At 59.3% G+C, this 48545-nt stretch carries 47 protein-coding genes and 1 pseudogene (1 of these 48 running past the window's edge); 24 read left to right on the forward strand and 24 right to left on the reverse strand.

Going from position 1 to position 48545, the window contains the following annotated elements; all coding sequences use genetic code 11:
- On the reverse strand, positions 1-117 hold the beginning of the coding sequence (locus ACP7D9_RS27535) for an MltR family transcriptional regulator (protein WP_426160190.1). The gene continues 486 nt to the left of window position 1, outside the view; 117 of the gene's 603 nt are visible here — the first part of the coding sequence; it begins with the start codon at positions 115-117; its stop codon lies off the left edge, out of view.
- 114 nt (positions 118-231) lie between these two features.
- Here ACP7D9_RS27535 and ACP7D9_RS27540 point away from each other — a divergent pair, with 114 nt between their 5' ends.
- The 9 genes from ACP7D9_RS27540 (at position 232) to codA (ending at position 6061) form a co-directional block, all read left to right on the forward strand.
- The gene (locus tag ACP7D9_RS27540) at positions 232-834 is read left to right on the forward strand and encodes a hypothetical protein (protein WP_426160191.1); all 603 of its coding nucleotides are present in this window, start codon (positions 232-234) and stop codon (positions 832-834) included.
- On the forward strand, positions 815-1189 hold the full coding sequence (locus ACP7D9_RS27545; RefSeq protein ID WP_426160192.1) for an HNH endonuclease: 375 nt from the start codon (positions 815-817) through the stop codon (positions 1187-1189). Before ACP7D9_RS27540 ends, ACP7D9_RS27545 begins: the two co-directional genes overlap by 20 nt.
- A gap of 73 nt (positions 1190-1262) precedes the next feature.
- The gene (locus tag ACP7D9_RS27550) at positions 1263-1700 is read left to right on the forward strand and encodes a hypothetical protein (RefSeq protein ID WP_426160193.1); all 438 of its coding nucleotides are present in this window, start codon (positions 1263-1265) and stop codon (positions 1698-1700) included.
- A 49-nt stretch (positions 1701-1749) separates the two neighbouring features.
- The gene (locus ACP7D9_RS27555) at positions 1750-1944 is read left to right on the forward strand and encodes a hypothetical protein (protein ID WP_083352035.1); all 195 of its coding nucleotides are present in this window, start codon (positions 1750-1752) and stop codon (positions 1942-1944) included.
- A gap of 50 nt (positions 1945-1994) precedes the next feature.
- Positions 1995-2585, forward strand: a complete 591-nt coding sequence (locus ACP7D9_RS27560; RefSeq protein WP_426160194.1) for a hypothetical protein — start codon at positions 1995-1997, stop codon at positions 2583-2585.
- Positions 2586-2655: 70 nt separating this feature from the next.
- On the forward strand, positions 2656-2868 hold the full coding sequence (locus tag ACP7D9_RS27565) for a helix-turn-helix transcriptional regulator (RefSeq protein ID WP_024013576.1): 213 nt from the start codon (positions 2656-2658) through the stop codon (positions 2866-2868).
- Between the two features lie 63 nt (positions 2869-2931).
- Complete coding sequence (queD, locus tag ACP7D9_RS27570) at positions 2932-3288, forward strand: 6-carboxytetrahydropterin synthase QueD (protein ID WP_007915588.1); 357 nt, start codon at positions 2932-2934, stop codon at positions 3286-3288.
- 252 nt (positions 3289-3540) lie between these two features.
- Positions 3541-4812 (forward strand): cytosine permease, encoded by a 1272-nt coding sequence (codB, locus tag ACP7D9_RS27575; protein WP_426160195.1) that lies wholly within the window; start codon positions 3541-3543, stop codon positions 4810-4812.
- A gap of 13 nt (positions 4813-4825) precedes the next feature.
- Positions 4826-6061, forward strand: coding sequence for a cytosine deaminase (gene codA / locus ACP7D9_RS27580; protein WP_313006068.1), 1236 nt, complete (start codon positions 4826-4828; stop codon positions 6059-6061).
- A 129-nt stretch (positions 6062-6190) separates the two neighbouring features.
- Here the strand turns inward: codA and ACP7D9_RS27585 are convergent, their stop codons facing one another.
- Positions 6191-7171 (reverse strand): diaminopimelate epimerase, encoded by a 981-nt coding sequence (locus ACP7D9_RS27585; protein WP_426160196.1) that lies wholly within the window; start codon positions 7169-7171, stop codon positions 6191-6193.
- 246 nt (positions 7172-7417) lie between these two features.
- On the opposite strand from ACP7D9_RS27585, the gene ACP7D9_RS27590 reads away from it, so the two are divergent.
- The gene (locus ACP7D9_RS27590; RefSeq protein WP_076563610.1) at positions 7418-8569 is read left to right on the forward strand and encodes an MFS transporter; all 1152 of its coding nucleotides are present in this window, start codon (positions 7418-7420) and stop codon (positions 8567-8569) included.
- A 90-nt stretch (positions 8570-8659) separates the two neighbouring features.
- Here ACP7D9_RS27590 and ACP7D9_RS27595 read toward each other — a convergent pair whose 3' ends face one another.
- The 4 genes from ACP7D9_RS27595 to ACP7D9_RS27610 form a co-directional block, all read right to left on the reverse strand.
- Entirely contained in the window at positions 8660-11086 is a 2427-nt protein-coding gene (locus ACP7D9_RS27595; protein ID WP_426160197.1) for a TonB-dependent siderophore receptor, read from the reverse strand.
- A 98-nt stretch (positions 11087-11184) separates the two neighbouring features.
- Positions 11185-12168 (reverse strand): FecR family protein, encoded by a 984-nt coding sequence (locus tag ACP7D9_RS27600; RefSeq protein WP_426160198.1) that lies wholly within the window; start codon positions 12166-12168, stop codon positions 11185-11187.
- Between the two features lie 40 nt (positions 12169-12208).
- Positions 12209-12700 (reverse strand): sigma-70 family RNA polymerase sigma factor, encoded by a 492-nt coding sequence (locus ACP7D9_RS27605; protein WP_426160199.1) that lies wholly within the window; start codon positions 12698-12700, stop codon positions 12209-12211.
- Between the two features lie 243 nt (positions 12701-12943).
- Positions 12944-13384: a carboxymuconolactone decarboxylase family protein gene (locus ACP7D9_RS27610; protein ID WP_426160200.1), complete on the reverse strand. Its 441-nt coding sequence runs from the start codon at positions 13382-13384 to the stop codon at positions 12944-12946.
- A gap of 191 nt (positions 13385-13575) precedes the next feature.
- On the opposite strand from ACP7D9_RS27610, the gene ACP7D9_RS27615 reads away from it, so the two are divergent.
- Entirely contained in the window at positions 13576-13899 is a 324-nt protein-coding gene (locus ACP7D9_RS27615; RefSeq protein ID WP_313006051.1) for a hypothetical protein, read from the forward strand.
- Between the two features lie 153 nt (positions 13900-14052).
- Here ACP7D9_RS27615 and ACP7D9_RS27620 read toward each other — a convergent pair whose 3' ends face one another.
- The 3 genes and pseudogenes from ACP7D9_RS27620 to ACP7D9_RS27630 form a co-directional block, all read right to left on the reverse strand.
- Positions 14053-15621 (reverse strand): sensor domain-containing diguanylate cyclase, encoded by a 1569-nt coding sequence (locus ACP7D9_RS27620; RefSeq protein WP_426160201.1) that lies wholly within the window; start codon positions 15619-15621, stop codon positions 14053-14055.
- 200 nt (positions 15622-15821) lie between these two features.
- Positions 15822-16184, reverse strand: a pseudogene (locus tag ACP7D9_RS27625) (class II aldolase/adducin family protein); the annotation flags it as partial.
- A gap of 87 nt (positions 16185-16271) precedes the next feature.
- The gene (locus ACP7D9_RS27630) at positions 16272-16940 is read right to left on the reverse strand and encodes a ribonuclease T2 family protein (protein WP_426160202.1); all 669 of its coding nucleotides are present in this window, start codon (positions 16938-16940) and stop codon (positions 16272-16274) included.
- Between the two features lie 164 nt (positions 16941-17104).
- Between ACP7D9_RS27630 and ACP7D9_RS27635 the strand changes: the two genes are divergently transcribed.
- The 6 genes from ACP7D9_RS27635 (at position 17105) to ACP7D9_RS27660 (ending at position 22395) form a co-directional block, all read left to right on the forward strand.
- Positions 17105-17587 (forward strand): hypothetical protein, encoded by a 483-nt coding sequence (locus ACP7D9_RS27635; protein ID WP_313006042.1) that lies wholly within the window; start codon positions 17105-17107, stop codon positions 17585-17587.
- Positions 17588-17689: 102 nt separating this feature from the next.
- Positions 17690-19387: a copper resistance system multicopper oxidase gene (locus tag ACP7D9_RS27640; RefSeq protein WP_426160203.1), complete on the forward strand. Its 1698-nt coding sequence runs from the start codon at positions 17690-17692 to the stop codon at positions 19385-19387.
- An 11-nt stretch (positions 19388-19398) separates the two neighbouring features.
- Entirely contained in the window at positions 19399-20268 is an 870-nt protein-coding gene (locus tag ACP7D9_RS27645) for a copper resistance protein B (RefSeq protein ID WP_426160223.1), read from the forward strand.
- A gap of 32 nt (positions 20269-20300) precedes the next feature.
- On the forward strand, positions 20301-20675 hold the full coding sequence (copC, locus tag ACP7D9_RS27650; protein WP_056791417.1) for a copper homeostasis periplasmic binding protein CopC: 375 nt from the start codon (positions 20301-20303) through the stop codon (positions 20673-20675).
- A gap of 3 nt (positions 20676-20678) precedes the next feature.
- Positions 20679-21548 carry a copper homeostasis membrane protein CopD gene (gene copD / locus ACP7D9_RS27655; protein WP_426160204.1) on the forward strand — a complete coding sequence of 290 codons (870 nt, stop codon included), beginning with the start codon at positions 20679-20681 and terminating at the stop codon, positions 21546-21548.
- Positions 21549-21606: 58 nt separating this feature from the next.
- On the forward strand, positions 21607-22395 hold the full coding sequence (locus tag ACP7D9_RS27660) for a transporter substrate-binding domain-containing protein (protein ID WP_426160205.1): 789 nt from the start codon (positions 21607-21609) through the stop codon (positions 22393-22395).
- A 93-nt stretch (positions 22396-22488) separates the two neighbouring features.
- Here ACP7D9_RS27660 and ACP7D9_RS27665 read toward each other — a convergent pair whose 3' ends face one another.
- Entirely contained in the window at positions 22489-22851 is a 363-nt protein-coding gene (locus tag ACP7D9_RS27665; protein ID WP_426160206.1) for a DUF6124 family protein, read from the reverse strand.
- A 527-nt stretch (positions 22852-23378) separates the two neighbouring features.
- Between ACP7D9_RS27665 and dusA the strand changes: the two genes are divergently transcribed.
- Entirely contained in the window at positions 23379-24365 is a 987-nt protein-coding gene (dusA, locus tag ACP7D9_RS27670; protein WP_426160207.1) for a tRNA dihydrouridine(20/20a) synthase DusA, read from the forward strand.
- A 27-nt stretch (positions 24366-24392) separates the two neighbouring features.
- Complete coding sequence (locus ACP7D9_RS27675; RefSeq protein ID WP_397478725.1) at positions 24393-24812, forward strand: DUF2388 domain-containing protein; 420 nt, start codon at positions 24393-24395, stop codon at positions 24810-24812.
- Here the strand turns inward: ACP7D9_RS27675 and ACP7D9_RS27680 are convergent, their stop codons facing one another.
- Positions 24813-25646, reverse strand: a complete 834-nt coding sequence (locus ACP7D9_RS27680; protein ID WP_101158839.1) for an undecaprenyl-diphosphate phosphatase — start codon at positions 25644-25646, stop codon at positions 24813-24815.
- Positions 25647-26136: 490 nt separating this feature from the next.
- Between ACP7D9_RS27680 and ACP7D9_RS27685 the strand changes: the two genes are divergently transcribed.
- The 3 genes from ACP7D9_RS27685 (at position 26137) to ACP7D9_RS27695 (ending at position 29600) form a co-directional block, all read left to right on the forward strand.
- Positions 26137-26877 carry a winged helix-turn-helix domain-containing protein gene (locus ACP7D9_RS27685; protein ID WP_426160208.1) on the forward strand — a complete coding sequence of 247 codons (741 nt, stop codon included), beginning with the start codon at positions 26137-26139 and terminating at the stop codon, positions 26875-26877.
- Between the two features lie 277 nt (positions 26878-27154).
- Positions 27155-27814, forward strand: a complete 660-nt coding sequence (locus ACP7D9_RS27690; RefSeq protein WP_101158841.1) for a winged helix-turn-helix domain-containing protein — start codon at positions 27155-27157, stop codon at positions 27812-27814.
- A 391-nt stretch (positions 27815-28205) separates the two neighbouring features.
- The gene (locus ACP7D9_RS27695) at positions 28206-29600 is read left to right on the forward strand and encodes an undecaprenyl-phosphate glucose phosphotransferase (RefSeq protein WP_101158842.1); all 1395 of its coding nucleotides are present in this window, start codon (positions 28206-28208) and stop codon (positions 29598-29600) included.
- A 1664-nt stretch (positions 29601-31264) separates the two neighbouring features.
- On the opposite strand, the gene ACP7D9_RS27700 is transcribed toward ACP7D9_RS27695, so the two are convergent.
- From ACP7D9_RS27700 to galE, 6 genes are all read right to left on the reverse strand, one after another.
- Complete coding sequence (locus ACP7D9_RS27700; RefSeq protein WP_426160209.1) at positions 31265-33343, reverse strand: YjbH domain-containing protein; 2079 nt, start codon at positions 33341-33343, stop codon at positions 31265-31267.
- Positions 33340-34101 (reverse strand): capsule biosynthesis GfcC family protein, encoded by a 762-nt coding sequence (locus ACP7D9_RS27705; RefSeq protein WP_426160210.1) that lies wholly within the window; start codon positions 34099-34101, stop codon positions 33340-33342. Before ACP7D9_RS27705 ends, ACP7D9_RS27700 begins: the two co-directional genes overlap by 4 nt.
- A complete protein-coding gene (locus ACP7D9_RS27710; RefSeq protein WP_426160211.1) occupies positions 34098-34763 on the reverse strand; it encodes a YjbF family lipoprotein in 666 nt (221 codons plus the stop codon). Before ACP7D9_RS27710 ends, ACP7D9_RS27705 begins: the two co-directional genes overlap by 4 nt.
- 12 nt (positions 34764-34775) lie before the next feature.
- Entirely contained in the window at positions 34776-35837 is a 1062-nt protein-coding gene (locus tag ACP7D9_RS27715) for a polysaccharide biosynthesis/export family protein (protein ID WP_397478721.1), read from the reverse strand.
- Between the two features lie 145 nt (positions 35838-35982).
- Positions 35983-36219, reverse strand: coding sequence for a hypothetical protein (locus ACP7D9_RS27720; RefSeq protein ID WP_016775457.1), 237 nt, complete (start codon positions 36217-36219; stop codon positions 35983-35985).
- 230 nt (positions 36220-36449) lie between these two features.
- Positions 36450-37466 carry a UDP-glucose 4-epimerase GalE gene (gene galE, locus ACP7D9_RS27725; RefSeq protein ID WP_101158847.1) on the reverse strand — a complete coding sequence of 339 codons (1017 nt, stop codon included), beginning with the start codon at positions 37464-37466 and terminating at the stop codon, positions 36450-36452.
- A 387-nt stretch (positions 37467-37853) separates the two neighbouring features.
- On the opposite strand from galE, the gene galU reads away from it, so the two are divergent.
- Positions 37854-38687: a UTP--glucose-1-phosphate uridylyltransferase GalU gene (galU, locus tag ACP7D9_RS27730; protein ID WP_101158848.1), complete on the forward strand. Its 834-nt coding sequence runs from the start codon at positions 37854-37856 to the stop codon at positions 38685-38687.
- A gap of 32 nt (positions 38688-38719) precedes the next feature.
- Complete coding sequence (locus tag ACP7D9_RS27735; RefSeq protein WP_101158849.1) at positions 38720-39133, forward strand: mannose-1-phosphate guanylyltransferase; 414 nt, start codon at positions 38720-38722, stop codon at positions 39131-39133.
- Between the two features lie 131 nt (positions 39134-39264).
- Here ACP7D9_RS27735 and ACP7D9_RS27740 read toward each other — a convergent pair whose 3' ends face one another.
- From ACP7D9_RS27740 to ACP7D9_RS27770, 7 genes are all read right to left on the reverse strand, one after another.
- Positions 39265-40395 carry an SGNH/GDSL hydrolase family protein gene (locus tag ACP7D9_RS27740; RefSeq protein ID WP_426160212.1) on the reverse strand — a complete coding sequence of 377 codons (1131 nt, stop codon included), beginning with the start codon at positions 40393-40395 and terminating at the stop codon, positions 39265-39267.
- Between the two features lie 175 nt (positions 40396-40570).
- Positions 40571-41620 carry an acyltransferase family protein gene (locus ACP7D9_RS27745; RefSeq protein WP_426160213.1) on the reverse strand — a complete coding sequence of 350 codons (1050 nt, stop codon included), beginning with the start codon at positions 41618-41620 and terminating at the stop codon, positions 40571-40573.
- Between the two features lie 12 nt (positions 41621-41632).
- On the reverse strand, positions 41633-42736 hold the full coding sequence (locus ACP7D9_RS27750) for a hypothetical protein (protein ID WP_426160214.1): 1104 nt from the start codon (positions 42734-42736) through the stop codon (positions 41633-41635).
- Positions 42727-43959 (reverse strand): phosphoribosylaminoimidazole carboxylase, encoded by a 1233-nt coding sequence (locus tag ACP7D9_RS27755; RefSeq protein ID WP_426160215.1) that lies wholly within the window; start codon positions 43957-43959, stop codon positions 42727-42729. The genes ACP7D9_RS27750 and ACP7D9_RS27755 overlap by 10 nt, the downstream gene beginning before the upstream one ends.
- Complete coding sequence (locus tag ACP7D9_RS27760) at positions 43956-45068, reverse strand: polysaccharide pyruvyl transferase family protein (protein WP_426160216.1); 1113 nt, start codon at positions 45066-45068, stop codon at positions 43956-43958. The genes ACP7D9_RS27755 and ACP7D9_RS27760 overlap by 4 nt, the downstream gene beginning before the upstream one ends.
- 15 nt (positions 45069-45083) lie before the next feature.
- Positions 45084-46166 (reverse strand): glycosyltransferase, encoded by a 1083-nt coding sequence (locus ACP7D9_RS27765; RefSeq protein WP_426160217.1) that lies wholly within the window; start codon positions 46164-46166, stop codon positions 45084-45086.
- Between the two features lie 40 nt (positions 46167-46206).
- Positions 46207-48453, reverse strand: coding sequence for a polysaccharide biosynthesis tyrosine autokinase (locus ACP7D9_RS27770; protein ID WP_426160218.1), 2247 nt, complete (start codon positions 48451-48453; stop codon positions 46207-46209).
- Positions 48454-48545 lie beyond the last annotated feature (92 nt).

Below are 48545 nucleotides of genomic sequence, written 5' to 3' on the forward strand. Positions count from 1 at the left end.
GGTGACCAGACTATCCTCTAACAGAGCAGCACCAACTATCGCAGCTCCCCTATCAGATTCATCAATAAGGTCAAATTCTTTTTTTGGTCTCTGTACATCGTTCAATTGTTCGGCCATTAGGCACCTTGAAAGGTTCAGAAGCACCAACGGATCCTGACACAACTTCATTTTTCTCGCCATTACATCCCCTCCCCCTTCAAAGTCAGCCGCTATAGCGGCAAGGACGAAGTCATGTCTGCACAAAAGCCAATCATCATGTACGACGCTCCGGAAGCAGCCAGCCTGAAAACTGTAACCGGTTGGGTTTCAGCTGACGGTCGCTTTTTCGGTGGCGACGAGAACCTTGCCCGCTACTGCGGCGCAACTCATCGCCGCTGCGAAGTGAACCCTGACCACGATATCTACGAAGTGAACAGCTACTGCAAAGCGTGCCACCACGCCCGCCGCCAAGCGAAATTTGCAGCGATGCCGGTCAAGGAATGGGCCGGCGAGCCTCTGGTTATCTTCGATGGTGATCGGTACTTCTTTGATGAAGACGATCTGCGCGACTACCTGGTCGATAGCGAAATCGATCTGGCCGACCTGCAGCTCTGTATCTGCGAACCGAACTACCCCAGCCAAATCGACCCGGCAGATCACTTCATTGATGATCTGCCAGAGGACGGCGAGATCCGCGACGATCAGTTGCTTGCGGCATTCGAATTGCTGAACGAGATGATCCGCAAGTCCGAGCCGCTGTCTTGGTCAGAAGGCGAATTCGCCGCGCAACTCCCGCAGTCGCTCATCGAGGAGATCACCACCGAGAGGGCGAGCCATGCGATTGAAGAAATCTGAGCGCGAGCAAGTGCGCCTGAAGTGCGGCGGGCATTGCGCGTATTGCGGCGTGCTGCTGGGTGACCGCTGGCATGCCGACCACCTCGAAGCGGTTCGCCGCAACTGGGGCAAGGAGGCGAAGCTGGTTCCAGCGCTCAGCCCCGAGAACCACAACCTCGCCAACATGATGCCGGCCTGCATCCCCTGCAATCTGAGCAAGCACGCCATGCCTCTGGAAGCCTGGCGCGAGTGGATCGCCGGACACGTCAACAGCCTCAACAGCTACCACCCAATCTACCGGCTCGCCAAGTCGTACGGCCTGATCGCTGAGACTGGCGCGCCGGTGGTCTTCTACTTCGAAAAGGTGCAGCCATGATTTTCTCCTGCATTGCCGTAAGCACCCTCTTCTTCTGGCTTCCATTGGTACTGACCATAAAGGCGGCGATCGGATGAGCGACCATTCAAAACTGAAACAACTGGCCGAGGCTGTCGAGAAGGCTTTCGCGCAACTGTGCGAGTCCGGCGGGGACGATCTGGCTGAAGCCTGGCACAAGGCGGAGGAAGAATATTCAGCCGCCACCGAGCCGGCAGCAATTTTGACTCTAATCGCCGACCTGGAGCGCAACCAGCGCATGCTTCTTGCGGCCTGCATCGGAATGGGCGCAATTGGCGAAGCGCTCGGCGCCGATATGGACAGCGACGGCGATGAGCTGCTGTCGATGGTCGTGGACATGAAGGCAGCGCTAGAAAAAGAGAAAGCGCTCTCTAAGGGTTGGTTCGAAAACTGGCAAGGAACGATCGTCGAGCGCGACCAGCTCAAGGCTGAGCGCGACAACCTGCGCGAAGACCGCGACGGCCTACTCGAAGCAGGAGCGCACCTTCTATGATCGCCCTCGCCTGGTTCGCCTACGTGTACTGCTACAAGGGGCCGCGGTGATGAGAGTTGTTCCACACACCGGCTGGCTTCGGCGCCGGCTTGAAGCCGCAATCATCGTCTTGGCTGCTTGGCTCATCGACGGCCGCAACGTGCAGCGATCGGGCGTCGTATCCCGCCGCGATAACAACGACATGCGGTACATGGCGGAAAAGCTCGAAGACATCGCCGATCGCATCAAACGCCAGTACCCGTAACCCCTCCCCAACTCAACAGCCTGCCGGTGTACGGCAGGCGAGGAATTCGTATGCCTACCGGATACACAGACGAAATCAAAAAAGGCATCAGCTTTTATACCTTTGCCATGAACTGCGCTCGAGCATTTGGCGCAACCATCACCCTTCGAGATGAATCGGGCGGTGGCGACAAAATCCCACAGCGATTCGAACCAGACAGCTATCACTCCAAGGCACTGAATTCAGATCGGGAGAAACTCGCGGCACTTGAGTCGATGACCCTGGCCGAATGCGAATTGAAGGCTGCAGCGGAGCAAACCGCGTCGGAAGTGCAGCGCCTTGAGTGGATCAAAGAGCGCAACGACTTGCGCCAGAGCTACGAAGAAATGCTGAGGTGCGCACAATCTTGGGTTCCGCCGACCGAAGAGCATATAGGCCTGAAGGAATTCATGATTCAGCAGATCACGGACTCCATCAAATGGGACTGCGACATCAGCTATTACGCCACGCCAACACCTGTGCTGACTGGCCTTGAATGGCTGGAAGCGGCGAAGGAAAAGACCATCACAAGTATGGCCTACCACAAGAAAGGATATTCAGAGGAGGTTGCTCGGACTGAGCAGCGTAATGCCTGGATCAGCGCCCTACGCGCCAGTCTGTAGCCCATCACCACCTTCTGCCGCCACGCGCGGCATGAATTCCAACCAAGCCGAAATCGGCGAGGAGTTTCAAATGGCAGCGACAGAAAACATCGATCGTTTCCTGCGCCTCGACGAGGTGCTTCACACAACCGGTCTGGGCCGTAACACGGTTTATCGCCGGATCAGGGAGGGCACCTTCCCGAAACAGGTTAGAATAGGCCCCAACTCGGTCGCCTGGCGTCAGTCTGCTATCTCGCAGTGGATGCTCGATTTGAACCCCAGCAACGACCAATCAGTACATTGATCAGTACACCAGAAACTGACAATTCAACAGATCCCGCTAAATTCAAGCCCTACAGGTCATACCGTGGAAATCTTCAAAGAGTTTACTTTCGAATCCGCCCACCGCCTGCCGCACGTCCCGGACGGCCACAAGTGCGGGCGCCTGCACGGCCACTCGTTCAAGGTCGCGTTGCACCTGAGCGGCGACCTCGATCCGCACACTGGCTGGATTCGCGATTTCTCCGAGATCAAAGCGATTTTCAAGCCTCTGTACGAGCGTCTCGACCACAATTACCTGAACGACATTCCTGGCCTGGAAAACCCGACCAGCGAAGTGCTGGCCAAATTCATCTGGAACGAGATGAAGCCATTGCTGCCGGAACTCAGCGCGATACGCATTCATGAGACCTGCACCAGCGGTTGTATTTATCGCGGGGAATGACCGATCCGCAGACCGATACAAAACCTTGTGGGAGCGGGCTTGCTCGCGAAGGCATGCTGTCAATCAGCACATTTGTTGACTGACACACCGCCTTCGCGAGCAAGCCCGCTCCCACATTGGGCTTGGATGAAGTCAGGTGCACCATTTAGCGCCGAATATCGCCGCCATCTCCATACATACCGCGCATTGCCATTGATTGGCACGACCGCTGCAACCCTCCCGCGTCTTCTCCCTTCCAGCAAGGACCGCCTCATGACGCAGAACGCCTCCGGCAACGATTACCCGCTCAGTGAAGTCCCGATGCACGCGCGCAAAGGCCTGGCTTCGACGGCGATGGTGTTACTCGGCTTCACCTTTTTCACCGCGACCATGTTTGCCGGCGGCAAGCTGGGGGTCGCGTTCGGCTTTGCCGAGATGATGGCGGTGATCATCGTCGGCAACCTGTTGCTCGGTCTGTACGCGGCAGGCCTGGGTTACATCGCCTTCAAAAGCGGCCTCAACTCGGTGCTGATGGGCCGTTTCTGTTTTGGCGAAGTGGGCAGCAAGCTCAGCGACCTGATCCTCGGTTTCACCCAGATTGGCTGGTACGCCTGGGGCACGGCGACGGCGGCAGTGGTGATCGGCAAGTATTTCAGCCTCGATGAGGCCACGGTGCTCGGCCTGATGGTGCTGTTCGGGCTGGGCTTTTGCGCTACGGCGTACATCGGTTATCGCGGACTGGAAATTCTCTCGTACGTTGCGGTGCCAGCGATGATGTTGCTGCTGATGCTGTCGATGTGGGCAGCGACCGTGAAAGTCGGCGGCTTCGAAGGCCTGCTCAGCGTAGTGCCGAGCGGCTCGCTGGACTGGTCGACGGCGATCACGCTGGTATTCGGCACCTTTGTCAGCGGTGCGACCCAGGCCACCAACTGGACGCGATTTTCGCGCTCGGCAAAAGTGGCAGTGCTGGCCAGCCTGATCGGTTTTTTCATCGGCAACGGCCTGATGGTGCTGATCGGCGCGTACGGCGCGATCGTCTATCAGCAACCGGATGTGGTCGAAGTGCTGCTGTTGCAGGGCTTCGCCATGGCCGCGATGGCCATGCTGCTGCTGAACATCTGGAGTACGCAGGACAACACCATCTACAACTTCGCCGTCGCCGGTTGCAACCTGCTGCGCACCGGCCGGCGCAGAACCGTGACCCTGGGTGGCGCGGTGATCGGCACGGTGCTCGCCTTGCTCGGCATGTACGACATGCTGGTGCCCTATCTGATTTTGCTCGGCACGGTGATCCCGCCGATTGGCGGGGTGATCATGGCGGACTTTTTCTACCGCTGGCGCGGCCGCTATCCGCGTCTGGCCGACGCGCGGTTGCCGGCGTTCAACTGGCCGGGGCTCGGGGCTTACGGGGTGGGCACCATTGCTGCGTTCAGTTCGCCGTGGGTCGCGCCGCTGGTAGGGATTGCCGCTGCCGCGCTAACGTATGTCATCGTCACCGGTCTGCTCGGCGCCCGTCGCGTCAGCGCACCACTACAAGATCTATAAAAGGATTCGCCTGATGCACATCATCAACGCCCGCCTGCGCAACCAGGAAGGCCTGCACGAATTGCACCTGGAAAACGGTCTGATCCACAGCATCGCCCGCCAGACCGAAGCGCCGACGCTCGGCCCGGACGACCTCGACGCCGGCGGCAATCTGGTGGTGCCGCCCTTCGTCGAGCCGCACATTCACCTCGACGCCACCCTCACCGCCGGCGAGCCGCGCTGGAACATGAGCGGCACACTGTTCGAAGGCATCGAGTGCTGGGGCGAACGCAAGGTCACCATCACCGAAGAAGACACCAAGACCCGCGCCAAGAAGACCATTCAGGCGCTGGCCGCCCACGGCATCCAGCACGTGCGCACCCATGTCGACGTCACCGACCCGCAACTCACCGCACTCAAGGCCATGCTTGAAGTGCGCGAGGAAAGCCGCCACCTGATCGACCTGCAAATCGTCGCGTTCCCGCAGGAAGGCATCGAGTCGTTCCGCAACGGCCGCGAGCTGATGGAAGAAGCAATCCGCATGGGCGCCGATGTGGTCGGCGGGATTCCGCATTTCGAGTACACGCGCGATCAGGGCGTCAGCTCGGTGAAGTTCCTGATGGACCTGGCCGAGCGCACCGGGTGCCTGGTCGACGTGCATTGCGACGAGACCGACGACCCACACTCGCGCTTCCTCGAAGTGCTCGCCGAAGAAGCGCGAAGCCGCGACATGGGCGCCCGCGTCACCGCCAGCCACACCACGGCGATGGGCTCTTACGACAACGCCTACTGCGCCAAACTGTTCCGCCTGCTCGGCCATTCCGGGATCAGTTTCGTCTCATGCCCGACCGAAAGCATTCACCTGCAAGGGCGCTTCGACAATTTCCCGAAACGCCGCGGCGTGACCCGCGTCAACGAACTGCTCGAAGCCGGAATGAACGTCTGTTTCGGTCAGGACTCGATCGTCGACCCGTGGTATCCGCTGGGCAACGGCAACATCCTGCGCGTGCTCGAAGCCGGCCTGCACATCTGCCACATGCTCGGCTATCGCAACCTGCAAAGTGCCCTGGACCTGGTCACCGACAACAGCGCCAAGGCCATGCACCTGGGCGAGCGTTATGGCCTTGAACAGGGCCGCCCGGCGAACCTGCTGATTCTTTCGGCGGACAGCGATTACGAAGTGATCCGCAGCCAGGGCCTGCCGCTGTACTCGATTCGTGGTGGCAAGGTGTTGATGAAACGGCAGATGCCGGTGGTGGAGTTCAGCTGAGATTTCGCGCGGGGCTGATGGCCTTATCGCTGGCAAGCCAGGCTCCGACAGGTTTTGTGTTGAACACATGATTGCGCCCGAATGCAAAACCCGTGGGAGTCTGGCTTGGCAGCGATGGCGTCGGCCGATTCAATCCATCAACCGCGCCGTGCCGAACAATTTCACTCGCGGCAACTCCCCTTCCGAAACCTCAAGCAAAACCGGCGCAATGCCGCCGGGCATCACCACTTGCACTTCACCCGACTCAACCCACCCCACCCGCCACGCCGCACAGGCCACCGCACTGGCGCTGGTGCCGGAAGAGGCGGTTGGCCCCTCGCCGCGCTCGAATACCCGGGCGAGGATTTTCTGCGGTGATGCCAGCGCGGCCCATTGCAGATTGATGCCCGCCGGGCAGGGATTTCCGGCGCCGGTGGGCATGGCATAGGCGATCACTGTAAGCCGTTGGTTCAGGGTGGATTCACGCATCTGTTCGTTGCTCGGCAAAGCGGCCGCATCGCTGAGCAGCGTTACACAGTGCGGATTGCCGATACGGACGAATTGGCTGTGTGCCCAGTCAGGATTGAGTTGTGCCAGGGGCTGGACATGGCTGACGTCGCGATTGTTGAACTGAACGTTTTCAACCGTCTGCGCACCCACAACCTCCGGGCCGAATCCGGGCTGGCCGAGGTCGAGCCAGAAACCGCGTACGCCTTCGACCGTGGCCGGTTTCACTGAGGTTTCCAGCGCCTGGCCCTTGTCATGATGAACGCGCAACACTGCCCCCTGCTCCGGCATCAAGCCTTGCTCGGTCAATGCCTGAGAGAAAATTGTCAGGCCATTACCGCTGCGTTCGGCGAGGCTGCCGTCGGTGTTGACGATCAGCACATCGGACGGCGCCGCTGCCTGGAACGGGCCAATCAGCAGGCCGTCGCTGCGGTGGGCTTTGCTGTTGGCCGGGCGCAGGCCTTCGGGCCAATGGCAGCACAGGGCGATAGCGGCTTCGCTCCATTGCCGCCGAGATGCGGCGCACTCTGCGGCGCTGGCCGGCAGAGCAATCCCGGCCTTGCGCAAAGCTTGGGGCGATACCACAGCGTAGATATTGCCGCGTGCGTCGTAGAACCTCGTCATTGCCGACCATTTCCCTTCGTATGGATGAACGCCACTCTAATGATTAATACACACCCTGTGGGAGCGGGCTGGCTCGCGAAAGCGGTGAGCCAGTCAAATATTCTTAACCTGACATACCGCCTTCGCGAGCCAGCCCGCTCCCACAGGGTAGGATGTTCACCGTTACGCCCCGAAAGGCCTGAGATCGAACCTCAACGCCAGCAGAATGTCACTCGGGATGCAGTTGTTTTTTTGCCAAGGATCGATATGACCAGTCTCAACCCCCAAGACACGTTCGTCCCCGGACGTCTGCAGCAGATGTCCACGCGCATCGCTTTTTTCATCGCCGGCCTGGGCATTGCCGCGTGGGCGCCGCTGGTGCCGTATGCCAAGGCGCGGGCCGGGCTGGATGAGGGCACGCTCGGGTTATTGCTGTTGTGCCTGGGTGTCGGCTCGATTCTGGCGATGCCTCTGGCGGGGATCCTCGCCACGCGCTTCGGTTGCCGACGCGTGGCTACCGGCGGCACGCTGCTGATCTGCGCGGCACTGCCGTTGCTGGCGACGGTGTCGTCGATTCCGGCGCTGATCGCCACGCTGTTCATGTTCGGCGCAGGCCTGGGCACGGTGGATTCGACGGTGAACCTGCAAGCGGTGATCGTCGAGCGCGCCAGCGGCAAGCACATGATGTCGGGGTTCCACGGCTTGTTCAGCCTGGGCGGCATCGTCGGCGCGGCAGGCGTCAGCGCCCTGCTCGGCCTCGGCCTGACTCCACTGGCGGCGATGCTGGTGGTCGTGGTGTTGCTGATCGGCGCCTTGCTCAAGTGCGTGCCGCACATGTTGCCCTATGGCAGCGAAAGCTCGGGCCCGGCCTTTGCCATACCTCACGGCATCGTGCTGTTTATCGGCGGCATGTGCTTTATCGTTTTCCTCACCGAAGGCGCGGCGCTGGACTGGAGCGCGGTATTCCTGGCCCAGGAACGGGGCATCGACACGGCTTACGCGGGAATGGGCTACGCAGCGTTTGCCCTGACGATGACGGTGGGACGTCTGCTGGGCGACCGCATCGTGCGCAAGCTTGGGGCCACGCGGATCATTTTGTTTGGTGGTCTGTTGGCGGCGGCGGGATTGTTTCTCGCCACCTTCGCGCCGAGCTGGCAAGCGGCGCTGGTCGGGTACGCGCTGGTCGGTGCCGGTTGTTCCAACATCGTGCCGGTGCTGTACACCGCGGTGGGCAAGCAGACGGTGATGCCGGAAAGCATCGCGGTGCCGGCGATTACCACGCTCGGTTATGCCGGGATTCTCGCCGGGCCGGCGGTGATCGGTTTCGTTGCGCATGCCAGTAGCCTGAGTTTTGCCTTTGGGCTGATGGCGGTGTTGCTGGTGGCTGTGGCGATTGGCGGCAAAGTCCTCAAGGTCTAAAGCAAAAGATCGCAGCCTTCGGCAGCTTCTACATGGGTTTGCGTTCCCCTGTAGGAGCTGCCGAAGGCTGCGATCTTTTGATCTTGTGTTTTAAAAACCGACGCTGGCCTGCACGAAGAACGTGCGTGGCGCACCGACATACATCCCTGAGTTGTTGTCGCTGGAGCGGGTGAAGTACTGCTTGTCGAAGATATTTTTCACCCCGGCGCCGAGCTTGAGATTCGACACCTGCGCGCCGAAGTCATAGCCTCCGCGCACGTTCCAGGTCACGTAACCCGGAATGTCGCCGTACTGCCCGTCTGCCGTGCCTTCGGTAATGTAGTTGCCATTGAAGCTGCCATCCGCATTCACCCCCGTGCCCGGTGAACGCTGTTTCGATTGAGCGAAGCCGTCGATGTTGTAAGTCCAGCGATTGATGGCGTAACGCAAACCGACCGTGGCCACCTGCCGCGAATAGAACGGCAGATCGCGGCCCTTGAAGCCGGGGATCTCGCCTTCATAGGTCGCGCGGGTATAAGTGAAGCCAGCGTTGGCCGTCAGGCCATCGAGGCGCGGGTCGAGGGCCGCCATGTCGTAGTGCATCGAAGCTTCGATGCCCTGGTGTTTGGTCGCGCCAAGGTTGGTCCAGCCGACGTCGTTGCTGATGTATTGCAGTTCGTCATCGAAGTCGATGTAGAACAGCGTCACCTCACCGCCCCACACATCATCGTTGTAGCGCGTGCCGATCTCGTAGGTCTTGGCCTTTTCCGGCTCCAGACCGTTGGCCGTGCTGTCACCCGAACCGCCCTGGCCAAGCTGGAAATATTGCAGGCTGCCAAACGAGGTTTCGTAGTTGGCGAACAGTTTCCAGGCATCGGACAGGTGATACATCACGCTCAGCGCCGGCAGTGGTTCGTTGCTTTCGATACTGCGATTTTTTTCCGGCACCGGCCGGCCAGCCGTGTCGAGCACGGCGCGGTCATGCCAGTCGGTGCTGATGTGTTCGAAGCGAATGCCCGGGGTGATCGTCCAGTTGCCGACGTCGATCTTGTTGTCGACATACACCGAGTTGGCTTCAGTGCCGCCGGTGCGATCCTGGAACACATGACCGTCGGAGGTGGGCGTGGTCACCGGCCGATTATTGACCAGCGCCAGACGGCTCGACTCCTCGTGCATGGCCTCTTTCAGATAGCGATAACCGACGCTGACTTCCTGCGTGGTCGGACCGACATCGAAAACCCGCGACACGCGCGGCTCGATGCCGAGGGTGTAGTAGGAACGCGGGTAGGAGCTGAGGGTGCGCTGATCGCGCGCGGCGATGGTGCTGCCGCGAAAGCTGTCGGTGTAGTAGGTGAGGATTTCCGCCTGAGTGCGCTCATCGATCTGGCGGATCCACTTGAACGATACGTCCTTGCGCCGGCCACTGAACTGATCGTAGTCACGCACCGAATCGTACGGCTTGTCATCGTACTGGCGCTGAGTCAGGCCACCGGGCATATCGGCACTGGCGTCGTAATAGTGCAAATTGAGACTGAAATCGTCCTGATCGGTCGGCGCCCAGTGCGTCTTGAGCAGCACGTCGTCGATGTCATTGCCGTTGTTGCGCTCGCGATAGCCGTGACCATTGACGCCGGAATACAGCAGCGCGACGCCCATGCCGTTATCGGCGGTACCGCCGAGGAACGCCGTGTCGATGTGTTTCCAGCCGCCGTACTGAGTCGTTTCCAGGGTGGTACCGATTTCGCCGGTGGTTTTCTCCGGGATCGCGCGGGTCACGAAGTTGATCACGCCACCCACGTTCTGCGGCCCGTAACGCACGGAACCGGCGCCACGCACGACGTCGATGCTGTCAAGGTTGCCCGAGGAAATCGGCGCCATCGACAACTGCGGCTGGCCATAGGGGGCAAACGCGGCAGGTATGCCATCGATCAGCACGGTCGAGCGAGGCGATAAACGAGAAGTCAGACCGCGTACACCAACGTTAAGGGAAATATCACTGCCGCCGGTGCCGTTAGAGTCCTGCACCTGCACGCCGGGCACGCGTTTGAGCACGTCGCTGACGTTCATCGCGCCCTGCTCGACCATGGCTTCGCGGCGGATCACGGTTCGCGCGCCCGGGTGGTTTTGCACCACCGCTGCGTCGGCGTCACCGAGCCAGTCGCCGACCACTTTGATGTCGGTCACGCCGAGCTCCAGCGGGCCATTGCCGGTTGCGGAGGTAGCTGCTGGTGCGAGCGTCACCGAGCCTTCGTTGATCTGATAGTCGAGGCCGCTGCCTTGCAACAGCTGACGCAAGGCCTGCTCCGGTGAGAGGTCGCCGTCGACCGCAGGCGCCTGTTTGCCGGCCACCAGCTCGGGGTTGAAGAACACCTGCAGCGAGGTTTGCTGGCCCAGTTCGCTCAGCGCCTGGCCCAGCGGTTGCGCGCGGATATGAATGGCTTCGGCGGCAAACGCCAACGGCATCGCTGCATTGACTGCGAGCGCCAGCGCCAGGGGCAACCAAGGGGATTTTTTATTGTGATGGGTGGTGATGTTCACGTCGTACGGAGTCCTGTGGATCGCAAGAGTGTGCGGCTGTTAATGCAAACCAGTTGCAGTTGAACAGGAAGACGATGAACTCGGAAAAAACCTGAATGCTATCTGGAAATTATTTCCTGACTGCCGTCGGCGAGGGTGCGCACGGCCACCGGCAAAATGGTCGGCAGAGCCTTGAGCAACGCGTCGGTGTCGTCGGTTTTGAACACGCTGGTCAGGCGCAGGCTGGCCACGTCCGGTTGGGACACGACCAGCGGCTTGTCGCGATAGCGCGATACTTCGGCCGCCACTTCGCTGAGGCTGGCGTTGTTGAACACCAGTTTGCCGTTACGCCACGCGCTGAGCTGCGCCGGGTCGACCGCGTAGGCCGGCAGGACGTTGCCTTGGGCATCAACCGCAGTGCCGAGGCCGGCGGCCAGGTTGACGAACTTGTCGTGCGGGGCATCACTCCCCTGCACTTTCACCGTACCCTGCTCCACCGCCACGCGGGTTTGATTGGCATCGCGGCGTACATCGAAACGCGTACCGGTGACCGTGACCTTGCCGCTGCCGGCCTCGACAATAAAAGGCCGCGAGGCGTCATGTGCAACGCTGAACATCGCCTCGCCCGCGCTCAACTCGATTACCCGTTGATGCTGCTCATAACGCACCTCCAAGCGGCTGCGACTGTTCAGATCGATCACCGAACCGTCCGGCAACGCCACGTGTTTGCGCTCGCCAAGCGTTGTGGCGAATTCGGCGCGGTAACCGCCCGAATGATTCAGTCCACTGAACAGGCCAAGTCCCAGCGCAACGGCGAGGACGCTCGCGGCCACGCCATAACGCAATAACGGACGGCGTTCGCGACGAGTCGGCGCAGGTTCAACCAGTGCTTCGAGGCGCGAGGTCGGCAGCAGATCAGCCGCCATCCACAGGCCCTGCAGCAGCTGAAACTCTTCGTGGTGCTGCGGATGCCCGTTCAGCCAGGCGTCGAAGCGCTGCTGTTCTTCGACGCTGACATTCGGCTCCTGCAAACGCACGAACCAACCCGCCGCCTCATCACGCACCGCCGTTTGCCCACAGGCGCAATCACCAGTCTCCATCATGGAATGTCCTGTCCGGCTGAGAATGAAAAGGTGCGAGCGCTCATGATTGCAAGCCATCCAGCCGCTCACGCAGATGCCGCAGGGTGCGGATCATATACTTTTCAACCATGTTCCTGGACAGCCCCAGGCGTTCGGCAATTTCCGCCTGCGTCAGCCCTTCGATCTTTTGCCAGACGAAAATCCTGCGGCAGTTGAGCGGCAGTTCGCTGAGCGCGCGTTCGATGGAATCGGCCAGTTGAATCGCGTGCATGTAATGCTCCGGGTCGCCTGCGGACGACGCACTGTCATCACCTGCTTCCGACTCCATGGCACCGCGCCGGTCCTCACGCCGATAACCATCGACCGCAATATTGCGCGCGGTCTGGTGCAAATACGCACGCGGCTGCTGCACCTTCGTCGAATCGGCCTCGAGCACTCGCACAAAGGTGTCGTGCGCCAGATCCTCGGCCTGCGCGCGATTGCGCAAACGACGAGTCCAGGTGCCGATCAACTCTTCGTAATGCTCGAAAAAGCCGGATCTGCGGGAGCGCATGGGAATGAACGGCGTGGTGAGGAAAAGGGCGTGAATAGTAATGCTTCGTATTAATACAAAGCAATGCACGCTGTGATGGTGCCCTTGATGCGCAAGGTTGCAACCACCGGCCGCGAGTTCGCAAGCACACTGAAGATCTCCCTGCAGGAGCTGCCGAAGGCTGCGATCTTTTGACTTTGTTTTTAACAGACAAGATCAAAAGATCGCAGCCTTCGGCAGCTCCTACAGGGACTTGTGGGCAGCTTAAGCCTGCGGCAGTTTGCGAAAACCCACTGCCAGGCGATTCCAGCCGTTGATGGTGTTGATCGCCACGCTCAGGTCAACCAGTTCCTTCGGTGAAAACTGCGCGGCGACCACGTCGTAGTCTTCGTCCGGGGCGTGGGTCAGGCTCAGTTGCGTCAGTGATTCGGTCCACAGCAGCGCGGCGCGCTCACGCTCGCTGAAAAACGGCGCTTCCCGCCATGCCGTCACGGCGAACAGGCGGCGTGGGGTTTCGCCGTCCTTGATCGCGTCGGCGGTGTGCATGTCGATGCAGAAGGCGCATCCGTTGATCTGCGAGGCGCGCAGCTTGACCAGTTCGATGAGGCTTTTTTCCAGCGGCAGTTTCGAGACGGCATTTTCCAGCGCCATCATCGCTTTCAGGGCATCGGGGGAAGCGGTGTAGAAATCGGCACGAGGTTGCATGGTGGGACTCCGGGGTAGCGTTTGAATGTGTGGCTACGTTAGTCCCCGTGGATGGTTCGGCAAATAGCCAATAGTGCCGAAGAACAGTAGGCCACTTGGCGCAGCAGCTAGACCGCTCGTCACTCGACCGGCACCAAGACTTGGGCGCGCGAGACCAATATCAGGTAATCCCCTTTATCAGGAGACGTACCATGATGACGCGCACATTCACTTCGCTGTTGTTGGCCGGCCTGCTCGCCACGGCATCCGCCGCCAGCTTCGCCGCCAATGACAGCACCGATGCCACCGGCACCAAATCCGGCGCTACCAGCGGCTCGACCATGCCACCGGATAACACCCCGGGCGCGCCGTCGGGCGGCAACAGTTCGGGAACCTCGGGCGGCAGCACGGGTAGCGGAGCTGGCGGTGGCACGGGTACCAATGGCGGCGCCAGCGGTTCGGGTTCCGGCGCGGGCGGCGGCACCGGTTCGGCCGGCGGCGGCACAGGGGGTGCGGGCGGTGGCACGGGCGGCTGAACGAACAAGAGCCATCCCAGATAAAGAAACGCTGATTAACTGTGGGAGCGAGCTGGCTCTCGAAGGCGTTGTGTCAGTCGACTGATTGAGTGACTGGTGCGCCGCTTTCGCGAGTAAGCTCGCTCCCACATTTGCTCAGTAGTGTGATTAAGATCAGCGATCCGAACGCATCAATTCGGCAAAGTCTTCCTGCACTGCAAAGACCGCCGCGCGATTGCGTCCGGCATTTTTAGCCTGATACAACGCCGCATCGGCGCGCTGGATAAATACCTGCGGGCTGTCGTGGCCATGCGGAATAAATGAATAACAGCCCAGGCTCACGGTGAGATAACCGGTCGGCGAGCCATTGTGAATGATGTGTTTGTCGATCACGCTGCGGCGAATTTGCCCGGCGATTGCCAGTGCACCGTTGATGTCGGTGTCCGGTAACAGCACGGCGAATTCTTCACCACCGTAACGCACCGCCAGATCCGACTTGCGCTGGCAGCAGGCCTTCACCGCTTGCGCCACCTGCGCCAGGCATTGGTCGCCGGCGACATGGCCATAAGCATCGTTGTAGCGCTTGAAGAAATCGATATCGAGCATGATCAGGCTGACCGGACTGACCTGGCGCGCGCCACGGGCAAATTCAATATCCAGCGAGCGCTCGAACAAGCGGCGATTGGCCAACCCGGTGAGGCTGTCGTGGGTGGCGATCTGCTCCAGCGCCAGTTGCGCCTTGCGCAGGTTCTTCTCGATGCGCTCGCCGTCGCGCACCTGATGAATGAATACCCAACCGAACAGGCCAATGCCGAGAATCACCAGCGCGACAATCACGCTGGACTGGAATGCGCGCTCGTGCCAGCCCTGCAGGATCGTCTCTTGCGAAGTGGCGGCGGACACCACCAGCGGATACGAGGCGAGCTGGCGATAGCCATACAGGCGGGTCACGCCATCGACCACGGAATTGAGCATCGCCGTGCCCGCATTCGCGTTGGGCAACAGGGTTTGATAGATCTCGCCGTGGGTTACAGAGGTATTGATCAGCGACTCGTCGAAGGGCCGTCGCGCCAGCAAGGTGCCGTCGGTCAGCGCCATGAACATGATGCCGCTGTCATCGAGGCTGAAGCTTTTGAAGAACTGATCGAAGTACGACATGCGGATGCCGGCCATCAACACGCCCTGAAAGTTGCCGAGCTGGTCGTTGACGCGTCTGGAAATCGGAATGATCCACTCGCCGTTTTCGCGGCTGCGAATCGCCGGGCCGATGTGCGCAACCGTCGAGGCATTCTGCTGGTGGAACCTGAAATATTCGCGATCGGCCACGCCGTTGCCACGGGGCAGATCGGCGAACGAAGTAATGACCCACTGCCCTTCGCGGTCAAAGAGAAAAATGCCGTGCAACTGATCCAGCTGCTGCGCGCGGCGTACGAAGATCCTTTTTAACCGGGGTCGCTGCGTCGCCCCATAACCATCGTCCTGAATCCAGTCAACGAGGCTGGTCATCACCAGATCCGCTGCACGCACAGTGTCTTCAGCCTGCTGGGCCATGGCTCGGGTCAGGTTGCCCGAAGCCATCTTCGCCACCGCGATGTCCTGACGCCGCGACTGCTCCAGTTGCAGGTAGAGAAGACCGCACAGGCACAGGCTCACCGCAACGATGAACAGCACCGCCGCTTTGCGAAGCGGCAGGCGCTTGAGCGTGCCGGGAGCTTGATGCGGATCGTGAACGGGAATTGGCAAAAGCATGTCCTGGGCAGGTACGACAGGGGCGCGAGCCCGATACCCTTGTGTTCGTGAGCGTAGCCCACCGGGATGCACGGAGCAAACGCCCGCCTCCCGCCCAGTTATCGGCGCCTCGCGAGTTTGGATGATCGCTGATCGTCGATTTATTTTCGATTGCTGCTTTACGGTTAATCAGTTGTGCAGGGCCAGACGCCGCATCGCTGGGTGGCCATGGCCAGCAGTTGCACCTGTGCGGCGCGCTCCAGGTAATACGGATCGTCCCAGGCTTCGGCAATGGTCGGCGCGGCGACGATCACGCCGTGGTTCTTCAAAAAAAGGATATCGGCCTCGCCCATGACGCTGGCGATGCGGTCGTCTTCGGATACGTCCAGCGCGAAGCCGTTGTCATCCTCGTCCACCGCCGTGCGCCCGCAGAACTTCAGCGCGGTCTGCCCCAGCCACGGCAGCGGCGGGCCTTGCCACAGACACAATGCAGTGACGTGCGGCCTGTGCGTGTGAAATGCGACTGTTACCCGTGGCCACTGTTTATGCAGTCGCGCATGGGTGTAGAGGCGCGCAGCACGAACGAATTTTGCCAAGAGCTACAAATCTTCAGGCACAAAAAGGCGCTCATGTGAGCGCCTCTTTTCATAGGCCGCTACTGATGCTTACCGTACCGGCGGCACCCGAATATCCCCGGCCCGACACTGAGTGTTAACCCCTTTGCCACACGCGCCGAACTGCAAATCCTTGTCCATGCACACCCGCACTTCCGACAACTGCGGGCCGCTGCAGACCACTGCAATGCCGTCAGCCGGAATTCGCGGATTGGCCTTGCGAAACAGATCGACGATTTCCTGCGCTTCGAAGTAATACGACGTCGAGCCGAACGCTTGTAACGCCTGCGGAATCTTCACAGCGCCAAGGGCCTGATCTGACTTGTCGAGATAGCCCATTGCGCCGAGACCGCTGCAGGTGCCGTGCTTGGACCATTCGTGATTGAGGAGTTTTTTCGTCGGGTACATCGTCAGGCCTTTGCTGGTTTCCGCCGCCGAAAGCGTGGTGAGCGGCGGGCAGGATTGCGGCCAGCCGCCCTTGGCATATTGCGGCCACAAGCCGTGCAGGACAAAACCATAACCCTTGCCGGTGCACTGCGCGTCGTTCTTGTGCGTCAGACAAAAAGTCGGCGACCAGGACAGCGCCAGCAGGTAGTAATCGAACACCCCCGCCACCGATTCCGCCTGGGCTTTGCTCGATGACGACTGACGCGCCGAACTCATGCCGATGCTACCGGCCGTCAGCGCGATCAGTGCCAGAATTGTAAACAGCTTTTTCATTGACCCGTTCCTTGGGACGCCTGCGTCCGTGATTTTCATTGTTGGCCAGGCTTGGCCATTGCTGATTTCGACACGCTTGTATTGCAAGCGCATGACGCAAGGCAAAGCCCTGCGTCGTTCAAAGGTCTACGCTGAACAGGCAGACATCCAACAAGGGAACCGACATGAGTAAAGCAGACGAACTCGCCGCCAGACTCAAGCAGACCCGGCACACCCAGGCTGACGACATCAGCTGCGCTGCACTTGAGATCGATTGCTGGCCCGCTCAGGTGTACGACTTGTACCACCGCATCGAGGGCTGGCTGCAGCCAGTGACGGAAGTAGGACTGAAGATTCGGCGAAATCCTACGCACGTTTGCGAAAGTTCGCCGGACGGCGAAATCCACGACTACGCCATCGACCAATTGGTGATCGAGGCCAATCATCACAGCCTGACGTTCGATCCGATTGCGCGGTTTACCGAGGATGGTTGCGGACGTGTGGAGATCAAGGTCCCGGGCCGCGATCAGTCGTTGCTGCGCACGGTTGACGAGCATGGCGAAAGCCACTGGTGGTTGCAGACTATCGAGACAGGTCAGGAGCTGGATGCGATTGCATTGACGGAAAACAACCTGCTGCAGGTGGTACAGCAAGGACTGGGTCTGTGAGGCGCCCGGGTTAACTGACAAAACTGTAATGTTTGCCTCAGGCAACTGAAAGCTGGGGCTGGCTAGTCTCTCTGTCATGAGCCAGACGGGGATTTCCAGCGCATGCCTTCCATTCTCACACGACGCACTTTTGTCAAAGGCCTGGCCGCCGGTAGCTTGCTCGGTGGCCTCGGGCTCTGGCGGACACCGGTCTGGGCGCTGAACGGCGCCGCGCCCGTCAACGAACTGAGCGGTAACGAATTCGAGTTGTTCATCGGCGAAACTCCGGTCAATTTCACGGGTTCTGCACGAACGGCGATGACCATCAACGGCAGCCTGCCCGGCCCGCTGTTGCGCTGGCGCGAAGGCGATACCGTAACGCTGCGGGTGCGTAACCGGCTCACGGCCGACACCTCGATTCACTGGCACGGCATTCTGCTGCCGGCGAACATGGACGGCGTGCCGGGTCTGAGTTTCCACGGCATTGAACCGGGCGGCGTGTACGTTTACCAATTCAAGGTTCGGCAGCACGGCACCTACTGGTATCACAGCCATTCCGGGTTACAGGAGCAGGCCGGCGTCTACGGGCCGCTGGTCATTGAGGCCAAAGAGCCTGAGCCGTTCCAGTACGATCGAGATTACGTGGTGATGCTCAGCGACTGGACCGACGAAGACCCGGCCAGCCTGATGAAGACCCTGAAAAAGCAGTCCGACTACTACAACTTTCACAAACGCACCGTTGGCGACTTTATCAACGACGTCAGTGAAAAAGGCTGGGGCGCCACGGTTGCCGATCGGAAGATGTGGGCGCAAATGAACATGAATCCCACCGACATTGCCGACGTCAGTGGCGCCACGTACACCTTTTTGATCAACGGTCAGGCCCCCGATGACAACTTTACCTGGCTGTTCCGTCCCGGCGAAAAACTGCGCCTGCGCCTGATCAACGGCTCGGCCATGACCTACTTCGATGTGCGCATTCCGGGACTGAAGATGACGGTGGTGGCTGCCGATGGCCTGCACGTGCAACCGGTGAGCGTCGATGAACTGCGCATCGCAGTGGCCGAGACCTATGACGTGATCGTCGAACCTGAAACCGAGGCCTATACCCTCTTCGCCCAGGCGATGGATCGCACCGGCTACGCCCGTGGCACTCTCGCCACACGCGCCGGCATGTCGGCAGCAGTGCCGACGCTGGATCCGCGTCCGTTGGTGAGCATGGACGACATGGGCATGGGCGGCATGGATCACGGCAGCATGGATATGAGCGCCATGGATCACTCCGCCATGGGCCCGATGCAAGCCCATCCCGACAGTGAAAACAATAATCCGCTGGTGGACATGCAGGCCATGATCACCGCGCCAAAGCTCAATGACCCAGGCCTCGGTCTGCGCAACAATGGCCGCCGTGTGCTGACCTACGCCGACCTGCGCAGCACCTTCGAGGACCCGGACGGCCGCGATCCGAGCCGCACGATAGAGCTGCACCTGACCGGCCACATGGAGAAATTCGCCTGGTCGTTCAACGGCATCAAATTCTCCGATGCCGAGCCTTTACGGCTGAAATACGGCGAGCGCATCCGCTTGGTGCTGGTCAACGACACCATGATGACCCACCCGATTCACCTTCACGGGATGTGGAGCGATCTGGAAGACGAAAACGGCAACTTTCAGGTGCGCAAACACACCATCGACATGCCGCCCGGCAGCCGCCGCAGCTATCGCGTCACCGCCGACGCCCTCGGCCGCTGGGCCTATCACTGTCATCTGCTTTATCACATGGAAACGGGCATGTTCCGCGAAGTGCGGGTGGAAGAATGAACAGGTCCATCATGACTCGACTCGGCGTGTTATCGCTGCTGCTTGCTGGCACCTCGGCCATGGCCGCCGACGACATGCACGGCATGGACCACAGCCAGATGCCCGGGATGGATCATTCTGCAATGCAAAGCATGGACGACGGCATGATGCAGCCCGCCGCGCCCAGCGAAAGCCGCACGCCGATTCCGCCCGTGACCGACGCCGATCGCGCTGCGGTGTTTACCAGCCCCGGCGGTCATCAGGTGCATGACAGCGTCATCAACAGTTACTTTCTTGCCGACAAACTCGAATGGCAGAACGCCGATGACGGCAGCGCTTTGGCCTGGGATCTGTCCGGCTGGATCGGCGGGGATACCGATCGGCTGTGGCTGCGCTCTGAAGGCGAGCGCAACAACGGCAAGACTGAAGACGCGGAAATTCAAGCGCTATGGGGCCACGCCATTTCGCCGTGGTGGGACGTGGTCAGCGGCGTGCGTCAGGACTTCAAACCCGGCGCACCGCAAACCTGGGCCGCGTTCGGCGTGCAAGGCATGGCGCTGTACAACTTCGAGGCCGAAGCCACGGCTTTCCTTGGCGAGGGCGGCCAGAGTGCGGTACGCCTGGAGAGCGACTACGACATCCTGCTGACCAATCGACTGATCCTGCAGCCGACCGCTGAACTGAATATCTACGGCAAAAACGATCCGCAGCGGGGCATCGGCTCAGGGTTGTCCAATACCGAGGCGGGCCTGCGGTTGCGCTATGAAATCCGCCGCGAATTCGCGCCTTATATCGGCGTGACGTGGAATCGCACTTACGGCAACACCGCCGACTATGCCCGCGAAGAAGACGAGGACCGCAGTGAGGCGCGCCTCGTCCTCGGGGTCAGGCTGTGGTTCTGAATTCTTCTACAAAAACAAACCGGAGACCTTGCATGCGCACATTGACCCTGCCCCTGATATTCGCCAGCGGATTGCTCCTGAGCACCCTCGCCCAGGCCCATCCGAAACTGCTCTCGTCGACGCCGGCCGAAGGCGCGGAAGGCGCCGCGCCGGGCAGGATCGAGCTGCACTTTTCCGAGAACCTGGTCACGCAATTCTCCGGGGCCAAACTGGTAATGACCGAAATGGGTGGCATGGCTCACTCGCCGATGCCGATGAAAGCCAAAGTCAGCGCCAGCAGTGATCCGAAAACCATGCTGATCACCCCGCTCGCCCCGCTGCCTGCCGGCACCTATCAGGTGCAGTGGCGCGCGGTGTCCGCCGACACGCACCCGATCACCGGTAACGTCACGTTCAAAGTGAAGTGAACAATGGCGGACCTGCTCAACATCATCCTGCGGTTCGCCTTGTATGTGGATTTGCTGCTGTTGTTCGGGCTGGCGTTGTTTGGCTTGTACAGCTTCAACGCGCTGCTGCGGTTCCGTCCGCTGTTGCGTGGCATGGCGGTGACAGGGGCATCGCTGTCAGTGGCCGGGCTGGTGCTGATGACCCGCGCCATGAGTGGCGAAACACAGCTCGCGGCATTGTGGCCGCACCTGCAGATGATGCTGCTGGAAACGGACGTCGGCCTGGCGTGGGCGCTGCGGATGACAGCGCTGGCCATCGTGGTGATCCGGCCGAGTCTGTGGCCAGCGTCCTGGGCAGGCGCCATTGCCCTCGCTTCGCTGGCGTGGAGCGGGCACGGAGCGATGGACGAAGGATGGCTGCGGTTCTGGCACTTTCTCAGCGACATCTTGCACCTGCTTGCGGCGGGAGCGTGGTTGGGTGCCTTGCTGGCGCTGGTGTTGATGGCGAGCGGACGGATCGGTGACACACGCCTTCGCCTGCTCGCCGATGCCGTGCAACGCTTCGAATGGGTGGGCGCGTTGATCGTGCTGACGGTGTCGGTCACCGGCGTGATGAATTATCTTTTCATCGTCGGCCCAAGGCTCGACGGAGTGCTGTTCGGCACCTACGGGCTGCTGCTGGCGATCAAGGTGCTGGCGTTTGCCGTGATGCTGGTGCTGGCTGCGTTGAACCGCTTTCATCTTGGACCGTCACTGCGACAATCGCTGCGCGACGGCCAGCACCTCATCGCCGCGAACGCGCTGCGGCGCAGTATGGTGATGGAGCTGGCCCTTGCCCTGCTGATCGTGGCGCTGGTGGCGTGGCTCGGCACGCTGAGTCCGGACCCGGGATGACACCCGTGGAAGGCTTTCACTACACTGGGCCACCTTCCCTTTCAGAAGCCCGATCTCAATGACAACACTAAAAAGCACGATGATCCTCGGCGGCCTGCTGACCCTGGCGACTGGCGCTCACGCCGAGCCCGCCACGTCCCATCTCGACAGCATCCAGCAACAAGGCCAGTTGCGTGTCTGCACCACCGGCGATTACAAGCCCTACACCTTCAAGCGCAGCGACGGCGACTTCGAAGGCATCGACATCAGCATGGCCCGCTCCCTGGCCGACAGCCTCGGCGTCAAGGTGCAATGGGTGCAGACCACCTGGAAAACCCTGATGCCCGACATGCAGGCCGGCAAATGCGACATCGGCATGGGCGGTATCTCGGTCACGCTCGAACGGCAGAAAAAAGCCTATTTCAGCAACACTCTCGACACCGACGGCAAAATCCCGCTGGTGCGTTGCGCCGATCAAGCGAAATACCAGACCATCGAACAGATCAACCAGCCCAATGTGCGCCTGGTGGAACCTGCCGGCGGCACCAACGAAGCCTTCGTCCACGCCTTCCTGCCCAAGGCGCAACTGGCCCTGCACGACAACGTGACGATCTTCCAGCAACTGCTCGACAACAAAGCCGACGTGATGATCACCGACGCCTCGGAAGCGCTGTATCAGCAGAAACTCAAACCGGGGTTGTGCGCAGTGAATCCGCATCAATACATGCAGTACGGTGAGAAGGCTTACTTGCTGCCGCGCGATGACATCAGCTGGAAACTGTATGTCGATCAGTGGCTGCATTTGAGCAAGGTCACTGGCAAGTATCAGCAGACGTTGAGCGAATGGATTGCGGTGCCGGGGCAGTAACGGTCAATCGTCGTGCAGCGGTGACAGCGACTGTTCAGCTAACCATATAGCCTCGCGGTGACGGATAAGCGCTCCGTCACCGCCAGGTTCGCTTCAAGCCTTCACTTCAACTTTGTCCAACGCCTGATTCACCGCGATCTCACCCAGCATCACTACCTGGGCGATGCCCAATAAAGTCTTGCGCTGCGAGTTTTCCAGTAACGCTGCGAAGTCATTGAGCATAACGCTGGCCGAACCCAGCGATTCGCTGGCATTGGCCAACAGGGATTCGCTGTCGTACGCCGGATTGGCGAGGAACATGCGTTCGGGCTGGTTGGTGGAGGCTTTGATGTGACTGGCGGGGGGCAGGTAATAATCCAGCGCACGCTCGGCGGCGTCGTGGAGTTTTTTTGAGTCTGGGGATTTGTAAGGTGATGCGGGATTGGTGTCCGGCGGGTTGGGCGTGGGTTTGAACATGGTGTAACTCCTGACGGTGAACGAAAAGGAGCCATCACTCTCGCTACCAAACGAAGGGTGGAGGCCATACGCAGGTTGGTAGACCGGTCGTCAGGAACCCCGGCGCATCCGAGGACGCCCCGCGCATGACCACCATAAAACGAAGACGAGAAAACGCCCTCGCAAGACAGCAGTCTTGTGCTTCTGACGGAGACGGGCTACCAAACCCGATCACTGAGATCAGTGACCCAGGGACGATAGAGCCCGCAGGCTAGACGCACAAGCCGGCGGATTCTGTCTTAGGTGTAGGGGGAGGCGCAAGACAACGTAGGCTTCGGATGACTTTCACCGGTCAGATTTAAACAAGCGCCTGCGCAACCGTTTAAACGGATACTGAAGGACAGACAACAGGCAGAAATACACTTCCTCCCATCAGGCCGAGCGCCTCAGAGCCCTGTTCAAACCACAAACAGCGCCTCGCAAGCCTTTGCCTGTTCGCAGACCTGATAAACTCCTGAACCTTCGCCTTCTTGATCCAGATTCCTCACATGTCCCTACAGCCCACCCCACTCTCCCGCCGTTTTTCCGTCGCCCCGATGATGGATTGGACGGACCGCCACTGCCGGTACTTCCTGCGCCTGTTGTCCAAGCACGCCCTGCTCTACACCGAAATGGTCACCACTGGCGCACTGCTCAACGGCGATCACGAACGTTTCCTGCGTCACAACGAAGCCGAGCACCCTCTCGCCCTACAACTAGGCGGTAGCGTTCCACTGGATCTCGCCGCCTGCGCGCGCATGGCCGAGGAGCACGGCTACGACGAAGTGAATTTGAACGTAGGCTGCCCAAGCGATCGTGTGCAGAACAACATGATCGGGGCGTGCCTGATGGGGCACCCGCAGTTGGTCGCCGATTGTGTGAAGGCGATGCGTGATGCGGTGTCGATTCCTGTGACGGTGAAGCATCGGATCGGGATCAACGGGCGTGACAGTTATGCCGAGCTGTGTGATTTCGTCGGTACGGTGCGGGATGCCGGGTGCACGAGTTTTACCGTGCATGCGCGGATTGCGATTCTCGAGGGATTGTCGCCGAAGGAAAATCGCGACATTCCGCCGTTGCGCTATGACGTGGCGGCGCAGCTGAAGGTGGATTTTCCGGAGTTGGAGATTGTGCTCAATGGCGGGATCAAGACGATGGAAGCCTGCCATGAGCATTTGCAGACGTTCGACGGTGTGATGTTGGGGCGTGAGGCTTATCACAATCCGTATTTGCTGGCGGAGGTGGATCAGCAGTTGTTTGGCAGTTCGGCGCCGGTGATCAGTCGGGCTGAGGCGTTGGCGCAGTTGCGTCCTTATATAGCCGAGCATTTGCTGGCGGGTGGTGCGATGCATCACATCACGCGGCATGTGCTGGGTTTGGGCACGGGATTTCCCGGGGCGCGCAAATTTCGGCAGCTGTTGTCGGTGGATATTCACAAGGCCAATGATCCGCTGGCGTTGCTGGATCAGGCGGCTGAGTTGCTTGAAGGTCGTTGATTGATGGTTTGAGTGTGCGGGCGACGCATGAGCGTTGCCCGTTTTTTTGATGTACTGACAGGATGTCTTTCGTTTATGCCCGCATTTACTTTTTCTCGTTTCAAGCGTTTCACCCTCCTCGCCTTGTTCAGCTTCACTTCCAACGTTTATGCGCACTGCGATGGCTTTTGCATGGGCCGTACCGATACGCCGTGGGAGGTGACGCAGTTTTCCGGCTTCACTTTGGTGTCTTTGATCCTCGCACCTATTTCGTCTAGCCAGGAAACGACCGACAGTCACAAGCGTGTTTACTCCGCCGAGGAGCAAGAAGACGCGCGACTCTATCTGGCCAGCAACGGCATGCTGCAGGCCGCGTATTTCACCTCAGCCTTGCAGCGCTTTCGTCAGGAGTCGTCGGATTCGACGTTAAACGATCTCGCCGTGGCGGCGTTGATCAGCGCTCAGTGATCAGGCTGCCGCTGCGGCGGTCCAGTTGACCCAGCCAAACAGCCACGTCGCCAGAATCAACAATCCAAAACCGATCCGGTACCACGCGAACGCGGCGTAGCTGTGGTTGGCGATAAATTTGAGCAGGCCACGCACGGCGATCATGGCGAAGATGAAGGCGGTGACGAAGCCGAGGGCGAAGACAGGCAGGTCGTTGGGCTGGAACAGGTCGCGGTATTTGTAGCCGGAGTACACGGCGGCGCCGACCATGGTCGGCATGGCGAGGAAGAACGAGAATTCGGTGGCGGCTTTACGTGAAAGGCCGAAGAGCAGCCCGCCGATGATGGTCGAGCCGGAGCGCGAGGTGCCGGGAATCATCGCCAGGCATTGTACGAAACCGACTTTCAGCGCGTGAGACCAGCGCATGTCATCGACATGTTCGACGCTGACTACATGGCTGCGCTGTTCGGCCCACAACATGACGATGCCGCCGACGACCAGTGCAACGGCAACGGTGACTGGATTGAACAGATACTCATGGATGGCGTCGGCGAACAACACGCCGAGGATAACGGCGGGGAAAAACGCGATCAGCAGATTAAGCGTGAAGCGTTGCGCGTTGCGCTCGGTGGGCAGGCCTTTGACGATTTCGAAGATCTTCGGACGAAACTCCCAGACCACCGCAAGAATCGCCCCCAGTTGAATAATGATGTTAAACGCCATGGCGCGCTCACCGCCGAACTCGAGCAGGTCAGCGACAATAATCTGGTGGCCGGTACTCGATATGGGCAAGAACTCGGTCAGGCCTTCTACCGCGCCTAATATCAATACCTGGAAAAGGGTCCAGAAATCCATTCATCCTCCGTCAGAGCACTCAGGGTGAGCGACCGGTTCAATAACACTCAGGGGTTGAGTATCTGAAGTAATGCATACGGCGATTCGCCGATCCGGAAGAATAGGGTTTATCCAGAGTTAGACTCAAGTGCTGTTAGTAATCGTCTGCCGACGAACTAAACGGGAAAAATTTAGTTCTATTCCAAAAAATATTTCATTTCAGATATGAAGTGTGATGTACCTCACACATTGCCTACGTGGCCAATCAATGGCAAAAGGACATAAAAAATCCATCGCCATACGCTCAGAATAGTGGCACCATTGCATATAGCCATCATCTACGCATTAGTTCACAACTCCGAGAAAATCAACTAAAAGCCTGAAAAGCTTAGTTATTGTTAGAAAACTCGGGAGACGCGTCTAAAATCCGCGCAAATGTTACCAATTGTCAGTCACAGATGAGAACCGGTGCTTTAACATCCCGATGTCAGCACCTAATTCGAGTCAACGCATGATGCTCTCAGGGAACTTGGCGACTAGAAGTCCGCGCCCGACAAATGATGAATCCGGTGTTCTTGCTCTGGGTCGTACACTGGGTGTGGCTGATCATTTCAGATCGCTGATCGCAAAGCACATGCAGTCCGATATGATCCTGGAAACAGCTGCCTTTACTAGTTCGTATAAAGAACAAGGTTACATCGGTTCTTATCGCGCCATTTTCCTCATCATCGATAGCCCACAGGCCCTCGAAGACAATCTGGCTCTGGTGCAGAACCTGCGCAATGACAACTTGAAACCGCTTATTTGCGCAGTCGTCACCGGCCGCGGCGCCGTCAACAAACTCAAGTATTTTCTTGCTGGGGCGGATGCCTGTATCAAGCTCAACACACTGGGCGATGACAGCGAAGACTTGCTGGCGGAGTTCTTCAACAGCGAAGACTGGCAACGAGATATCAATCTGACGCTTGATCCGACACGGATCTGCCTGATGGACAGTCGGCGCAAACTCGATATCTCTTTCGCCGAGATGAAGATCCTCGAGGCCTTTGCGACTACCGGCAATCACATTCTGAGTCATGATGAAATCGCCGGCATCATGGGCCTCAACACCAATTTCTACGATCCTCGAGCGCTGGAAAAATCAATCAGCCGCTTGCGTGGAAAAATCAAGGACATGTATGGTACAAACGCGATTCAGAGCATCCGCGGCTACGGCTATCGCCTGATGCGGGGTCTGATATCGACTGCTTGAGTCTCGGGCAGTCTTCCCTTTTGCATACGAACGAAGGATCGTCTGATGCAGCCATATCTTTTCAGTTGCACTTCATATTTATTAAAACTCAAGCACTTGAATGAGCGCTGCAACACACCCCATAACAATAAAACGCCATAACATAGCTGCAGACCGAGTGGAATTTATCGACGGCCATTTTCGGCCCGAACCCTGCCTACGATTACTTCCGAGGAAGTCATTGCTCGCCTGCCGATTTATCTTTTAGCCAATTTTGGTGTGTATTTAGGAGAGAGACATGGAAACGAGTACAACCCTCCCCAGAAAATATTTTGTTGTTGTGACGCACAGCACAACGTCGCAACGTGAACTGGAAAGCATCTTGTCCAGTGAGCGTTTCAATTCGTTTGGCACGTCGCAGGCACAAATGTTCGTTGAAGGTGTTGCTTCGCCCTCTTCCGCCCCGATGGTCATGGAGTTCAGTTACCCAAGCCTCAGCCGAAAGAATGTTGCGCGCAGTATCGAACATGATACTCAGCGCATACTGGCCACTCTTGAAAATGAATGGCGAGCCGCGCAAACAGACAATCCGTTTCAAAGCTTCGCGACACACACTGCAGAAAGAGCTCATATCACGCATGTCAGCGAGAATACCGAGCCTTGCAGCGACACTTGGCATCTAGACGATGATCAGGGCGTATTGCTCAAGGACAATATTGCGATCAGCCTGACCGGCCTGGAAACCGCTCTGGTCAGGAAAATGCTGAGCCATGAAGAGCGCGTTGTCAGTCGTGATGACTTGATCATCAGTATTGGCCGGGAGCCCGAGCAATACCGGGGTCTGGAGATGTGCCTGAGCCGCTTGCAGGACAAATTCAAGAGCGCCAGTAATGGTGAGCGATTGTTCCGCGCCGTAAGAAATCGCGGATATTGCTTGATCCAGGAAGTCGTCGCGTAATCGCAGACGGCACTCACACCGAGACAGACAGATATAAAGTGCGACTACAACAACAAGAAGAGCACTCTGTTTGGTTTCACCTCACTGATCAATTCAAAACTTCCCTGCCTCCACCCCGCCAACAGTAACAAATACATCCCCGCCTTTTCATCCCCTGCTCCACGACCTTTTCTAACAGACTTCTATTTAAATATTAAAAAATTGGCACAGTGCCATCTTGTTAGAACTCGTCAGACACCATTTCGGACAATAACTTAGTCTATTGGCTGACGACAGTTCGGCTCTCGATGTTGTTACCTCAAGGCACTCGCTAAAACAAAAACAATAAGTCTGCATAACAACTCGGCTTTCAACTGTTGAAACCTGAATGGACGTCTTTTGGGGATATCGTATGGATCTTTCTCTCAGTATCAATCGAAGCACGGGCCTCAAGGGACTGACCTTTTGGGGCCAATGGGCGCTGGCGCAGGCCTTTATTGTGACGCTGCTGTTCATTCTCGCGGAACAGCATACCGGGACTGTCGCGTTCTACTACCGAATGTGCGCCACCCTCGCCGTCCTGGCCTCGGTGCCGGCTTACACATTCAGCGGCGTTTATCGCAAACGCGACAACTACCTGACCGGCCTCGGCCGCTTGTTCATGGGCTGGTCGATGACCATGGCCGCGCTGGCGTGCATCGCGTTTGTCTGCCAGGCCGATGAGCTGTTTTCCCGTCAGGTGATTCTGAGCTGGGCGGTGTATGGCTTCCTCGGTCAGGCGTTCCTCTATGCGCCGCTGCATGCGTTTTCCAAGTACTACCAGCGTTCGCGTAAAAGCGAGCACCGGACGCTGATCGTCGGCACCGGCGAGCTGGCGCTGGGCCTGGCGAGGAAACTCAGTCAACTGGAAAACCTGCCACTGATCGGTCTGGTCAGTAACGGAGACAAACCTGTGCTCGCCTCGGATGCCCCGCGTGTCGTTGGCGCGCAGGACGAGTTGCTCGAGCTGATCGAAGCCCATGACATCCGTCGCTTGTACATCACCCTGCCGCTGTGCGAAGCAGCAAAAATCGAAGCGATGTATGTCGATTTGCTCGGCGCCAACGTCGATGTGGTGTGGGTGCCGGACCTGAACAGCCTGACCCTGCTCAACCACTCGGTGAAAGTCGTGGACGGTCTGCCGGCGATCTACCTCAACGAAAGCCCGCTGACCAGCCGTCCGACCGCTGCGCTGAGCAAGAGTCTGGTTGAGAAAACCGTGGCATTCCTGGCGATCATCGCGCTGAGTCCGCTGCTGTTGATCATCGCTCTGGCGGTGAAACTCAACTCGCCCGGCCCGGTGTTTTTCAAGCAGGATCGGCATGGCTGGAACGGCAAGGTAATCAAGGTCTGGAAATTCCGCTCAATGCGTGTCCACGATGACCGTGAAGTGAAACAGGCCAGCCGCAATGACTCGCGGATCACCGCCGTAGGTCGCTTTATCCGCCGCACCTCGCTGGATGAGTTGCCGCAACTGTTCAACGTCCTGCAGGGGCACATGGCGCTGGTGGGTCCGCGGCCGCATGCGGTGGCGCACAACAATTACTACTCGGGCAAGATCCTCGCTTACATGGCGCGCCACCGGATTAAACCGGGCATTACCGGCCTGGCGCAGATCAGCGGCTGCCGCGGTGAGACCGACACCCTCGACAAGATGCAGAAGCGTGTCGAGATCGACCTGCAGTACATCAACAGCTGGTCGTTGTGGCTGGATCTGAAGATCCTGGTGAAGACACCGTTTACGTTGTTGTCGAAAGACATTTACTGAGGTTCAGCGCTTCAGATCGCAAGGGGACGAAAGTCCCCTTTTTTGTGGGCGGGATTTGGCACACCGCTTTCGATTACCGGTACGAACAATGTGAGAGTGGGCTTGCTTGCGAAAGCGCTGGGTCAGGCGATGGCGATGTTGAATGTGCCGGCGCCTTCGCGAGCAAGCCCGCTCCCACAGGGGGTTTGGCTGATGGCCGGGATGTTTGGCGTGCCGACGATTTACTGTGGGAGTGGGCTTGCTCACGAATTCGCTGGGTCAGGCGATGGCGATGTTGAATGTGCCGGCGCCTTCGCGAGCAAGCCCGCTCCCACAGGGGGTTTGGCTGATGGCCGGGATGGGTGGCGTGCCGACGATCTACTGTGGGAGTGGGCTTGCTCACGAAAGCGCTGGGTCAGGCAGTGGGATGTTGAATGTGCCGGCGCCTTCGCGAGCAAGCCCGCTCCCACAGGGCGTTTGGGTGAAGGCCGGGATGGATTGCGTGCCGACGATCTACTGTGGGAGTGGGCTTGCTCACGAAAGCGCTGGGTCAGGCAGCGGGATGTTGAATGTGCCGGCGCCTTTGCGAGCAAGCCCGCTCCTTGGCTGATGGCCGGGATGTTTGGCGTGCCGACGATTTACTGTGGGAGTGGGCTTGCTCACGAAAGCGCTGGGTCAGGCAGTGGGATGTTGAATGTGCCGCCGCCTTCGCGAGCAAGCCTGCTCCCACAGCGGGTTTGGCTGATGGCCGGGATGTTTGGCGTGCCGACGATCTGCTGTGGGAGTGGGCTTGCTCACGAAAGCGCTGGGTCAGGCGATGGCGATGTTGAATGTGCCGGCGCCTTCGCGAGCAAGCCCGCTCCCACAGGGGGTTTGGCTGATGGCCGGGATGGATGGCGTGCCGACGATTTACTGTGGGAGTGGGCTTGCTCACGAAAGCGCTGGGTCAGGCAGTGGGATGCTGAATGTGCCGGCGCCTTCGCGAGCAAGCCCGCTCCCACAGGGGGTTTGGCTGATGGCCGGGATGTTTGGCGTGCCGACGATTTACTGTGTGAGTGGGCTTGCTCACGAAAGCGCTGGGTCAGGCAGTGGGATGTTGAATGTGCCGGCGCCTTCGCGAGCAAGCCCGCTCCCACAGGGGGTTTGGCTGATGGCCGGGATGGATGGCGTGCCGACGATCTACTGTGGGAGTGGGCTTGCTCACGAAAGCGCTGGGTCAGGCAGTGGCGATGTTGAATGTGCCGGCGCCTTCGCGAGCAAGCCCGCTCCCACAGGGGGTTTGGCTGATGGCCGGGATGGGTGGCGTGCCGACGATTTACTGTGGAAGTGGGCTTGCTCACGAATTCGGTGGGTCAGGCAGTGGGATGTTGAATGTGCCGGCGCCTTCGCGAGCAAGCCCGCTCCCACAGGGGGTTTGGGTTAAGGCCGGGATGGGTGGCGTGCCGACGATTTACTGTGGGAGTGGGCTTGCTCACGAAAGCGGTGGGTCAGGCAGTGGGATGCTGAATGTGCTGGCGCCTTCGCGAGCAAGCCCGCTCCCACAGGGGGTTTGGGTGAAGGCCGGGATGGATGGCGTGCCGACGATCTACTGTGAGAGTGGGCTTGCTTGCGAAAGCGCTGGGTCAGGCAGCGGGATGTTGAATGTGCCGGCACCTTCGCGAGCAAGCCCGCTCCCACAGGCGCGCTTACTCGGTAATCTTCTCGAAATTGCGATAGAACATGTCCCCTTCCCGGCTATCGGTCATCGAGTGCAATTGATAGCTGCGGTTCAGTCTGGCGCCGCCATCCCGGGTCAGTGGCGCCCAGACCAGGTTGGCGCGGCGCATGGTCGACATGCTCATCATTTCGTCGAACGGGATCGACAGGTACAGGCCTTTGTCGAAACTACCTTCGCCATATTCAGCACTGCTGGCCGTGGTGATGGTCGCCCAGGCACCGACGCGCACGCCGTTGAAAAACTCGCGCGAGATGTCCACGGTGGTGCCCCAGTCCCCGGCCAGATACCGCCCGACACTGACCGCTGCCAGCGTGTCGAACGGCAAATCGGTATAGCCGGTAATGTGCCCGGTCACTACCGAGTAATCGCGCAAGGCAAAGCCCTGATCGAAATCACGCTGGCGAACCCAGTTCAAATCCGCGCCCAGCGACCAGCGCTCGCCTGTGGGGCGGAACAGCACTTCTGCGCCGACGCCAGCAAACATCGATTCCAGATAACCGCCGTAAACCATGCCGTACAGATCCTTGTCCAACTGCTCGGCATGGCTGAGCTGGAACAACGGCATGGTCGTGTTTGACGTCGTCAGATACCGACGCAAATCCGTGCGCACGCGCGGCAATCCGCTCGGTGCGTCGTAGACGAATTTGTCGAAGTTGTTGACCAGGTTGGCGCTGAGCAAACCGTTCCACCAAGTGTTGCGGTTAAAGCGATATTCCGCGTCCGCGTCAGCACTGAATTGATAGAGCAAACCATCCGGGCCGCCAACGTTCTGCTTGAAGCCCAGACCGACGCCATAGCTGAAATGTCGCGGCGCTTCGCTGTAGAGGGTTTTCTCGTTGCGCGGCATCGCCGGGTTGATTTCGGTGGTGCGGTGCAGCGACTCCAAAGGCTCTTCGTTGTTGATCACTTCGCGGAAGGTCTGGCGCGGCAGGCTGGTTTCCTCCAGCGGCAAGTCATAGCGCTTGTTGACCACGGTGAACCAGTCGATGTCGTCGCTAACGCTGTTGTCGAGAATCCGGCTCGCGCGTCCGACAGCTTTCGACGAATGGAAATAGCGCTGCTGCTCGCCATAGACGATCAGCTCGGAATCACGCTGGCTGATGCGCTCGACCTTGTACCCGGCATTCTGCTGCAGACGCCGCGACACATCAGCCCAGTTGACCTGCTCCATCGATGTCGTCGGCGCCTTCGCCGGCAGCGGTTCGGGGGTTGGGTCGTAGGTCTTGGCCGGCGCCTTGCGGCTGACGAAATTGGTGTGGAAGGTCACGCCGAACATCGCCGTATTGCCGCGCTCCCAAGCGGCGCTGAGGTCGATCGAATCGGTGACCTTGAACACCGCGCCGAGGTTGATCGGCGAGTCCTGTTTGATCTCGTTTTCCTTCGGCTCGTGCTTGTAGTCGTTGCCTTCGAACTCCAGTTTCAGGCTGAGACGATCCCAGGGCGTCTGGTAGCTCACGCCACCGAACAGCGAAGGCTTGCCGCGAAAGTACGCGCCGGAGTTGACGTCGCCGGTGCCTTCCAGCGCCGGGCGGGTATCGAAGCGACTGCTGACGTAGCCCAACGGGTTATCGAAGTCACCGCGATTACCGATGTAACCCCAAGCGATGCCGGCGCTGAAATCGAAATTGTCGAAGCGCTTGTTGGCGACGAAGAATTCGCTGGAGAACAAACCGGTACCACCGATATCTCGGAAGCCCAGCGCCACTTCCGGTGCCCAGTGGCTTTCCTGCCACAGGCGCACTTTGGCGTCGACCGCCTTGTCCTTGTAGCTTTGACTGCCGCTGAGGGCCTCCGAGCCGTACGGCCGGTTGGTGATCGCGGTGTAGCGAAACGAACCTTCGAGCCAGTCCAGCGGTTGCAACGACACGCTGTAGCGGCTGTAGGGATCGGTGCGGTTGGCGTTGACGCTCAGTTCGCCGGCCGGGGCCATGCGCGCGGTCGGCGTCTGCAACAGACCGGCACCACCGAAGTCATTCTGGGTAATGCGCGGCTCGGCGTGAGCCAGACCGCAGGGCAATAACAACACAGCTGCAAAACGTAACTTCAACGAACCACCTCGGCCAGCTGCGTGGCAATGAATTCGGCCAACTGCTGATTCAATTCAGGAAGAGGCGGATCAAGATCATCATTTTTTATCGGCACCAGAATCCGGCTGCCGGCCACCGGAAACTGCCCGGACTCGCGATTCCAGTGGGCAATGCCGACGCGCCGCGACACGCCATTGGGCTGGATCAGCCACAGGTAATCGGCCTCGGCGTCGTCGAGAATCGAGCAGCCTTCAAGATATTCGCGAGCCTCCTGTAAAGGCTGATAGGGCAAGTGGCATGGCTCGCTTACAGCGCCCAGCACCTGCACTTCGTCAACCCGCTTCGGATAGATCAGCCGATCACCGTCATCGAGGCGAATGTTGCGCGCGAAACCGACTTCCACCGCCACCGGATCAAGGTCAGCGATCTGCCGGCCGGTCACTGGCATTTGCCGGACTTCTTCAGCAACGCGCTGCGCCAGCGCCGCCCGGCTCGGCCGGTCATACAGCGTCGCCATGCGTTGCAGCACCTCGAGATCGAACAGCACGCCGACCTTGAGCCGTGTCTGTTCTTCGATCAGCGACTGGCGCAACAAGCCACCCGCCAGCCAATAACCCTCGGCATTGGGCACGGCCTCGCTGATCACATCGAACAGCCGACCACCCGGCGGCAACGCGATCGGCCCGGGATTGGCGACATCGCCGGACACCGTGACAGCAGCCTGACTCGCCCCGGCGATCAGCAAAAGACCCGCCGCGATAAGACGTAGGCGCTTCACGGCAGGTGCCTGCGGTCAGGGGTCAGTTGCACCAGCTTGACGCGCAGTTGCGAGGTCAGTTGTTGCTCGCTCTGCAGAATGAACCCGTCGCGAGGGTCGACCCAGTAACGGTTGGTCGCGCTGAGGCCAATCGCCGGGGCGTCGATCTGTTCATCGACGCGCAGCACCGAGTAAGGCTTGTCGAGAATCTCCAGGGTCTCGGTGGCGCGGCGCGAGAAGCGGCTGTTGACGATAACGCCGACTTCCTGGCCCTTGTACAAATCGATCCAGCGCCGCGTGGTGAAACCATCGGCGACGTGATGCAAGCCTTGCTTGAATGGCGAATCATCGGCCAGCCGCGTGCCATCCAGATCGCCCTCCAGCCCGAGACCGACAGTGCGCACCGCGAGGCCGTCGCGCAGCAGCAACACCTGCTTGCCGGACGCGACCCAGAACTGCAGGTCTTCGCGCTCACGCACCAGCGCCAGCACGCCGGAGCCGGACGGCGTGGTCAGTTTCAATTGCGGGTAGTTGACCCCGGCGACTTCGGTCGCCGATACATCAACCTCGTCGGGGCCGACGACAGCGGCCTTGAGGTTGTTCAGCGATGCGCTCATCAGCGGGTTACAGCCGCACAGCAACGAGGCCGCCATCAGGCAGACGCCTACTTTCAATAGCTTCACAGTCGGGCGGCCTTATTTGCTGTTGTTGCTGTATTCGCTCCAGTTCTTCGCTGCCGAAGCCCCGGTGCCGACAATCGACGCCGACGGCACCAATTGGCTGATGAAACGGTTCCAGCGGGTGACGTTGGCCGGCCCGACGTAGACGACATCCTGCGGTCGCACCTGAAAGTGCGAAGCCAAGGCCATGGCGGTCGGCGATTCGGCTTCAAGCTGATAGATCTTCGCCGGCTCGACGTCGAGGTTTTCCACCCCACGAATGACGTAGACCGCGTTGCCGTTGGAACTGGTCTGGCTGAGGCCGCCGACCGAACCGAGCACATCGGAGAGGTTCATCGTCGCGGTCTTGAAGCTCAACGCGCGCGGCTGGTTGACCTCGCCCATGACGTAGATGCGCTTGTTGTCGTTGTACGGCAGATACAGTTGATCGCCGCCCTTGAGGAAGACGTTCTGCAACTCGGAATCCTGTTGGTTGAGCGAGTCGAGATTGAGCGGATAAGTGCGCCCATTGCGCGTCAGCAACAACCCGGACAGGTCGGCGTTGTTGGTGTCGATGCCGGCCGAACCAAGGGCCTCGACCACGCTGAGCGGGTTGGTCGAAATCGCCTGCGGGCCGGCCTTCGTCACGGCGCCGGTGACCACGACTTTCTGGCTGGCAAAGCGCAGCACCGCCACGTCGACCTGTGGCTCGGCGATAAATGCCGACAAGCGCTGTTCGATGTCCGCGCGCAGTTGCTGGATGGTCCGGCCGGCGGCCTGGACTTCCTTGATGAACGGGTAATACAGCGTGCCATCGGAGCGCACCAGACGGCCGTTGGCATCGATCTGCTGTTGCGCGCCGGAGGGGGCGGTCAGCTCCGGGTGATCCCAGACGGTGATGTACAACACGTCATTGTTGCCGATGCGATATTCCGCCGGCGTCACCAGCAACTCCGCCGGCAGCGACTCACGCTTTTGCGTGGCGCGGTTCATGGCGATCAGCTTCGGGGTGATCGGAATCAGCTCGACCCGGCTGCTTTCACTGGCGCCCTGGCGGGTGATATCGCTGGTGCTCAGGTACTGGCCGGGGGCAAACATGCAACCTTGCAAAGCGAGACTTGCCAACATTAAAAAATAAACACTACGAGTCATAATGGCACTACGCTATTCAAGGGCGAATCCAAAAAACAAAGTCACCCGACTCGCGTCGGGCGACTCTGTACTGCACTAACAAATGTTCCTGTTAGTTATGCGTGCCGGTTGTACCGGTGGTACCCGTCGTACCGGTGGTACCGCCGTTGGCACTGCCACCGCTGTTGGACGCCGCTACAGCACTGGCAACCATCGCAGTACTGGCCGCGGGCGCTTGCGAAGCCGCCACACTGCCACCTACATTGGTTACCGCTGTCAGCGGCGCTTCAGCGGCGGCAGCCCAGTTGCTCAACATCGTCAACAGGGCAACTGCCATCACTTTTTTCATAACAACTCCTTTCTAACATTCGAACTGTTAAAAACAGATCTGTGTCAGAGCTGGTAGCTTTCAAGTCCGCAAAGAGCGCGAACAAGATCCGTTGTTCTTTCACAGTCATACGCAACTGCTAAAAGTCGAACGGCAGGTTTATATCTACGGACTTGCAAAAGGCATTGCCAGTGTAATTTCCCGACGTTATCTAACAACCTGACTGAAACTAACATCGCACTAAATGGCCATCACCGCGAATAACCATTGGGATGATTGGATTGCCAGCGCCACGTGTCGGCAACCATGTCCTGCAAGTTGCGCGTGGCTTTCCAGCCGAGTTCTTTAGCCGCTTTCGAAGCATCGGCAAAGCTCTCGGCGATATCACCGGCGCGGCGCGGCATCATCCGGTATGGCACCGGGCGGCCGCAGGCCTGTTCGAAGGCATGCAGCACTTGCAGCACGCTGTAGCCATCGCCGGTGCCGAGGTTCCAGGTGTGAATGCCGGCGCGCTCGCTGATCGACTGCAATGCCTTTAAATGCCCGTCTGCCAGATCGACGACATGGATGTAATCGCGCACGCCGGTGCCATCGGCGGTCGGGTAATCGTTACCGAAAATAGACAGCTCGCGCAGGCTGCCGACCGCAACCTGGCTGATATACGGCACCAGATTGTTCGGAATCCCGTTGGGGTCTTCACCCATGTGCCCGCTGGCGTGGGCGCCGATCGGGTTGAAGTAGCGCAGCAGCGCGATGCTCCAGCGCGGCTCGGCGAGGCTCAGGTCGCGCAGCACGTTCTCGACGATTAGCTTGGACTGGCCGTAGGGATTGGTCGGATTACCCGTAGGAAAATCCTCGCGAATCGGCATTTCTTCAGGCTCGCCGTACACCGTCGCCGAGGAACTGAACACCAGTCGGAACACCCCCGCCGCTGCCATCGCCTGGCACAGGGTGATGCTGCCGCCAACGTTGGTTTCGTAGTATTCGAGCGGCTTGCGCACACTCTCGCCCACGGCTTTCAACCCAGCGAAGTGCAGCACGGCGTCAATCTGATGCTCGCGGAAAATCCGGTCCAGCAGCGGCCGATCACAGACATCGCCGCGAATCATCCATGCACTTTTGCCGCAAATGGCTTCGACAGCGTGAAGTGCCGCATCGCTGCTGTTACAAAGATTATCCAGAACAACAACTTCATAACCTGCTTCAAGCAATGCAAGTGTGGTATGCGAGCCGATATAGCCGGCGCCACCCGTTACTAGAATCTTCATAGCGTGATCCGTCATCGAATAAGTACCCGGTAGCGTGTCAAGCCATGCCTGGTAAATATGCGGAGCAATTCACACAAACAGGGCGACAACAACCTCAAACAAATTTAGTTCAACCACTGGCAATAATTATTTTTACCGGTCAAACTGTTTGACGAGTACTTATTAGCACTCCCTGGCTACATATCACTATCGACAGATACCGACTAAAAATAACTTATAACAAAGTAGTCGACATCTCATAACATTAGCGCTTTTTAACAGCGCAACTAATTGCCAGCAACAACCTGACTCGGGTATTAAAGTAAGCCTTCAATAATCATTGAAACTTGCCGCCACTTTGTGGTGCGCAACCGTCGCCTGTGTTCCATGACTGTCCAGGATACTTTTATGATTCGTAAATGTTTGTTCCCCGCTGCCGGCTACGGCACGCGTTTCTTGCCGGCGACCAAAGCCATGCCGAAAGAAATGCTGCCGATCGTCAACAAGCCGTTGATCGAATATGCCGTTGAAGAAGCTCGGGACGCCGGCCTGCAACACATGGCCATCGTCACCGGCCGGGGCAAGCGCGCGCTGGAAGACCACTTCGACATCAGTTACGAACTCGAGCACCAGATTCGTGGCACCGAGAAAGAGAAATTCCTCGCCGGCACCCGCGAGCTCATCGACACCTGCACCTTCTCCTACACCCGTCAGGTGGAAATGAAGGGCTTGGGTCATGCGATTCTCAGCGGCCGTCCATTGATCGGCGACGAGCCGTTTGCCGTGGTGCTGGCCGACGACCTGTGCCTGAACCTCGAAGGCGACGGTGTGCTGTCGCAGATGATTGAGCTGTACAGGAAATTCCGCTGCTCGATCGTCGCCATCCAGGAAGTTCCGGCCGACCAGACCCACAAGTACGGGGTGATCGCCGGCGAGCTGATTTCCGACGGCATCTACCGAGTCAACCACATGGTGGAAAAACCGGCACCGCAGGACGCACCATCGAACCTGGCGATCATCGGCCGCTACATTCTCACGCCGGACATCTTCGACCTGATTGCCGACACACAGCCGGGCAAGGGCGGCGAAATCCAGATCACCGACGCACTGATGAAACAGGCGCAGAACGGCTGCGTGCTGGCCTACAAATTCAAAGGCCTGCGCTTCGACTGCGGAGATGCCGAGGGTTATCTGCAGGCGACCAACTTCTGCTACGACAACGTGTACCTCAAGGGCCGCTGAGACGGCTTTCCACTTCCCACAGGCAGGCAACCATGAACATTGCACAGCATTCGACAGAGATTGAACGTGAGGTGGGCAACCTCGGGGTGATGAGCTGGTTGTCGCGCCATCAACCGCTGCCCAGCGCCAACGAAACCTGGCTGGGCACGATTCTGCTGGTGGAGCGGATCGGCGTGTTTCCAGCGTCGGGGGATATTCGCCGGTCGCTGCGCGATCCGTATCCGCTAGTCGCGCATCTGAAAGCGTTGTATGGCGAACAGGCGCTGGAAATGGATGACCGCGATGGCCTGAAAGTGATCTTCAGCGACTGGCGCTTTCGCGTGCGCATCTGCTGCAACGACCCGGCGATCATCATTAATGTCGAGACCCGCTGTGATGCGCGGCTGATGCCGCGCAAGCTTGCGGAGTTACTCGAACAAGTCGACAACTTCGTCCCTGCACGATGATCGTTCCCACGCTCTGCGTGGGAATGCCGCCCGGGACGCTCCGCGTCCCAGCGCGGCGTGACGCAGAGCGTCACAGGATGTATTCCCACGCGGAGCGTGGGAACGATCACCGTCGCTCTGCGTGGGAACGTTCATTGTCCGCCGCCGTCGCAACGGTCGTTGGCGCCCATGATCCAGCCATAAAAATAATCGGCAATCACCTTCCCGCCCGTGGCCGGCAATGGATGAATCTTGTCCGGGCCGATCATCGCGTTGGCGTAGCGCTTGACGTCCGGGCCGAAGGCGCATTGCAGGTTGATGAAGCCCAGATGCTGCTCGCGCGCCCACGGTTCGAGCACCTGCGCATAAGCGGACATTGGATAAGCGCTGGAGCGCGTGGTGTCCTGACGCATGATCAGGCTGATGCTCGCCGCCGGCTGAATCTCGCGCAGCATGCTCACCAGGCCCTGAACGTTTTGTAGATACTGCGCAGGCTTCACGCCAAACCCCTGGTCGTTACCACCGAGCATGATCAGGTAAACATCGGCCGGAATCTTCGACACCACGGTTTTCCACTGCGTCTGCCATTGCGGATCCGTGTGATAGAAGTCAGCGGACGCCGCCCCGGAAGCCGCCAGTTTCGACACCCGCACGCCTTGCTGATCATTCGTCATCCACAGGCCGAACAGCGTCGGCGCGCCCTTTACCACTTCCAGTTTGAATGCCCAGTCTGCAGCTGATGGAGCGCCGGTTAGCGCGACTTCCTGAACACCTGAGCCTGCGAGCTTCAACGGTTGCCAGTCTTGCGCGGGCGACCAGCGATAGCGCAGCTCGTCGGATTCGCCATTGCCCAGATACAACAGTTTCGCCTGAGTGACCGTGGTATCGATGCGCGGTGAAGGGCTGGCATCGACTTGCAACCAGGCGCCAGGTTTGCCAGAGATCGTGCGACTGTCCGGGCTGGCCTGGCCCAAATCGGCAACCCTCCAGCCGCCACCGAAATATTTGTCGCTGCTGCGGGTGTATTTGAAGTGCGTGCCGCCCAGCGCCGCGCCGTGGTTGAAACCGACGTAACCAGGGCCGGCGAAACCCACCTCGGCGGCCACTCGCTGTACCAGTTTGTTGAGATAGAAATCCTGCCCGGCGGTGTAGCTGTCACCGATCACCGAAACCGCCAGCACCTTGCCGGCCTTGCCCTCGCGCCATTGCGCAAAACGCTGGCGGGCATCGTCTACGGTGATGGCTGGGATGGCGACTGGTTGAGGGGCGCCTACTGGCATCATTCAATATTTCCTTTGTCCGGGATGGCGGCTTCGCGAGCAGGCTCGCTCCCACAAGGATGGTGTGACTTACACGGGTCCACTGTAGGAGCTGAGTGCAACGAGGCTGCGATCTTTTGATCTTTGCAAGCCACGACAAAAGATCAAAAGATCGCAGCCTCGTTTCACTCGTCAGCTCCTACAGGGAGGATTGTGTCTGTACCACCGGGGTGATGGGCGCCAACGGTTTCCGCTTCACCGCCCGCTCGCCGAGGAACAACACCGAGGTGAAATTGAACCGACTGAACACGCTCGCCAACAGCACCGGCCCGAGCAATCCGCAACTCAGACCACCGAGCACCAGCAAGCTCTCATCCTTCACGCCCAAGCGCCCGAGGACAAACCGCGAGGTCGCCGCGAACAACACATGAAAGAGGAAAATCGCATAGGAATATCCGCCCAGCCAGGTCAGCGCTTTCGAACGCATGTCACTGGACAGCAACGCGATGCAAGACACACAACCCACCGTCAAACCGATCACACTGCGACGATCAACAATCAGCTCACGATCGATCGCCGCGACATACAACAGCGTCAGCGAAATCAGCACAAACAGCAGCGGTCCGATCACTTTGAAACGCTGCTTCAACACCTCGACATTTTCCTGCCCGATCATCCCCGCAACAAAAAACGGCAGCAGGTAGATCGCACCGTTGATACCAAACGCATCCAGCGGCAACGGCGGCAGCAGAAACAACAGCGCGGCGAAGGCAAACAAGCCATACAGCCGCGCAGCCGAATGCAACAAACCGCGCCACTCCAGCAAGCCGACGCAGATGAAAATGATGAACACCGCCTGCAGGAACCAGAAGTGGTTGATCGGCACCCAGAACGACAGCAACGCGTCGATCACGCCGACATCCTTGTTCACCCCCGGCCCCACCGCTTGCAGCACCGAGAACGGCACGCCGACGCAGAACAGCGGCACGATCAGCCGTCGCACCTTGCCGGCAAAGAACGCGGAAAAGTCATTGCCGCGAATCTTGTAGATCGAATAGATGTAGCCGGAGATGAACGTGAACAGCGGCATGCGCACGTACACCATCGAGTCGGCGATGACCCTGAACGGCGAGCCGATGTCGATTTTCAAACCGCCGCCCAGCGGGCCGATGACGTGATAGAGCACCAGCAGCAGGCACGCCAGGCCGCGCAGGGTTTCGATCTCCAGAGATTTTTTCTTGCTCGACATAGAGCACCTGCCTTAAGTGAGAACTCGTGATTCGACCTGCACCGGTTTGTTCGCGCGCAGCATCAACCCCAGGCCGACGAACAGGACCGGCACGACCATCGAGAAGTGTCGCGCGAAGGAACCGAAGTCTGGTTCGAACAAGCCTTGCACCAACAGAAACGCCAGTGGAATTGCGATCAGTTCCTTGGGTTTGGTCTGGATCGGCGCGCCTTTGTAATCGGTCGAGGTGATGACCTTGAACAGCAGCAACGCGGTCATGATCATCAGCGCAACGAAGATCACCTGCCCCGGCCCGGATAGCAGAATCAGCTCCACCGGGAACGACAGCCGAAAGAAAATGATCATCGAATCCAGCGCCTGAGAGACGAAGTCGCTGCCGCTGAGCCACGAGACGATCAGCGACTTCGAGCCCTCCTCCCCAGCCGTGCGCAGTTCGTTGTTACTGGCGCGAATCGACGACACCGGAAAGCCCAGCGCAATCTGAATGGCCATGGCCACCGCCAAATAGAACAGGAACAGCATCAGAAAGAAGGTGAAGCGCGATACGTACTTCTTCATCACGCAGACGCCGACCCACGACAGCGAAAACAGAATCCAGTACGGACGGATCAGCACGCCGTAGATCACCGCCGAGAGGAAAAAACCGCCGCGATATTTGCGTGTCAACGCGCTGAGCAAAATGCTCAACACCGCCACCGAGACGATGATTTCCTTGGTGAGGTTTTCAAGAAAAAACGAACGCACGATGCCCCACAGACACAAGGTGCCGAAGATCGTCAGCGGCATGCGCCGGAACACCACCACCGGAATCGCTGTGAGGAAAAAATTGCAAAACATGCCGTACGCCCAGGCATTGGTCAGGTTGATGCCTGTGGGCCGCAGCAGGAACGCCGAACACTCGTAGGACGAGCGATCCGGCGAGAAAGGGTTCCAGAAATTGCAGTTGTCGGCGCGTGCGTATGACGACCACAAGGTCATTGCATCCGGCCCCGGATCGCGCGGCACCAACAGCGGCATCGCCACTGACAGAAACAGCCCGGTGAACAGGATCAGAAAGGAAATCGACGAATCGAATGTGCGCCCGCGAAATTCAATGCGCGGCAGCTTCAGGCCCATGACAGCGCAGCCTTCTTTGCGCCGGTGACACGGGTCAACAACGCGATCACGCCAAGTTGCACGACGATGGCGAAGACGTTGCCCCACGCCGCGCCATAGATCGAGTAATGCTTGATCAGCACATAGCTGACCGGCACTGAAATCAGTAGACAGATCGCCGCGCTGGCCAGCGACACCCGGCTGTTTTTCGAGGCAATCAGACCGCCCCAGACGATGTCGCCAATTGCCCGCAACGCGAAGGAAAAAATCAGTACCGCGAGGAGCGCGTTATCCGGACGCGGCACGCTGGCGGTGACGTAATCGAGCAACACATTGAAAAACACATAGATCGCCACGGCCACAACCGCAGAGACCACCAGCGAGCGCATCACCCATTTATTGACGAACAGTTGCCTGACCGTAAATGCCTGCTGATCGGCCTGAAACCGTTTGGCCAACACCGGAATGCCGACCACCGCCACCACCGCATACGACAACGCCTGCAAAGTATTGGCCGCTGACCACGCGTACACATATTTACCGAGGCTGGCGTAGGGTTCCAGATCGATGATCAGAAAGCGCTCGGCGTACTGACTCAGGGCGATCAGACCGGTGCCGAGATAGAACGGCAACCCGGCCTTCCACACCGTCGCAGCGTCCAGTGCCGCTGCGTCGCGACCCTTGTGCACATTCACCACGATCAGATAACCAGCGCCGATCACCAGCACGTTGGCAGCGACCCACAGCCACAACACACTGGCGATGCCCGCGACCCAGCCGAGCATCATGCCGCCGACTGCCAGCATTGCCCAGAGGCCGGTCTTGATGAAGAACAACAAGGCGCCAGCGGTGGCTTTCTGAGCGGAAAACACGAAGGAATTGATTTCGAACGACAGGTGCTCGGTGAGCAGCACCAGAGTCACGCAAAGGATCAGGGTGGCGGTTGCTTCAACCGACTGAAACAGCGAATAGACCAGCACGGTCAGCACCGACAACACCAGCCCGACCGCCAGGTACAGCAGCAAGACCTTGTCGACGACTCGGCGCGAGCTGCCGCCGACGCTGATCAGCCGATTGACCTCGGAACTGAAGCCGACGCTGTAGAACTTCGAGGCGATCAACGACGCTGCGACCACCACACCGTAAAAACCCAGCGCCTCGTATCCGAGGTAATGGGTGATGACCAGCACCAGCAAGAACTTCGCGCCCAAGGCTCCGCCGCGAAGCAACAGCCGAAACATCATCGAACGACACCCTTGATGATTTCGTCCATGGCCACGGTTTTCGCCTCGATCTCGCGGCACGTGTCGGTCAGGCGCTTGCCGAAATCCGCCAAGGCATTGGGCGCGTAAACGGTGTTGATGATGGTGTCGACGTCGATGTCGCCGCCGTTGATCACCCAGTCCTCGACGCCCATGTCCTGATAGGCGCCAAAGCCTTTGCGCTCGTAGCTGATGTGATACGCCGGCACGCCGGAGAGCAGCGATTCGATGGCGCCGTGCAGACGCACCGAGATCACCAGGTCTGGCTGGTATTTGGCGATGGTTGCCTTCAGTGACAGCAGGTCTTCGTTGATGCCCAGCTCACGGTAGAACGCGCCGTCATCGTTGCCACGCACGGCGCTTTGCACGGCGCAGACCACTTTGCTTTTGTTCTTCAGACGCTGCAGCAGCAGTTTCAGGTTGGCCACATAAGCGACCTTCTTTTCTTTGCTCCACTCCGGCGGTTTGCGCAGCACCACGCACACGGTCGCCGGCGAAGCGGCGCAGCGGGTGAACTTCGGTTGCTGCAGAATCTTGCTGGCCAGCGACTGCACCGCCAGATCCGGCGCGCGATAGACGTTTTCGCAAGCATCGAAGATTGCCGAGGAGCGATTGTCGCGCACGAACACCGCATCAGCGCTGGCGTAATGCTCGACAATCTTGCTGCTCTCGCCGTGGAACGGGCCGATGCTCTGCGGCAGGTACACCGACGGCACTTTGCTGAGGATCGCGGTTTCCAGTTGCTTGGCGTGGCCGAGCTTCAGCTTGATGTGCTCGAAGGCGCTCTTCGAACGCATGTAACCGCCGCCGACACCGACGATCAGATTGGTTTTTTTCAGCAGATCAGCGAGCCCGGCGTAAGACTGATTGAGAAACACCGCCTGCTTGACCCGGCCCAGACCTTTGGCCGCCATGACCGGCGCATCGAAACGCGGGTGCGGCAGATAATTGAACGACTCGGGATCGGACGCCACGACACTGATCGCGGTGTCTGCGCCGAAATTACGCTGCACCAGAGCAATGGCCAGATCGACGAGCAGACCGTCACCGGAGTTGGACGCACTGTAGCCATGCAAAATCGTTACGTTCATAAGCTTGAGTTCTACTTAATAAGTGGGAGCGTGATACAGGGCGTAGGTCTGGCGGATCATCAACGCGGCGCTGAAACGTTCGCGGACAATGCTCCGGCCTTCATTGCCGAGGTCGAGCAGGCGCGGTCTCTGGATGATCGTCAAAACATCGGCCAGCGCCTGGTGATCGCCGGACGGAAAGACGTAGCCGGACACTTCGTTGGTGACAAGCTCCGGCAGCGACGTGCAGTTGCTGGCAATCACCGGCAGTCCCATGGCCATGCCTTCCAGCGGCACCATGGCAAAGCCTTCCCAGCGACTCGGCACGATCAGCGCATCGGCTTTCTGATACAGCGCCTGCACTTCACTCGGCGTCACCCAGGGCAGGTATTCGACCGAATCCATCGGCGGACACTCCACCGAATCCTCGTTGACCGCACTGCCAACCACGGTCAGTTTCAAGTCGTTGCGCTTGACCTTGGCATAAGCCTTGAGCAGCACGTCGAAACCTTTCTGGTAATCCAGACGCCCGACGAACAGCAGATGAATCGGCTCGGCGCCAGCGCTCTTCGGCGCGTCGTCCTTGTGAGGGATGCCGTTGTAGATCAGCTTCATGCGCTTGCGATCGATGCCGAAGCGCGCGGCTTTATCCAACTCGTACTGGCTGACGCAAATGATCACGTCGGTGACTTTCTGCAGCACGCGCTCGATCCACGCATAGACCTTCTGCTTGGTCGGCGAGCTTTCCATCAGGAACGAAAACGCGTGCGGGCAATAAACGATTTTCGGCTTGCGCCATGGCCGCAACAGCACGCACACAACGCGGCCGATCACTCCGGAAAAGGTGCTGTGCAAATGCACGACATCGGGTTTTTCCTTGAGCAGCACCTGGCTCAGGCGCCAGGCGAACCGCAGCAGCGACGGCACGTTGCGGCCGCTGCGCGGGAATGTGCGCACTTGCTGCGGCGCGATGCCGTGCAGCTCCTTGGCCTGATCCTCGGGCACCAGATAGACCAGCTGATAATTCGCCGCGTCGTCTTCGGGCGATGCCGAAATCGTGCGGATCACCGTCGCCACGCCACCTTTGATCGTCTCTGCCACGTGCAGTATTTTTTTCACAACTCACCCACTTCAAACAGGAATGAACAATCGGCAACCATCAGGATTTGTCGGACGCGTATTCGTAGTTGTAATAGCCAGCGCCGCCGTAATAGCTGGCCGCACGCTTCTCGACGCCGTTGAACACCGCGCCTTTCAACTCGATACCGTTCTGGGCGAAGCGGCGAATGGTCAGTTCGATCTCTTTGGCCGGGTTCACCCCGAAGCGGGTGACGATCAGGCTGATGCCGGCCTCGCGACCGACAATGGCGGCATCGGTCACCGCCAGCAGCGGCGGCGTGTCGATGATCACCAGGTCGTACAGCTCGCTGAGCTGCGCCAACAGCTCGCGGAAGTTGGCGTGCATCAGCAACTCGGAAGGATTGGGCGGTACCTGCCCGCGACTGATGAAATGCAGGTTGTCGATCTCGACTTTGTTGATGGCCTGTTCGAGGGTGCAGCGCTTGACCAGCAGGTCGGACAGACCGTTGCTGATCGGTGTGTTAAGGGTTTTGTGCAGGTGCCCTTTGCGCATGTCGGCATCGATCAGCACCACGCGCTGGCCGCTCAGGGCCATGACCGCCGCGAGGTTGGACGAGACAAACGTCTTGCCGACCTGCGGGCTGGGCCCGGAAATCATGATGCGGTTGTTGGTCGAATCGAGGCCGGCGAAGTGCAGGCACGTGCGCAGGCTGCGGATCGATTCGATCGACAGATCTGTCGGGTTGCGCAGCGCCAGCAGGTAGGCCGGCTTGTCGACGCCATCGCGGGCGCGACCCTTTTTGCTGTCCTCTTCTTCCTGCAAGGCGCTGTAGGGAATCGACGCATACACCGGCAGGCCCAACTGCTCGATGCCTTCGGGGCCTTCGAGGCCACGGCTGAGGGATTTGCGCAGCAGCACCAGCGCCACACCGACAAACGCGCCGAGCAGCGTCGCGATCAACACGATCAGCGCTTTCTTCGGTTTGATCGGGTTGGTCAGGTCGACATCGGCAGTGTCGATCAGGCGCACGTTGCCGACGGCCCCGGCGCGGACGATGTCGAGTTCTTGGGATTTGTTCAGCAACTGCGTGTAGATCTGCGAAGCCACTTCGACGTCCCGGGTCAGGTTGAGCAATTCCTGCTGCGTGGCCGGCAGGTCCTGGACCTTGCCTTCGAGCGATTTCTGCTGCTGGGTCAACTCGCCAATCTGCGTCATCAAAGCGCGATAGGCCGGGTGCTGTTTGGTGAACTTGCGATCAAGCTCGGCCTGCTGCATTTTCAGTTCGGAAATGCGCGTTTCCAGCGCCACCGACTGGCCCAGCACCGACTGGGTTTCCAGCGAGATATTCACGGTCTTGCCGTGGGTCTGGTAGGCATTCAAGGCGTCGCTGGCCTTGGCCAGATCACGCTTGACCTGGGGCAACTGGCTTTGCAAAAAGGCCAGGCTTTGCGCGGCTTCCGCCGAGGTGCGACGCACGTTTTGCTCGACGTAGAGTGAGGCGATCTTGTTCAGTATCTTCACCGCCTCGGCGGCGTCTGAACTGGCCAGCGCCAAGCGGATGATCCCCGACTCCTTGCCCTGTTCGGAGATATCCAGCGCATCCTGATAGCCCTGGATGGTCACGATCCGTGGATTGCGCACCACTTGAAAACGCGTGCCGGGGTTAGCTGCCAGTTGCGAGATCTGCCCTTCTACACCGTCGTTGGCAAACGCTTCGCCAGCCACACCTTCGGCGAGCAGATTGTCGTTTTCATCGAACAGTTGGAAGCGCTGCTGCTCGCCGGCAATCAGCGTGAGTTTCTTGCCGAGCAGATCTTTCGGCAACGCCAGCAGAGAGAATTCCAAGCGCTCACCGCCCCAGGCATAACTGTTCAAACCGAAACGCGGCGGCGCAACGCCGGTTTCGCTGTCACCGCGATAACGCCGCGAAAGGAAGCCGCCGATCAACGGGAAAGTGTTGGGGGTGACGTCGATGTCCAGGCGCAGGTCATCGACCGTTTTGCCGATCACCGCGCGGGATTTGATAATGCCGATTTCGGTCACCGACGGCGATTGCCCGCCAAGCATGCTGTTGAGGTCGGAGAAACCGAGCATGTCGTTCTTTTTCGGTTCGACCTGCACCAGCGCGTTCGCCAGGTACACCGGCGTTGCCAGAACCGCATAGGCGACGCCGGTGACCATGAAGGCACCGGTCAGCGCACCGATCAGCCACTTCTGGTCGATCAGGCTGCCGAAGATGCCGAGCAGATCAATACTGTCTTGATCATTGTCGCGAGTGCCGATTACGGACGGTAACTGGGCGGTTGCAGGATCTGAGTGCAACACGGTTATTGAATTGAAGCGGGAGCATCATGCCGCATCACCACGGCTTCTTGCATCACTTCGCCCATCACCTCGATCGGGCATTTGAAGTCGAA

This window comes from Pseudomonas sp. TSRC2-2 (genome assembly GCF_049897785.1).
GTDB lineage: Bacteria > Pseudomonadota > Gammaproteobacteria > Pseudomonadales > Pseudomonadaceae > Aquipseudomonas.

Bases quoted from the DNA above. Each gene is read 5' to 3' on its own strand.
- ACP7D9_RS27540 (WP_426160191.1), top strand. From the start codon at position 232: ATGTCTGCACAAAAGCCAATCATCATGTACGACGCTCCGGAAGCAGCC.
- ACP7D9_RS27545 (WP_426160192.1), top strand. From the start codon at position 815: ATGCGATTGAAGAAATCTGAGCGCGAGCAAGTGCGCCTGAAGTGCGGC.
- ACP7D9_RS27550 (WP_426160193.1), top strand. From the start codon at position 1,263: ATGAGCGACCATTCAAAACTGAAACAACTGGCCGAGGCTGTCGAGAAG.
- ACP7D9_RS27555 (WP_083352035.1), top strand. From the start codon at position 1,750: ATGAGAGTTGTTCCACACACCGGCTGGCTTCGGCGCCGGCTTGAAGCC.
- ACP7D9_RS27560 (WP_426160194.1), top strand. From the start codon at position 1,995: ATGCCTACCGGATACACAGACGAAATCAAAAAAGGCATCAGCTTTTAT.
- ACP7D9_RS27565 (WP_024013576.1), top strand. From the start codon at position 2,656: ATGGCAGCGACAGAAAACATCGATCGTTTCCTGCGCCTCGACGAGGTG.
- codB (WP_426160195.1), top strand. From the start codon at position 3,541: ATGACGCAGAACGCCTCCGGCAACGATTACCCGCTCAGTGAAGTCCCG.
- codA (WP_313006068.1), top strand. From the start codon at position 4,826: ATGCACATCATCAACGCCCGCCTGCGCAACCAGGAAGGCCTGCACGAA.
- ACP7D9_RS27585 (WP_426160196.1), bottom strand. From the start codon at position 7,171: ATGACGAGGTTCTACGACGCACGCGGCAATATCTACGCTGTGGTATCG.
- ACP7D9_RS27590 (WP_076563610.1), top strand. From the start codon at position 7,418: ATGACCAGTCTCAACCCCCAAGACACGTTCGTCCCCGGACGTCTGCAG.
- ACP7D9_RS27600 (WP_426160198.1), bottom strand. From the start codon at position 12,168: ATGATGGAGACTGGTGATTGCGCCTGTGGGCAAACGGCGGTGCGTGAT.
- ACP7D9_RS27605 (WP_426160199.1), bottom strand. From the start codon at position 12,700: ATGCGCTCCCGCAGATCCGGCTTTTTCGAGCATTACGAAGAGTTGATC.
- ACP7D9_RS27610 (WP_426160200.1), bottom strand. From the start codon at position 13,384: ATGCAACCTCGTGCCGATTTCTACACCGCTTCCCCCGATGCCCTGAAA.
- ACP7D9_RS27615 (WP_313006051.1), top strand. From the start codon at position 13,576: ATGATGACGCGCACATTCACTTCGCTGTTGTTGGCCGGCCTGCTCGCC.
- ACP7D9_RS27630 (WP_426160202.1), bottom strand. From the start codon at position 16,940: ATGAAAAAGCTGTTTACAATTCTGGCACTGATCGCGCTGACGGCCGGT.
- ACP7D9_RS27635 (WP_313006042.1), top strand. From the start codon at position 17,105: ATGAGTAAAGCAGACGAACTCGCCGCCAGACTCAAGCAGACCCGGCAC.
- ACP7D9_RS27640 (WP_426160203.1), top strand. From the start codon at position 17,690: ATGCCTTCCATTCTCACACGACGCACTTTTGTCAAAGGCCTGGCCGCC.
- ACP7D9_RS27645 (WP_426160223.1), top strand. From the start codon at position 19,399: ATGACTCGACTCGGCGTGTTATCGCTGCTGCTTGCTGGCACCTCGGCC.
- copC (WP_056791417.1), top strand. From the start codon at position 20,301: ATGCGCACATTGACCCTGCCCCTGATATTCGCCAGCGGATTGCTCCTG.
- copD (WP_426160204.1), top strand. From the start codon at position 20,679: ATGGCGGACCTGCTCAACATCATCCTGCGGTTCGCCTTGTATGTGGAT.
- ACP7D9_RS27660 (WP_426160205.1), top strand. From the start codon at position 21,607: ATGACAACACTAAAAAGCACGATGATCCTCGGCGGCCTGCTGACCCTG.
- ACP7D9_RS27665 (WP_426160206.1), bottom strand. From the start codon at position 22,851: ATGTTCAAACCCACGCCCAACCCGCCGGACACCAATCCCGCATCACCT.
- dusA (WP_426160207.1), top strand. From the start codon at position 23,379: ATGTCCCTACAGCCCACCCCACTCTCCCGCCGTTTTTCCGTCGCCCCG.
- ACP7D9_RS27675 (WP_397478725.1), top strand. From the start codon at position 24,393: ATGAGCGTTGCCCGTTTTTTTGATGTACTGACAGGATGTCTTTCGTTT.
- ACP7D9_RS27680 (WP_101158839.1), bottom strand. From the start codon at position 25,646: ATGGATTTCTGGACCCTTTTCCAGGTATTGATATTAGGCGCGGTAGAA.
- ACP7D9_RS27685 (WP_426160208.1), top strand. From the start codon at position 26,137: ATGATGCTCTCAGGGAACTTGGCGACTAGAAGTCCGCGCCCGACAAAT.
- ACP7D9_RS27690 (WP_101158841.1), top strand. From the start codon at position 27,155: ATGGAAACGAGTACAACCCTCCCCAGAAAATATTTTGTTGTTGTGACG.
- ACP7D9_RS27695 (WP_101158842.1), top strand. From the start codon at position 28,206: ATGGATCTTTCTCTCAGTATCAATCGAAGCACGGGCCTCAAGGGACTG.
- ACP7D9_RS27715 (WP_397478721.1), bottom strand. From the start codon at position 35,837: ATGTTTGCCCCCGGCCAGTACCTGAGCACCAGCGATATCACCCGCCAG.
- ACP7D9_RS27720 (WP_016775457.1), bottom strand. From the start codon at position 36,219: ATGAAAAAAGTGATGGCAGTTGCCCTGTTGACGATGTTGAGCAACTGG.
- galE (WP_101158847.1), bottom strand. From the start codon at position 37,466: ATGAAGATTCTAGTAACGGGTGGCGCCGGCTATATCGGCTCGCATACC.
- galU (WP_101158848.1), top strand. From the start codon at position 37,854: ATGATTCGTAAATGTTTGTTCCCCGCTGCCGGCTACGGCACGCGTTTC.
- ACP7D9_RS27735 (WP_101158849.1), top strand. From the start codon at position 38,720: ATGAACATTGCACAGCATTCGACAGAGATTGAACGTGAGGTGGGCAAC.
- ACP7D9_RS27740 (WP_426160212.1), bottom strand. From the start codon at position 40,395: ATGATGCCAGTAGGCGCCCCTCAACCAGTCGCCATCCCAGCCATCACC.
- ACP7D9_RS27745 (WP_426160213.1), bottom strand. From the start codon at position 41,620: ATGTCGAGCAAGAAAAAATCTCTGGAGATCGAAACCCTGCGCGGCCTG.
- ACP7D9_RS27750 (WP_426160214.1), bottom strand. From the start codon at position 42,736: ATGGGCCTGAAGCTGCCGCGCATTGAATTTCGCGGGCGCACATTCGAT.
- ACP7D9_RS27755 (WP_426160215.1), bottom strand. From the start codon at position 43,959: ATGATGTTTCGGCTGTTGCTTCGCGGCGGAGCCTTGGGCGCGAAGTTC.
- ACP7D9_RS27760 (WP_426160216.1), bottom strand. From the start codon at position 45,068: ATGAACGTAACGATTTTGCATGGCTACAGTGCGTCCAACTCCGGTGAC.